General features: G+C 64.5%; 50 protein-coding genes and 5 pseudogenes (2 of these 55 running past the window's edge). 36 read left to right on the forward strand and 19 right to left on the reverse strand.

What is annotated here, in order from left to right:
• The 3 genes and pseudogenes from P6U27_RS08430 to P6U27_RS08440 all read right to left on the reverse strand — a co-directional run.
• Positions 1-331, reverse strand: partial view of a PQQ-binding-like beta-propeller repeat protein gene (locus P6U27_RS08430; RefSeq protein ID WP_122401772.1) — the 5' portion only. The gene continues 1283 nt to the left of window position 1, outside the view; 331 of the gene's 1614 nt are visible here — the first part of the coding sequence; the start codon lies at positions 329-331; its stop codon lies beyond the left edge, outside the window.
• Positions 332-368: 37 nt separating this feature from the next.
• Positions 369-695, reverse strand: a complete 327-nt coding sequence (locus P6U27_RS08435) for an antibiotic biosynthesis monooxygenase (RefSeq protein ID WP_122401773.1) — start codon at positions 693-695, stop codon at positions 369-371.
• Between the two features lie 20 nt (positions 696-715).
• A pseudogene (locus P6U27_RS08440) lies at positions 716-901 on the reverse strand (NADH-quinone oxidoreductase subunit D); the annotation flags it as partial.
• A 376-nt stretch (positions 902-1277) separates the two neighbouring features.
• Here P6U27_RS08440 and P6U27_RS08445 point away from each other — a divergent pair.
• The gene (locus P6U27_RS08445; RefSeq protein ID WP_129146092.1) at positions 1278-1490 is read left to right on the forward strand and encodes a hypothetical protein; all 213 of its coding nucleotides are present in this window, start codon (positions 1278-1280) and stop codon (positions 1488-1490) included.
• Positions 1487-4429 carry a transketolase gene (locus tag P6U27_RS08450; RefSeq protein WP_407193850.1) on the forward strand — a complete coding sequence of 981 codons (2943 nt, stop codon included), beginning with the start codon at positions 1487-1489 and terminating at the stop codon, positions 4427-4429. Before P6U27_RS08445 ends, P6U27_RS08450 begins: the two co-directional genes overlap by 4 nt.
• 68 nt (positions 4430-4497) lie before the next feature.
• Here P6U27_RS08450 and P6U27_RS08455 read toward each other — a convergent pair whose 3' ends face one another.
• From P6U27_RS08455 to P6U27_RS08465, 3 genes and pseudogenes are all read right to left on the reverse strand, one after another.
• Positions 4498-5010, reverse strand: coding sequence for a Kelch repeat-containing protein (locus tag P6U27_RS08455; RefSeq protein WP_407193851.1), 513 nt, complete (start codon positions 5008-5010; stop codon positions 4498-4500).
• Positions 5011-5174: 164 nt separating this feature from the next.
• Positions 5175-5618, reverse strand: a pseudogene (locus tag P6U27_RS08460) (hypothetical protein); the annotation flags it as partial.
• 86 nt (positions 5619-5704) lie between these two features.
• A complete protein-coding gene (locus P6U27_RS08465; RefSeq protein WP_162500551.1) occupies positions 5705-6124 on the reverse strand; it encodes a CBS domain-containing protein in 420 nt (139 codons plus the stop codon).
• Positions 6125-6499: 375 nt separating this feature from the next.
• Here P6U27_RS08465 and P6U27_RS08470 point away from each other — a divergent pair, with 375 nt between their 5' ends.
• Positions 6500-6661: a DUF2934 domain-containing protein gene (locus P6U27_RS08470; protein WP_122401778.1), complete on the forward strand. Its 162-nt coding sequence runs from the start codon at positions 6500-6502 to the stop codon at positions 6659-6661.
• Between the two features lie 522 nt (positions 6662-7183).
• Here the strand turns inward: P6U27_RS08470 and P6U27_RS08475 are convergent.
• On the reverse strand, positions 7184-8971 hold the full coding sequence (locus tag P6U27_RS08475; protein WP_122401780.1) for a peptide ABC transporter substrate-binding protein: 1788 nt from the start codon (positions 8969-8971) through the stop codon (positions 7184-7186).
• Between the two features lie 301 nt (positions 8972-9272).
• Here P6U27_RS08475 and P6U27_RS08480 point away from each other — a divergent pair, with 301 nt between their 5' ends.
• The 8 genes from P6U27_RS08480 (at position 9273) to P6U27_RS08515 (ending at position 17144) form a co-directional block, all read left to right on the forward strand.
• Positions 9273-10067: a MetQ/NlpA family ABC transporter substrate-binding protein gene (locus tag P6U27_RS08480; RefSeq protein WP_122401781.1), complete on the forward strand. Its 795-nt coding sequence runs from the start codon at positions 9273-9275 to the stop codon at positions 10065-10067.
• A gap of 136 nt (positions 10068-10203) precedes the next feature.
• A complete protein-coding gene (locus P6U27_RS08485; RefSeq protein ID WP_129146094.1) occupies positions 10204-11241 on the forward strand; it encodes a putative FMN-dependent luciferase-like monooxygenase in 1038 nt (345 codons plus the stop codon).
• A gap of 33 nt (positions 11242-11274) precedes the next feature.
• Positions 11275-11874, forward strand: a complete 600-nt coding sequence (locus P6U27_RS08490; RefSeq protein ID WP_164937246.1) for a CMD domain protein — start codon at positions 11275-11277, stop codon at positions 11872-11874.
• Between the two features lie 11 nt (positions 11875-11885).
• Positions 11886-12461 carry an alkylhydroperoxidase domain protein gene (locus P6U27_RS08495; protein ID WP_407193852.1) on the forward strand — a complete coding sequence of 192 codons (576 nt, stop codon included), beginning with the start codon at positions 11886-11888 and terminating at the stop codon, positions 12459-12461.
• A 59-nt stretch (positions 12462-12520) separates the two neighbouring features.
• Positions 12521-13678: an ABC transporter substrate-binding protein gene (locus tag P6U27_RS08500; RefSeq protein ID WP_122406483.1), complete on the forward strand. Its 1158-nt coding sequence runs from the start codon at positions 12521-12523 to the stop codon at positions 13676-13678.
• A 57-nt stretch (positions 13679-13735) separates the two neighbouring features.
• A complete protein-coding gene (locus P6U27_RS08505; RefSeq protein ID WP_122401785.1) occupies positions 13736-15559 on the forward strand; it encodes an ABC transporter permease in 1824 nt (607 codons plus the stop codon).
• Complete coding sequence (locus P6U27_RS08510) at positions 15559-16407, forward strand: ABC transporter ATP-binding protein (RefSeq protein ID WP_162500152.1); 849 nt, start codon at positions 15559-15561, stop codon at positions 16405-16407. Before P6U27_RS08505 ends, P6U27_RS08510 begins: the two co-directional genes overlap by 1 nt.
• Positions 16404-17144 (forward strand): ABC transporter ATP-binding protein, encoded by a 741-nt coding sequence (locus P6U27_RS08515; protein WP_122401787.1) that lies wholly within the window; start codon positions 16404-16406, stop codon positions 17142-17144. Before P6U27_RS08510 ends, P6U27_RS08515 begins: the two co-directional genes overlap by 4 nt.
• Positions 17145-17302: 158 nt before the next feature.
• Here the strand turns inward: P6U27_RS08515 and P6U27_RS08520 are convergent, their stop codons facing one another.
• The 3 genes from P6U27_RS08520 to P6U27_RS08530 all read right to left on the reverse strand — a co-directional run bounded on the left by P6U27_RS08520 (position 17303) and on the right by P6U27_RS08530 (position 21253).
• Positions 17303-18817 (reverse strand): ATP-binding protein, encoded by a 1515-nt coding sequence (locus P6U27_RS08520; protein WP_122401788.1) that lies wholly within the window; start codon positions 18815-18817, stop codon positions 17303-17305.
• A gap of 105 nt (positions 18818-18922) precedes the next feature.
• The gene (locus P6U27_RS08525) at positions 18923-19729 is read right to left on the reverse strand and encodes a YkgJ family cysteine cluster protein (RefSeq protein ID WP_376707304.1); all 807 of its coding nucleotides are present in this window, start codon (positions 19727-19729) and stop codon (positions 18923-18925) included.
• Positions 19730-20188: 459 nt separating this feature from the next.
• Positions 20189-21253, reverse strand: a complete 1065-nt coding sequence (locus P6U27_RS08530) for a ketopantoate reductase family protein (RefSeq protein WP_122401790.1) — start codon at positions 21251-21253, stop codon at positions 20189-20191.
• Positions 21254-21331: 78 nt separating this feature from the next.
• Here P6U27_RS08530 and P6U27_RS08535 point away from each other — a divergent pair, with 78 nt between their 5' ends.
• Both P6U27_RS08535 and P6U27_RS08540 read left to right on the forward strand, forming a co-directional pair.
• Positions 21332-21757: a hypothetical protein gene (locus P6U27_RS08535; RefSeq protein WP_129146097.1), complete on the forward strand. Its 426-nt coding sequence runs from the start codon at positions 21332-21334 to the stop codon at positions 21755-21757.
• 208 nt (positions 21758-21965) lie between these two features.
• Entirely contained in the window at positions 21966-23024 is a 1059-nt protein-coding gene (locus P6U27_RS08540; protein WP_407193853.1) for an alpha/beta hydrolase, read from the forward strand.
• A gap of 39 nt (positions 23025-23063) precedes the next feature.
• Here the strand turns inward: P6U27_RS08540 and P6U27_RS08545 are convergent, their stop codons facing one another.
• The gene (locus tag P6U27_RS08545; protein WP_122401792.1) at positions 23064-23543 is read right to left on the reverse strand and encodes a MarR family winged helix-turn-helix transcriptional regulator; all 480 of its coding nucleotides are present in this window, start codon (positions 23541-23543) and stop codon (positions 23064-23066) included.
• Positions 23544-24049: 506 nt separating this feature from the next.
• Here P6U27_RS08545 and P6U27_RS08550 point away from each other — a divergent pair.
• The 5 genes and pseudogenes from P6U27_RS08550 to P6U27_RS08570 form a co-directional block, all read left to right on the forward strand.
• Positions 24050-25627 carry a porin gene (locus tag P6U27_RS08550; protein ID WP_122401793.1) on the forward strand — a complete coding sequence of 526 codons (1578 nt, stop codon included), beginning with the start codon at positions 24050-24052 and terminating at the stop codon, positions 25625-25627.
• Positions 25628-26447: 820 nt separating this feature from the next.
• Positions 26448-27548, forward strand: a complete 1101-nt coding sequence (locus P6U27_RS08555) for an IS4 family transposase (RefSeq protein ID WP_122404748.1) — start codon at positions 26448-26450, stop codon at positions 27546-27548.
• A 385-nt stretch (positions 27549-27933) separates the two neighbouring features.
• Entirely contained in the window at positions 27934-28590 is a 657-nt protein-coding gene (locus P6U27_RS08560; protein WP_407194423.1) for a transposase, read from the forward strand.
• On the forward strand, positions 28551-28892 hold the full coding sequence (locus tag P6U27_RS08565) for a transposase (RefSeq protein ID WP_244608010.1): 342 nt from the start codon (positions 28551-28553) through the stop codon (positions 28890-28892). Before P6U27_RS08560 ends, P6U27_RS08565 begins: the two co-directional genes overlap by 40 nt.
• Positions 28893-29190: 298 nt before the next feature.
• Positions 29191-29595 (forward strand): annotated as a pseudogene (locus tag P6U27_RS08570) (hypothetical protein); the annotation flags it as partial.
• A gap of 12 nt (positions 29596-29607) precedes the next feature.
• Here the strand turns inward: P6U27_RS08570 and P6U27_RS08575 are convergent.
• A complete protein-coding gene (locus P6U27_RS08575; protein ID WP_407193854.1) occupies positions 29608-30186 on the reverse strand; it encodes a MarR family winged helix-turn-helix transcriptional regulator in 579 nt (192 codons plus the stop codon).
• A gap of 682 nt (positions 30187-30868) precedes the next feature.
• On the opposite strand from P6U27_RS08575, the gene P6U27_RS08580 reads away from it, so the two are divergent.
• Entirely contained in the window at positions 30869-31756 is an 888-nt protein-coding gene (locus tag P6U27_RS08580; RefSeq protein ID WP_122401795.1) for a dienelactone hydrolase family protein, read from the forward strand.
• Positions 31757-31816: 60 nt separating this feature from the next.
• Here the strand turns inward: P6U27_RS08580 and P6U27_RS08585 are convergent, their stop codons facing one another.
• Both P6U27_RS08585 and P6U27_RS08590 read right to left on the reverse strand, forming a co-directional pair.
• On the reverse strand, positions 31817-33085 hold the full coding sequence (locus tag P6U27_RS08585) for a serine hydrolase (RefSeq protein ID WP_122401796.1): 1269 nt from the start codon (positions 33083-33085) through the stop codon (positions 31817-31819).
• A 122-nt stretch (positions 33086-33207) separates the two neighbouring features.
• The gene (locus P6U27_RS08590) at positions 33208-34056 is read right to left on the reverse strand and encodes an SDR family oxidoreductase (protein ID WP_407193855.1); all 849 of its coding nucleotides are present in this window, start codon (positions 34054-34056) and stop codon (positions 33208-33210) included.
• A gap of 155 nt (positions 34057-34211) precedes the next feature.
• Here P6U27_RS08590 and P6U27_RS08595 point away from each other — a divergent pair, with 155 nt between their 5' ends.
• A complete protein-coding gene (locus P6U27_RS08595) occupies positions 34212-34985 on the forward strand; it encodes an HAD family hydrolase (RefSeq protein WP_244607925.1) in 774 nt (257 codons plus the stop codon).
• A 24-nt stretch (positions 34986-35009) separates the two neighbouring features.
• Here the strand turns inward: P6U27_RS08595 and P6U27_RS08600 are convergent, their stop codons facing one another.
• On the reverse strand, positions 35010-35417 hold the full coding sequence (locus P6U27_RS08600) for a nuclear transport factor 2 family protein (RefSeq protein WP_122401798.1): 408 nt from the start codon (positions 35415-35417) through the stop codon (positions 35010-35012).
• 94 nt (positions 35418-35511) lie between these two features.
• Entirely contained in the window at positions 35512-36996 is a 1485-nt protein-coding gene (locus P6U27_RS08605; RefSeq protein ID WP_174221562.1) for a mannitol dehydrogenase family protein, read from the reverse strand.
• A gap of 146 nt (positions 36997-37142) precedes the next feature.
• On the opposite strand from P6U27_RS08605, the gene P6U27_RS08610 reads away from it, so the two are divergent.
• From P6U27_RS08610 to uxuA, 6 genes are all read left to right on the forward strand, one after another.
• Positions 37143-37958 carry a FadR/GntR family transcriptional regulator gene (locus P6U27_RS08610; protein WP_122406486.1) on the forward strand — a complete coding sequence of 272 codons (816 nt, stop codon included), beginning with the start codon at positions 37143-37145 and terminating at the stop codon, positions 37956-37958.
• A gap of 83 nt (positions 37959-38041) precedes the next feature.
• A complete protein-coding gene (locus P6U27_RS08615) occupies positions 38042-39007 on the forward strand; it encodes a sialic acid TRAP transporter substrate-binding protein SiaP (RefSeq protein WP_376707294.1) in 966 nt (321 codons plus the stop codon).
• Positions 39008-39117: 110 nt separating this feature from the next.
• Positions 39118-39696, forward strand: a complete 579-nt coding sequence (locus P6U27_RS08620; RefSeq protein ID WP_122401801.1) for a TRAP transporter small permease — start codon at positions 39118-39120, stop codon at positions 39694-39696.
• Between the two features lie 4 nt (positions 39697-39700).
• Entirely contained in the window at positions 39701-41107 is a 1407-nt protein-coding gene (locus P6U27_RS08625; protein WP_122401802.1) for a TRAP transporter large permease, read from the forward strand.
• A complete protein-coding gene (locus tag P6U27_RS08630) occupies positions 41104-42153 on the forward strand; it encodes an L-idonate 5-dehydrogenase (protein WP_129144042.1) in 1050 nt (349 codons plus the stop codon). Before P6U27_RS08625 ends, P6U27_RS08630 begins: the two co-directional genes overlap by 4 nt.
• A 14-nt stretch (positions 42154-42167) precedes the next feature.
• Complete coding sequence (uxuA, locus tag P6U27_RS08635; RefSeq protein ID WP_122401804.1) at positions 42168-43358, forward strand: mannonate dehydratase; 1191 nt, start codon at positions 42168-42170, stop codon at positions 43356-43358.
• Positions 43359-43928: 570 nt separating this feature from the next.
• Here the strand turns inward: uxuA and P6U27_RS08640 are convergent.
• Together P6U27_RS08640 and P6U27_RS08645 are read right to left on the reverse strand one after the other, a co-directional pair.
• On the reverse strand, positions 43929-45095 hold the full coding sequence (locus tag P6U27_RS08640; RefSeq protein ID WP_407119947.1) for an IS110 family transposase: 1167 nt from the start codon (positions 45093-45095) through the stop codon (positions 43929-43931).
• A gap of 131 nt (positions 45096-45226) precedes the next feature.
• A complete protein-coding gene (locus tag P6U27_RS08645; protein WP_129144044.1) occupies positions 45227-46165 on the reverse strand; it encodes a LysR family transcriptional regulator in 939 nt (312 codons plus the stop codon).
• Between the two features lie 211 nt (positions 46166-46376).
• Here P6U27_RS08645 and P6U27_RS08650 point away from each other — a divergent pair, with 211 nt between their 5' ends.
• From P6U27_RS08650 to P6U27_RS08675, 6 genes are all read left to right on the forward strand, one after another.
• Positions 46377-47456 (forward strand): ABC transporter ATP-binding protein, encoded by a 1080-nt coding sequence (locus P6U27_RS08650; protein WP_162500154.1) that lies wholly within the window; start codon positions 46377-46379, stop codon positions 47454-47456.
• A 36-nt stretch (positions 47457-47492) separates the two neighbouring features.
• Complete coding sequence (locus tag P6U27_RS08655) at positions 47493-48209, forward strand: HAD family hydrolase (RefSeq protein ID WP_129144045.1); 717 nt, start codon at positions 47493-47495, stop codon at positions 48207-48209.
• A 14-nt stretch (positions 48210-48223) separates the two neighbouring features.
• Positions 48224-49531, forward strand: a complete 1308-nt coding sequence (locus tag P6U27_RS08660; protein ID WP_407193856.1) for an NAD(P)/FAD-dependent oxidoreductase — start codon at positions 48224-48226, stop codon at positions 49529-49531.
• Positions 49532-49553: 22 nt separating this feature from the next.
• Positions 49554-50600, forward strand: a complete 1047-nt coding sequence (locus P6U27_RS08665; protein WP_129144047.1) for an ABC transporter substrate-binding protein — start codon at positions 49554-49556, stop codon at positions 50598-50600.
• A 68-nt stretch (positions 50601-50668) separates the two neighbouring features.
• Positions 50669-51481, forward strand: a complete 813-nt coding sequence (locus tag P6U27_RS08670) for an ABC transporter permease (protein WP_162500555.1) — start codon at positions 50669-50671, stop codon at positions 51479-51481.
• Positions 51478-52263, forward strand: a complete 786-nt coding sequence (locus P6U27_RS08675; protein WP_129144048.1) for an ABC transporter permease — start codon at positions 51478-51480, stop codon at positions 52261-52263. The genes P6U27_RS08670 and P6U27_RS08675 overlap by 4 nt, the downstream gene beginning before the upstream one ends.
• A 16-nt stretch (positions 52264-52279) precedes the next feature.
• Here the strand turns inward: P6U27_RS08675 and P6U27_RS08680 are convergent, their stop codons facing one another.
• Positions 52280-52969, reverse strand: coding sequence for an aspartate/glutamate racemase family protein (locus P6U27_RS08680; protein ID WP_407194424.1), 690 nt, complete (start codon positions 52967-52969; stop codon positions 52280-52282).
• Between the two features lie 214 nt (positions 52970-53183).
• Here P6U27_RS08680 and P6U27_RS08685 point away from each other — a divergent pair, with 214 nt between their 5' ends.
• The 4 genes and pseudogenes from P6U27_RS08685 to P6U27_RS08700 form a co-directional block, all read left to right on the forward strand.
• Positions 53184-54845: a thiamine pyrophosphate-binding protein gene (locus P6U27_RS08685; protein ID WP_407193857.1), complete on the forward strand. Its 1662-nt coding sequence runs from the start codon at positions 53184-53186 to the stop codon at positions 54843-54845.
• A 4-nt stretch (positions 54846-54849) separates the two neighbouring features.
• The gene (locus P6U27_RS08690) at positions 54850-56115 is read left to right on the forward strand and encodes an NAD(P)/FAD-dependent oxidoreductase (RefSeq protein ID WP_407193858.1); all 1266 of its coding nucleotides are present in this window, start codon (positions 54850-54852) and stop codon (positions 56113-56115) included.
• A gap of 10 nt (positions 56116-56125) precedes the next feature.
• Positions 56126-56269, forward strand: a pseudogene (locus P6U27_RS08695) (aspartate/glutamate racemase family protein); the annotation flags it as partial.
• 38 nt (positions 56270-56307) lie between these two features.
• Positions 56308-56321: pseudogene (locus tag P6U27_RS08700) on the forward strand (SDR family NAD(P)-dependent oxidoreductase) (its annotated part continues 584 nt past the right edge of the window); the annotation flags it as partial.

The following is a 56321-nucleotide window of genomic DNA, read 5'->3' on the forward strand; positions in this document are numbered from 1 at the left end:
GAGGACGCCAGTACAGCGGCTGAGCGTATATCGAGCCCGCGACACGGGCGTTGAAGGCGCGATCCAGCTGAACCGATCTGGCTTTCTCCCAGGAGAGCGCAGGAACGACGTACTGGCCGCTTCGGCTGTTGTCGCCATGATAGGTCAGAACGGAGCGCTCTTGGGCGCGGGCGGATGGCGGCAAGAGCGCAAGTGCAAATAGTCCCGCCATCAAGACAGGACGTGCAGTCATCGAAACAACGCGTCGGATATTCATGAGCGCCCAACAGCCACGTGCTGCTTCCGTTCCACCACCTGTGCGGAGCGAAAGGCGTTTCACTCTTGGGCTCATCTCACTCTTGTCATTCTTGGGCTCATCGAGCGCAGATTCAATCGCTCTTCGCGAGGACGTCGGCGACCTCGTACAGATGAGGATCGATATCGTCGGTGAGGCTTCCGAACTGACTCCAGGCTTTGCGAAACTCAGGTGACTGGTGCGCCGCCCGTAGAAGGTCACGGCTTTCCCATTGAATGTAGTTCACGATACGACGCCCATCGAGGCTGCGATGCAGGCTGACGGAAATGAATCCTGGCTGACGCTGCATGAAGCGAGCTCGCTCCCTCATGAGCGACAGCGCTTCGGCCTGCTTCTCCGGTTCGGCTTCGATGATGGTAATTTGCGTCACCGGCTGCCGGCCGATCTGGATCTGTGGCATGGCAATCTCCTTTCATGACACTATCGATCGATCTCCCCAAACACGATGTCCAGCGACCCGATGATCGCCGAGACGTCGGCGAGCAAGTGGCCGCGGCAGATTGGGTCCATCGCCTGCAGATGCGCGAACGAGGGGGCGCGGATCTTGCACCTGTAGGGTTGGTTGGTCCCATCGGAAACCAGATACACGCCGAACTCGCCCTTGGCGGGCTTGGGCCGCATCCGGCATGACCCGAGCGCCGGACGCCGCGCGAAGCTCATGTATGGCAGGCACCCGTCCCCTTGGACGTCTGCTGCGGAGCGCTGCAAGCCTGATCCGGTCCATTGGGGCGTCGGACCGGCAACGCGACCTGAGCCTTGGTCGTTCCTAAAGCTCCCGCAGCCTCCTCCGGCCCCTTGCGAGGAATTGTGTGGCCGCATCGTGTTCCAGCCGGAACTCAGGAACGCGTGCGTTTGCATTCCGTTGAGCAGGGTGCAGGGCAGACGGGTCGAGCACGATTGGCTGCGACATGGTTTCTGTTGCGACACAGGCGCGGAGGCGGAGGTTTCGGAAGACCCGCATCTGCTCGATTGCGAAGGCTCCGTGTTCGTCCTGATCGGCGCGCGCGTCGATCCCGAGCGCGCCTATGGGATCGATATCGAGACCGAACACGAGACGGCTCGCAATGCCGGCATCTTCCGCCAGCTCAAGATGTCGCCGCGCGAGCGTCCCATCGGCCCGCTGACAAGGGCGAATGGCAATAGGGCGGTACGTGGTCGGTTTTTCAGGTACTCCAACGAAGGAGATCGCACATGAACCGGACAGTCGAACTCCTGGCGCAAGGCCAGAGCTGCTGGATGGATGATCTCACCCGGCAAATGATCGATAGCGGCGATCTGGCACGACGGGTTGCCGAGGAAGGCCTGCGTGGCATCACCTCGAACCCCGCGATCTTCGAGAAGGCGGTCGCGGAAGGCGCGAATTACGACCAGGACATCGCTCGCGCTGCGATGGCGGGCCGGTCTCCGGTCGGCATCTACGAAGAGCTGATTACCACGGACGTCCGGAACGCCTGTGATATCCTGCGTCCGGTTTACGAGGAGACCGCAGGGGTCGACGGCTTCGTAAGCCTCGAAGTCTCGCCCCATCTCGCTCACGACACAGAGGCGTCGATCGAGGAGGCGCGGAGGCTATGGACACTGGTTGACCGGCCCAACCTGTTCATCAAGATTCCGGGCACTCCGGCAGGCGTTCCTGCCATCGAGCAGCTGCTGTTCGAAGGCATCAACATCAACATCACGCTGCTGTTCTCGATCGCGCGCTATGAAGCGGTGGCTGAGGCCTACCTGCGAGCGCTCGAACGGCGGCTCGAAGCCGGTCGGCCGATCGAGCGCATCGCCTCGGTCGCAAGCTTCTTTCTCAGTCGCATCGATGTGCTCGTCGATCGGCTTCTGGGACAACGCATCGTGCCCGATCGCCCACCTCCCGATCCTGATCCGCGCGCTCTCCTGGGCAAGATCGCGATCGCCAACGCCAAGCTTGCCTATCAGACATTCAGCCATATCGTGGCGAGCAATCGCTGGATGGCGCTCGCCGAGAAGGGCGCGCGGGTCCAGCGAATGCTATGGGCGAGCACCAGCACCAAGAATCCCGACTATCCGGACCTCATGTATGTCGAGCCATTGATCGGTCCGATGACCATCAATACGATGACGCGCAAGACGATCGCCGCGTTCCGCGACCACGGCACCGTAGAAGCCACAATCACGCACGGCGTGCAGAGCGCGCGGCGCATGATGGAAGATCTGGAGCGGCTCGGCGTGTCGCTAGATCTGGTCACGGCCCAGCTCGAGAACGACGCGGTCCAGAAGTTCATCGATCCGTTCGATTCGCTAATCAAGCAGTTCGCTGCCAAGGGTGAGCGCGCCGTGGCTTTCGGTGACGTGGACGATCTGCGGGCAGAGGCCCGGCGGCTGCGGCAATTGGTGATCCGCATGACGACGGAAGCGGGCTCGGGTCATCCCACCTCCTGCATGTCCTGCGCCGACATCGTGGCGGCGCTGTTCTTCCGCGAGATGCGCTGGGATCCGCACGATCCGGCCGCGCGCAACGTCGACACATTCGTTCTGTCGAAGGGCCATGCGGCGCCGATCCTGTGGGCGGTGCTGCACGAAGCCGGCGCCATCATCGAGGATCCGCTGTCGCTGCGGCGGATCGACAGCACGCTGGAAGGCCATCCGACCCCGCTCAACCCGTGGGTCAGGGTCGCGACCGGATCGCTCGGACAAGGGCTGGCAGCCGCCAACGGGCTCGCAGCGGCGAACCGCCTGGACCGCATCGACGCTCGCGTGTTCTGTCTGCTTGGCGATGGTGAATGCTCGGAAGGGTCGGTGTGGGAGGCCGCGCAGTTTGCTTCGCTCAATGGTCTTGCGAACGTGACGGCGATCGTCGACGTCAACGGTCTCGGCCAGAGCGAGGCGGCGCCCTATCACCACGACACCCGGGTGTTCGCGCGCCGGTTCGCGAGCTTCGGCTGGCGTACGATCGAGATCGATGGTCACGATATGACAGCGATCCTCGCGGCTCTGCGGGCTGCGCATGATGGCGGCCCGACCGCGATCATCGCGCGTACGATCAAAGGCAAGGGGGTCTCGTTCCTGGAAGGCGCTGATGGATGGCACGGCAAACCGCTCGATCGCGAACAGATGTCGCGGGCGCTCGAAGAATTGGGTGATGCGCCGCCTCCGCCGCCGCTCGAGGCGCATCGGGTCGGCCAGGTGGCAAGCCCGCAGCGCGTGACCGCGTCACGCTCCGCGCCCGCCTATCGGCTGGGCGACAAGGTGGCGACCCGCGAGGCGTTTGGACGCGCACTGGAGAGGCTCGGCGGTGAGGAACATGCGATGGTGGCGCTTGATGGCGACGTCAAGAACTCCACCGGAACAGAGGCGTTCGCGGCCCGATACCCGGAACGCTTCTTCGAGGGTTTCATCGCCGAGCAGAACATGCTCGGCGTCGCCCTCGGCCTCGCGGCGGCAGGCAAGATCCCATGTGCAGCGACGTTCGCCTGCTTCCTCACGCGCGCTTATGACTTCATCCGCATGGCGCAGTATTCACGGCCCGCCCATCTCGTGCTGTGCGGCAGCCATGCCGGCGTGTCGATCGGCGAGGACGGCCCATCGCAGATGGGCCTTGAGGACCTCGCCATGTTCCGTGCCCTGATCGAGAGTACGGTCTTGTATCCGGCAGACGCGGTCAGCGCCGAGCGGCTGACTGCAACGGCGGCGCGCACCAACGGCATCGTCTATATCCGGACCACGCGGCCGAAGACGCCGGTGATCTACTCCAATGCGGAGGAGTTTCCGATCGGCGGAGCCAAGGTGCTGCGCTCGTCGCTGCAAGACCGCCTCACTGTGGTCGCGGCCGGTATAACCGTACATGAGGCGTTGGCCGCTTCCGAGATGCTCGACGCACGTGGCATCTCGATCCGCGTGATCGACGCCTACTCGGTGAAACCCATCGATGTCGTCACGCTGTCCGCAGCCGCTCGCGATACCGAGGGGCTGATCGTCGTCGAGGACCACGCGATCGATGGTGGGCTGGGCGATGCCGTGTCGACCGCGGTCGGCTCGACCGCGCCGGTGCATCGGCTGGGGATTGCACGACTGCCGCGCTCCGTCACGAAAGACGAATTACTCGACAGGTACGGCATCTCACGTCGGTCGATCGAAGCGAAGGTCCTGCAGTTGGCTGCCTGACCACGCGTACCGAGCGCACTTGCTGCGATTGGAGCCAGTTCCTTGATGAGTCCCCCGCCATCCTGAAATCAGGGTCTGATCTGCGGTGTCTCGTGAACGGCAGTCTTGGTGTTCACAGTTGGCATTCCGTCCGACTGGAAGCCTCCACCGGCCATGTGCAACGTGTCCCCAATCAACCCAGCCGCGAAACCATGGTGTGCGAGTTGCATTCGCGGCAGGGTGCCCCACCGCCCCTTCTCCGGATCGTAGCTTTGAACGGCCCAGAACGCCTTTGCACCTTCCCAGTCCTGATATTCACCTCCCGCGACGTAAATTTTGCCGTCTGCTACAGCGCCTGCCATTCCGCTGCGCCGGATCGGTGCGCGTCCTTTGCCAATCCACTGGTCGCGCGCCGGATCATATTCCTCGACGACATTTGTGTCCTCGGCGACCGTGATCTGCGCTGAACCGATCCTGCCGCCAATCGCGTAGATCTTTCCTCCGGCCGCCGCTGCGAAGAGATGGTTGCGCGGCGTCGGCATCGACGCGCGAACGCTCCATTGGTCGGTGGAGGGATCGTACTGCTCGACCGTCCCGAGCACGCGTTGCGGGCTCCCGGGGACAATGGCGCCGTTGGGGGATCGCGAACGTCAGCCTGAACTCCACCGATCAGGTAGATCTCGCCATTCAGTGCAACTGCCCAGCCTGCACCTCGCGGTGTCGGCATTGGGGCAAGCGGCGTCCAGGTGTCGGTTGCCGGATCGAAGACCCAACTGCTGTCGACGGGTTGCCAGCCGGATTCGTTCGTTGCCTCAGGTTCGCCCGCCGGATTTATGAAGCCGCCAAACACATATATTTTTCCGTCCAGCGCAGCCGTCATGACATGGTGGGCGGGTTGGGGCATTGCCCTCTTCTGGGCCCAGCTGCCGGCCTTTGTGTCGAAGACGTAGACGAGACCCAGCGGCCGATGGGTTCGCGTATCCAACCCCGCGAGCACATACCATTCGTCGCCTATGACGGTCCCCACGATTTCGCCGGCGGGTGCAGGGAGCGGGGAAGCCATCCGCCATTGAGCCTGCGCGTATACGTGGGAGACCGTACTCAGCGCTGCGATTGCGAGCAGCGAAGTCAAGCGCGCTCGAACTTTGCCCATCAGTTCCTCCGCCCAGTCATCATCCCATCGCGGCTCACAATCCAACTGTCCCGTCATTTCATGCGAGATCGCCAAGACCCTGCGCGATATCGAGGTCCCTACGATATGAAGGACCCTATGACCTCATGGGCCGATGAGCAGGCTCAGGCAGCAGGCGAGCTCTGGTTGTGCTGTTGACTCGGCCGCGCGATTCCATGCAGCGCTTTGGCAGTCCCTGCCGACTGGCGCACCAAATCGCTAAGCGACACGATCCCGACCAGGCGCTTGTTCCGGTCCATCACGGGCAATCGCCGCACCTGGATCTCACTCATGTTCGTGCAGACTTGAGATATGTCCTCGTCTTCGAAGCAGTATTTCACCTCCTGGCTCATCGCGTCACGGACCTTGCTGTTCGGCCCTTTGCCGTCCGCGATGCAGCGCACCGCAATATCGCGATCTGTGATCATGCCCACGAGTCGGTCACCGTCACGCACGGGCAATACACCACAATCGCATTCCTTCATCAGCTTTGCCGCGTCCTGGATCGTGTCGTTTGGGTTTACGAGTTTCGCGTCGCGGGTCATTACATCGCTGATCTTCGCTAATGCGGGCTCTTCCGACTGCAATCTCAACAGATGCGGGGGGCGCGCGTTCCAAAGACGAAATTGGTGGCTCCTGAAGAGGAACCCTTCTCCGCGACTCGGAAGCAACGCCATGAGTGGGTTCAAGAGCTCTTCTATTTTCCCAAAGGGCTTCCGTTTCCAATGGCCGAATCCGATGGGTTGTCTGCACCGTATTGCGAAGGCCTGCGCCAAGGCCAAGCGCGCAGGAACTCTTGCCTGTGGTCGAAGATTGACTCTGCGGGCCAGCGTCGCCGCCGATGGCTGGCCTGCACGGCCCCGCCTCCAAGCCCCCCATACCCCCCAGGGTGGGGCCGTGCTCCCAAGCAGGAGGTGCCATTGTCCGAGCCGACCGAGCAAGAGATCAGAGAACGCGCGCACCGATTGTGGGAGCAGGCCGGCAAGCCCGAAGGCCGCGAGGAGGAGTTTTGGCACGCGGCTGAGCAAGAGCTGCGCAACGAGGACAAGTCGAACACGATGCGGACGCCGGATACGCTGTGACCGACAAGACGTGCCCATTCTGCCAGGGTCTCGGATGGGTCTGCGAAAACCATCCGCTCCGAGTCTGGAGTGAGAAGCTGGGCGGCTGCCGCTGCGGCGAAGGCATGCCCTGCATCTGCAACACGACCGAAGACCCTGAAGTGAGAGTGGTGATCGTGGAAGCAGACACGACGTGGCACTAGCGGCGCCGTCTCGAAGGTGCGATAGGTCGAGCCCTTGGGCAACCCATCATGCGTCCGCACTAGAAACATTCTGATGGGTTCGCTTCGCTGCACCCATCCTACCGAGCCTGCAAAAAGAAAAAGCCGCCGGGTTCTTCACCCTGACGGCTGCGCAAAGTCCGTAGCTGTTGATCGTCTTCCCAGCCTCGTGCGTACCGCCGTTACCTTGTTTGCGGCCATGCCCAATCTTCATAGAGGACGGTGCGTGATTCTGCTGTGATTTGGAGCACACAGTGGAGGAGATTCCACGGGTTATGCGCGTTGCAGCTGTCCGGAACACCAGAGCCGTCGCCTGTCTCCCTCAGCTCCGATACCACGCCGCCAGATTCCACGTGATGGTGTCCCAGCCCGAGATGTCGATCATCAGGTTATTGGCGCCCGCGTTGACGACGTGGCGGGAGAGCAGCGGCAGGAACACGTGGGCCTCGCAGAAGATCTCGTCGACCTTCATCAGCAGCGCGGCGCGCTTGACCGGATCGAGCTCGTTCTGCGCGGCCTTGTAGGCCTTGTCGGCTTCGGGATCGGAATAGCGTGAATTGTTGCGGCCGAGCCATTTGTTGTCCTTGGTGGCGATCTCCCAGGAGACGCACTGGTTCAGCAAGCGCTCCGGATCGGGCTGCGGCTGCGTCGTATTGTACATCTCCATGTCGGCATAAAATTTCGAATAGGTGTCGGGATTGCCGACATCGGAGGAGAAGAACACCGAGGCGGTGACCGCCTTGATCTCGATGTCGATGCCGGCCTTCTGGCAGGCCTGCTTGATGATGGCTTGGGTCTTCTGGCGCGGGGCGTTGGTCGAGGTCTGGAATACGTATTTGAGCCTCTTGCCGTCCTTCTCGCGGATGCCGTCCGCGCCCCTGGTCCAGCCGGCCTCGTCGAGGATCTTGTTGGCCTTGTCGATGTCGAACGCATATTTCAGCTTGGGGGACTTGAACTGATTGGGCGCGTTGACGAAGCTCGCGGTTGCGATGGCGCCGCGTCCGTAGATGAACTTCTGGATCGAATCGCGGTCGATCAAGAGATTGATCGCGCGGCGAACGGCGGGGTCGGACAGCGTCGGGTGCTTGGTCTTGACGCTCGAACGCTCGCCGTCGACCTCGGTCCAGGGGTCCGTCGTGTTGAGGATGATGAACTCGACATTGCCGGAAGGCGTGATGTCGAGCTTGCCTTTGCCGCCCGCCTCCATGCGCTTGAGGACCTCCTCCTCCACCTGCATGTTCCAGGCGAAGTCGTATTCGCCGGTCTGCAGCACGGCGCGCGCCGCAGACACCGCGTCGCCGCCGCCCTTGACCTCGAGCGTGTCGAAATGCGGTTGGTTCTTGATGTGATAGTCGGGGTTGCGCTCGGCGCGGATCATGTCGCCCGGCTTGAACTCGACGAATTTGTATGGGCCGGTGCCGACCGGTTTCAGATTGCCTGGCGCTTCGCGTGACTTTGCGCCGATATAATCGCCGAAATGATGCTTTGGCAGGATCATCCCGACCGCGCCGACGAACGGATCGGCCCAGAACGGCGTCGGCGCCTTGAAGTTCACCTTGACCGTATGGTCGTCGATCTTGTCGACCTTGATGTCCTTGTAGGAGCCCGTGGTGTAGGCCGCGGTGGCGAGGTCGGCGGCGTACTGCCAAGTGAAGACGACGTCGTCGGCGGTGAAGGGCTTGCCGTCATGCCACTTGACGCCCTGCTTCAGCTTCCAGATCACGCTCATGCCGTCGGCCGCGAGGCCGCCGTTCGCCTTGGACGGAGCCTCGGCGGCGAGGCAGGGGATGAGGTTACCCTCCTTGTCCCAGCCGGCGAGCGGCTCGAAGAAGATGCGCGAGGCGATCTGGTCCTTGGTGCCGAGCGCGAAATGCGGATTGAGCAGGGTAGGTGCCTGCCAGAGCAGGATCTTGAGCGTGCCGCCGCCGCCCGCCTTCGTCGGCTTGTACGGCAGCGTGGCGTCCGCCATGGCCACATCGTGCCACACCAGGATCTGGCTCGCGATCGGCGCCGCGATTCCGACCGCGGCCATTGTCCTGATGAACGAGCGCCGCGACAGCGTGCCTTGCTTCACCTCCGCGACCAGATTGCGGATTTCGGTCTCGTCCATCGGATGATCTCCACCTCGCGAAGTAACGTCGTCGCCGGCTTAGTGCGCTCTAACTCAGCACGTCGGGCGTGGTGGAGTCAAAGAGGGGCGGACGCTCCGCGACCGGTGCGCGGGGGGTGCGCCGCTTTGCCGCGATGCCGTCAGGCGCTCGTGGTGCACGTTCCCGGCCCTCTGCATCCGTTTCCCGATTGAGATCGATTGGAGAAGGGTTGCCCGCGATGGCCGGCCAATATGGATTTTCATTTCATTGATTTCGCGGCGCAGAAAAGAGAATACGGTTCCAATCGTTACCGCCGACTCCATGGAGACCAAGATGTCGTTTCGCCTTCCCCTGATTCTCTCCGCCGTGCTGGCCGTGTGGTCGGCCGTGGCTTCAGCCGAGACCATCAAGATTGGCGTGACGCCGGGACCGCATGCGCAGATCCTCGAAGCCGTGAAGCCGATCGCCGCCAAGCAGGGGCTCGACATCCAACTGCTCGAGTTCTCGGATTACGTGGTGCCGAACGCCGCGCTCGATGCCGGGGAGATCCAGGCCAATTCGTTCCAGAACCAGCCTTACCTGGACAATCAGAAGGCCGACCGCGGTTACAAGATCGAGTCGGTCGGCCTGACCGTGAACTTCCCGATCGGCGTCTATTCGAAGAAGCACAAGGCCTTCGCCGATATCCCCGAGGGAGGCAAGGTCTCGATCCCGAACGATCCGACCAATGGCGGCCGCGTGCTGCTGCTGCTCCGCGACAAGGGCGTGATCAAGCTGAAGGACGGTGTCGGCTTCAAGCCGACGGTGCTCGACATCACCGAGAACCCTAAGAAGCTGAAGTTCATCGAGGTCGATGCGGCGCAGGCCCCGCGCGCGCTCGACGACGTCGACGCAGCCGCGATCAACACCAACTATGCAACCCAGGCGGGCCTCGATCCTGTGAAGGACCCGATCCTGCGCGAGGATCCGAAGGGGCCCTACGTCAACCTGATCGCGGTGCGCACCGTCGACAAGGACAAGCCCTGGGTCAAGATCCTCGTCGACAGCTATCACACGCCCGAGGTCAAGGAATTCGTCCTGACCAAGTTCAAGGGCGCGGTGCTGCCGAGCTGGTAGGCAGACTGCCCGCGTAAAGTCCATGTAAAGGGCGATCCGGCGCACAGCCTTGCGTATGAGCCTTGCGCAATGCCCGCTTGTCTGGAGCCGCGGCAACCGACATCATCGGGGCCCATCCTCGCCCGACAGGGGTCTTATGAAACGCTTTGCAAACCTGAAACGCCTGGGCTTCTTCACGCGGCTGCTCGACGAGGCTCCGGCCGCCGAGCGATATCGCTTCGCGGCCGAGCAGATCGTCCGTGCCGAACGGGCGGGCCTCGATTCCGCGTGGATCGCGCAGCATCATTTCCACGAGCGCGAGGGCGGCCTGCCGTCGCCCTTCACCTTCCTGGGTTACGTCGCAGCGCAAACCTCGCGCATCCGTCTCGGCACCGGCATCGTCACGCTGCCGCTGGAGAATGCGGTGAGGGTGGCGGAGGACGCCGCGGTGCTCGATCTCCTCTGCAATGGCCGGTTTGAGCTCGGCGTCGGCACCGGCGGCAACCCGTCCGCCTTCGCCGCCTTCGGCCTCGACAGCGCCCAGCGCAACGAGATCTTTGCGCGCAATCTGGACATCGTCCGCAAGGCGCTGACCGGCAAGCCGCTCGACGGCGGCGACACGCTCTATCCGCAGCGGCCGCAACTGGACAAGCGGATCTGGCAGGCGACGTTCTCCGTCGCCGGCGGCGCCAGGGCCGGCAAGGCCGGCGATGGTCTCTTGTTGTCGCGCACCCAGCCGCGGGCCAAGGAGGCGCCGAAGGCCACGCTCGCCGAGATCCAGAATCCGATCATCGACGCCTATCTCGCAGCGCTGCCGCCGGGCTGCGAACCGCGCATCATGGCTTCGCGCAGCGTCTTCGTCGCCGACGATCATCGCGAGGCGATGCGCCTTGCCGATATCGGACTGCGCCGCGCCCTGCCGCAATTCATGAAGGGTGGTCACCTTCCGCCGGGCGAGACGCTGGAGGAGATGATCACCGCGTTCGACACTCATGTCGGCGCCGCCGACGAGGTGATCGCCTCGCTCCGCACCGACGCCACGCTGGAGCGGGTGACCGATCTCGTCTTCCAGGTGCATTCGGTCGACGCGCCGCATCCTTATGTCCTGCGCTCGATCGAGCTGGTCGCGGAGAAGGTGGCGCCGGCGCTGGGCTGGATCAGGACGGCGGCACCCGATGTGGCGCTGGCGGGCTAGCCGCGACTTTACGGAATTGGATGAGGCTGAATGATGAGAACGAAAGACATCATCGACATGCTTGCCGGGATCGAGCCAGGATCGGCTCTCGACGCCATCCGCGCGCGTCGCCTGCAGGCGCGCGAGAACGCGCAGAAGAGCTATCTCTCGCTGTTCGAGCCGATCGACGCCAGTGATTTCTCGCTTGCCGAACGCGCCGCAGTCGCGGCCTTCGTGACCGGGCTCCATGGCGAGTCCCCCGTCGCCGCCTTCTATCGCGAGAAGCTTGCCGCGAGCGCGGATGGCGCGGCGCTGGTCGAGCCGATCAGGTCCGAGATCGCGCGCGGCAAGACGTCGGGTCCCTATGGCGCTTTTCCGGCCGGCCCGCTGTCGGTGGAGGACAAGGCTGGTTTGATCTATCGCGTCAGTGCGGAGCGCAAGTCCGAGCTCGGCGCCCGGCTTGTCGCGGCGCTGGAGCATGCGCATCTTCTGGTCTTCCGTCCGCGCGATGCCGCATCCGCCGACATGAAGACGCTGCTGGCCGCCGGCTGGTCGACCACCGGCATCGTCACGTTTTCCCAGCTCGTCGCGTTCCTGTCGTTCCAGGTCCGCGTCGTCAGCGGCTTGCGCACGCTCGCAGCGGCAAGCGCGTAGGAGGTTGCATCATGAGCACCGTCAATCCGCCCGTCGTCTTCACCCAGGACGAGCTCGGCTGGGTTTCGTGGATCGACCCGCTGCCCGAGGCCGAGCTGACCGAACGACATTTCGCCGGCCTCGTCGACCGCGCCCGCGCCAAGTCCGAATATTTCCGCCTGCTGGTGCGCGACCCTGAAGTCCTGGAAGTCCGCACCAAGACCGACAAGGACATCTTCTACAACGTCGCCGACGGCCTGCCGCGCGCCGAGCGCGAGCTCGCGGCGGCTGCGACGTCGCGCTACAACGGCTGCATTTATTGCGCCTCCGTGCATGCGCGGTTTGCCAGCACCTATTCCAAGCGCCGCGACGACGTGCAGCGTCTGCTCGATGAAGGCGTTGGTGCGGATCTCGGCGAGCGCTGGAATGCGGTGGTCAAGGCCTCGGTGGCGCTGGCCGAGACGCCGATCGCGTTCGGTCCTGACAACATCGCGGAGCTGCGCCGCGCCGGCCTCGACGATGCCGAGATCGTCGACGTCATCAACGGCGCCTCGTTCTTCAACTGGGCGAACCGGCTGATGCTGTCGCTCGGCGAGCCCTCGAAATAGGCAATCTCACCGGCACGAGAATTGCTGCTTGTTTCAACAATGAATGGATGGAGCCGTGCATGAGCAACATCGATCGCCGTACCCTGGTCAGGGGCTCTCTCGCCGCCGTGGTGGCGGGAGCAGCCTTCTCGCGCGCCGCGCTCGCGCAATCCTCCGAACCGATCCTGCTCGGCGTCAGCGGCCCCCTCACAGGACCGAACGCGCAATATGGCGCGCAGTGGAAGCAGGGCTTTGATCTCGCGCTGGACGAGATCCACGCCGCCGGCGGCATCAACGGCCGCAAGCTCGCCTATCAATTCGAGGACAGCCAGAGCGATCCGCGCCAGTCGGTGGCGATCGCCCAGAAGTTCGTGTCCGATCCGCGCATCGTCATGGAGCTTGGCGACTTCTCCAGTCCCGCCTCGATGGCGGCATCCCCAATCTATCAGCGCGGCGGACTCGTGCAGTTCGGCTTCACCAATTCGCACCCCGATTTCACCAAGGGCGGCGACTTCATGTGGAGTACGTCCGTGAGCCAGGCCGACGAGCAGCCGTTGCTCGCGGCCTATGCCGTCAAGCGTCTTGGTCTCAAGAAGCTCGCGGTGCTGCACCTCAACACCGATTGGGGCCGCACCAGCCGCGATTATTTCGTCAAGGCCGCGAAGGAATACGGCGCCGAGATCGCGGTGACCGAGGGCTACATCGCCGAGGAACGCGACTTCCGCTCGACCCTGGTGCGCGTGCGCGACGCCAACCCGGACGGGCTGATCCTGATCTCCTATTATTCCGACGGCGCGCTGATCGCGCGCCAGGCCCGTCAGGTCGGCCTGAAGCAGACGATCTGCGCGGCAAGCTCGGTCTATTCGCCGAAATTCCTGGAGCTCGGCGGCGAGGCGGTCGAGGACGTCCATCTCGGCACACGCTACTTCCCGGAAGATCCGCGGTCCGAGGTGAAGAAGTTCATTGCGGGCTTCAAAGCCAAGTACAATGGACAAGAGCCCGACGCCTTCAACGCCTATTCCTATGATGCCATGAACATGGCCGCCGCCGTCCTCAAGATCGGCGGCACCGATCGCCGCGCCATCCGCGATGCCTTCGCGAAAGTGAAGGACGTCTCCAGCGTCATCTTCGGTTCGGCAACGTTCGACGTCGAGAGCCGCCGCGTCAAGGGCGCGATGAACGCCGAGCTCGTCGTGCGCAAGGGCCAGTTCGCGCTCTGGGACGGCAAGCCGACCTGACCTGATGGCCGGAGCGCGCCGCTCCGGCCGCCTTCCTTTCTACGCGGGGATCAACGTTTGTCTTCCTGGCTCGACTACACGATCAACGGGCTGATCGTCGGCAATGTCTACGCCCTCGTTGCAGTGGGGCTCGCGCTGATCTTCGGCGTCAGCCGGCTGATCAACTTCGCGCAAGGCTCGATCTATCTGGTCGGCGCGTATATCGGCTGGGTCGCGGTGGTGCAGTTGCATACGCCGCTGCCGCTCACCATCATCGTGGTGGCGGCGACTGCCGCGGTGGTCGGCCTGATCATCGAACGGTTCGGCCTCCGTCCGCTGCAGAACTCCGTGCGCATCGCGCCGCTGCTCGCGACCATCGGCATCAGCTTCGTGCTCGACCAGCTGGTGATGCTGACCTTCTCGCCCAATCCGCGCGCGCTGCCGAGCCAGCTGCCGGACGTGCGCTTCCAGCTCGGCGGCGGCACGATCGGACCGCTTGATCTGCTCATCGCCGGCGTCGGCATCAGCAGCGCGCTGCTGCTGTTCGTGTTCCTGCGCTACAGCAAGCTCGGCTGGGCGGTGCGCGCCGCCTCGCAGGACCGCGACGCGGCGATGCAAATGGGCGTCGACGTCAACCGCGTCAATCAGGCGGTGTTCGGCATCGCCGCTGCGCTCGGCGGCGTCTCCGGCATGCTGGTCGGCATGTACTACAACCAGATCGACACCGCGATGAGCCTGCAGGCGACGCTGAAGGGCGTCGTTGCCGAAGTCGTCGGTGGCGCCGGCAACGTGCCGGGTGCGGTGATCGGCAGCCTGCTGCTGGGATTGGTCGAGAGCTACGGCGTTGCCGTGTTCGGCACCAGCTACCGCAACCTGTTCGCCTTCCTGCTGCTGGTCGTCGTGCTGGTGCTGCGCCCGAACGGCCTGTTCGCCAGCGCGCGGCAGGCGCCGCCGGAGCCGCTCACCGGCACCTTCATCGCCCCGAGCCGCCCGGTGCGCATTCCACGTTGGGTCCTGGCTGTTGCTGCTGCCGGCTTTGCCGTCCTGCCGCTCTTCCCGGTATCCTTCTACGTGCTCCAGACGCTGATCAACGCCTGGCTGCTCGGCATGCTCGCGCTCAGCCTCACGCTGGTCGCGGGCACGATGGGGCAGGTCTCGCTCGGACACGCCGCGCTGCTGGCGATCGGCGCCTATACGTCGGCGTTGCTGTCGTTGACCCTCAACGTTCCGGTCGGCCTCGCGGTCATCGGCGGCGGCCTCGTGAGCGCTGCGCTCGGCACGCTCTTGATCTCGCCGTCCTTCCGCCTGCGCGGGCATTATGTGTCGATCGCGACGCTCGCCATCGGCGAGATCGTGTCGCTGGTGATCCTGAACTGGGAGAGCGTGACACGCGGTCCGATCGGCATCTCCGGCATCCCGCCGCTGTCGCTGTTCGGCTACGACCTGATCAGCCCGTCCTCAGTCTACTGGTTCAGCCTTGCGGTGATGGTCGTGCTGGCCCTGCTGCAAGGGCGGCTGCTCACTTCGCATCTCGGCCGCAGCTTCCGTGCCATCCGCGACGACGACATTGCCGCGCGCGCCTATGGCCTCAGCCTGAACCGCTATAAATCGCTGGCCTTCATCTTCGGCGGTTTCGCCGCCGGCGTCAGCGGCGGCATCGCCGCGCATCTCTATTCCTACATCAACCACGAGACCTTCAACACGCAGCAGTCCATCCTGGCGCTGACGGTCGTCATCCTCGGCGGCCTCGGCAACGTGGTCGGCGCGATTGTTGGATCGGTGGCGCTGGTCGGCTTGCCCGAGGTGTTCCGGATCGCGGCGGAGTATCGCATCCTGATCTACGGCATCGTGCTGCTCTTGCTGGTGCGATTCAGGCCGCAGGGCCTGTTGGGGACGATCTGATGTCGGAGCAGCACAATCCCATGCTGTCCCTGCGCGGGCTGACGCGCCGCTTCGGCGGCCTCACCGCGGTCAATGCGATCGATCTCGACCTCGCCAAAGGCGAGCTCATCAGCATCATCGGCCCGAACGGCGCCGGCAAGACGACGCTGTTCAACCTCGTGACCGGTCTCGATCGGCCGGATGAAGGCGCAGTACGCTTCGAAGGCCAGGATATCACCGGTCTCTCGCCGGAACGGCTTGCGGCCGAAGGCATCGCGCGGACCTTCCAGCTCGGCCGCGTATTCGGCAATCTCAGCGTGATGGACAATGTCCTGATCGGCGCGCATACGCGGCTGCGTGCCGTGAAGCCGGCCGTGCCGGTGATCGGCCCGCTGCTCGAACTCGGCCTGGCGCTGCTGCGCCCGGCCGGCGTGAAGGCCGAGGAGGAGCGGTTGCGCGAGGAAGTGAAAGCCATTCTCGCCCGCTTCGGCGAACGGCTGCTGCCGCGCATCGACCAGCCGGCCTATAGCCTGTCCTACGCCAACCGCCGCCGCGTCGAGATCGCCCGGGCGCTGGCGCTGAAGCCGCGCCTGTTGCTGCTGGACGAGCCGACCGCCGGCATGAACCCGACCGAAACCGCGGAGATGCAGGCGCTCGTCGCCGAGCTCAAGACCGAAGGGCTGACCATCCTGCTGATCGAGCACAAGCTGGAGATGGTGATGCGCCTGTCCGACCGCGTCATCGTCATGGACGAGGGCAAGAAGATCGCGGAAGGGCCGGGCGAGGTGGTGCGGAGCGATCCCAAGGTGATCGAGGCCTATCTCGGCCACGGCCTGTCGGGCGCGGCGGAGCAGGAGAGCGCGGCATGACGACGAGCGCACCCGAACCGCTGCTGGCGCTGTCGGGCGTCAACACCTTCTACGGCCAGGCCCAGGTGCATTTCGACCTGTCGATCACGGTCGCGCGCGGCCACATCGTCTGCCTGCTCGGCGGCAATGCCAGCGGCAAGTCGACGACGATGAAGATCATTCTGGGTCTGGTGAAGCCGCGTTCGGGCGAGGTGAGCTTCGACGGCGCTTCGCTGGTCGGCCTTTCCACGCCGCAGATCGTCCGCCGCGGCATCGCCTCGGTGCCGGAGGCGCGGCGGCTGTTCGCGGACATGAGCGTGCGCGAAAACATTTTGATGGGCGCCTTCGTGCGCAACGACCGCGACGCGGTGGCGCAGGATCTCGACAGGATGCTGACGCTGTTTCCGAAGCTCGGCCAGCGGCTGTCGCAGCGCGCCGGCTCCTTGTCCGGCGGCGAGCAGCAGATGGTCGCCATGGCGCGCGCGTTGATGAGCCGTCCCAGGATGATCGTGATGGACGAGCCGACCATGGGCCTGTCGCCGCTCTATGTCGACCGCGTGCTGGAGCTGATCCGCACCATCAACCAGGAAGGCGTCTCGGTGTTCATGGTCGAGCAGAACGCCAGTCTCGCGCTGGAGATCGCACACGAGGCCTATGTGCTGCAGACCGGCAAGATCGTGCTGTCAGGCCCGGCGCGCGCGCTGAAGGACGATCCCCGGGTGCGCGACGCCTATCTCGGCGGCTCCGAGGCGGCCTGACGCAATGTGCTGACCTCTCCACGTCATGGCAGGACATAGCCGTCCGAAGGACGGCGTCGCTTGCGCTCGCCTATGACCCGGCCATCCACGTCTTGCCTCCCGGCACGAACAACGTGGATGCCCGGGACAAGCCCGGGCATGACGACCTCCATCTCATATCAGGCCGACGCCGCGCTCGCGACCTGGTCCACCGGCAGATCATCGCCATTGGGATCGCCCGGCGCCGTGGCCCAGGCCAGCTCCACCAGCGTGACGATCCGGCGGCCGGCGCCGTCGAGCTGGACGACGATCAGGCCCTGCTCCTCCATGTAGCCGAGCAGCCGCTGCGCGCGGCGCAGCGAGTGCGAGCCGTAGGCGCGCGCGATCGCGGCATCGCCGGGGCACGGCCAGCCTTCCTTGGCCGCGCGCGCGATCATCATGAACACGCCCTGCATGTCGTCGGGCAGGATCGAGGCGCGGAGCGACACCTCCTGCCAGGCGTCGTCTTCAGCGAGATCGGTCCCGAGCCCGGCGCGCGCATGCGTCAGCATGCGGCGGAATTCGTTGAGATCAGGCACCGCCGCGCCGAGCCCCTCGATGCGGCAGCGGACCACGAATTCTTGATAGAGCACGCCGATGGCGCGGAAGCCGGCGTCGGGCTCGGCCAGCACGGCGCGCAACGTGCGGTCGACACGCTCGCGCCGCTCCGCGAGCTCTTCGGCGCTGACCGGCACCTCGGCCAGCTCGGGCCGGATCTCCGGCGCGGCGGCGGCTTTCGCCGCGCGAAGCTGCTCCAGCAGATCCGGCGCGGGCCAGCGCTGCGGCCGGCTGGCATCGGGCGGCGGCGCCGCCAGGATCACGGCGCGCGCATCTTCCAGCGTCGCTTCCGGCAGCGGCATCAGCCGAGGAGTCGAATTGCGCGGGGAGGTCTCGGTCGAGCCGATATTCAGACGCAGCGGCCGGCGCGACAGCGCCGGTCCCAGCGCCATGAATTGCCCGCGCTCGAGATCGCGAAAGGCCTCGGCCTGCCGCCGCTCCATGCCGAGCAGATCGGCGGCGCGCGCCATGTCGATGTCGAGGAAGGTGCGGCCCATCAGGAAGTTCGAGGCTTCCGCCGCGACGTTCTTGGCGAGCTTGGCGAGGCGCTGGGTCGCGATGATGCCGGCAAGCCCGCGCTTGCGGCCGCGGCACATCAGGTTGGTCATGGCGCCGAGCGAGAGTTTTCGCGCCTCGTCCGAGACTTCACCGGCGACCGCCGGTGCGAACAGCTGCGCCTCGTCCACCACCACCAGCATCGGGTACCAATGGTCGCGATCGACATCGAACATTCCGCCGAGGAACGCCGCGGCGCGCCGCATCTGGTTCTCGGCATCCAGCCCCTCGAGATTGAGCACGGTGGAGACGCGATGCAGCCGCGCGCGCTCGCCGGCAACCTGAAGGCCGCGCTCGGTGTGATCCTCGGCGTCGATCACGAGATGGCCGAAGCGCTCGGCCAGCGTGACGAAATCGCCTTCGGGATCGATGATGGCCTGCTGCACCCAGGGCGCGCTCTGCTCCAGCAGCCGCCGCAACAGATGCGACTTGCCGGAGCCCGAATTGCCCTGCACCAGGAGGCGGGTCGCCAGCAGTTCCTCGAGGTCCATGGCGGCCGCGGCGCCTGCCGTGGTCTGCCCCATCTCGATTGCAACCGTCATGTCCCCGACTCAAGTCCCCGTCATTCGCGGACAGGGACTTATCAACCCGACCGAGGCGCGTCGAGCGCCAGCGCGCGAATCAGGCCGTGTTGCCCACGGCGGAGTTCAGGCGTGATGCGACAACCGTAGAAGCGCGGGCCGATAGGGCGGTTGCGGATCGTCGTCCTCGTTCTCAGGGATGGCGCAGGATCCGAATTCCTGCCTGATCCGTTCGATCTCGGCGATGCGCTCGTGCAGCCGTCGCAAATGCTCGGGCGACTTCGCCCGCCAGAACCGGAAAGTGTCAGCCGTGAGCGGCAGGAACGCGGTGCCGAACGGCGTCGGCTCGGGAATGACGGTGCGTCCAAGCAGCAGGAAGCGCTCAGTGCCGGAGACGACGAGGGTGGCATAGCCCCGGTTTCCGATCCGCCTGATGCCGTTCAGCGACCATTCGGCGAGCTTGCTGAAATACGGCTCTTCGCGCCAGCGGTCCGGGCAATCGTCGTCGACGGTGACATTGACGGCGTCCTGGCTGAAATGCACCACGAGGCCGGCTTTCTCGGGAAACCAGTCGTCATCGAGATGGCCCTGCAGCCAGGCGCAGGCGAACGATCGGCACATCTGCGGGCGGCGGTCGTAAATGGTGCATCCGGTCCCTTGCTGCCAATGCCGGCAGAGCTGGTTCACCGGCTTGTCGACGGCGGCCACTTCGAGGATATCGCAGCAGGCGTTGCATGAGCCGCACTGCCGGGCGGGAGGCGCCGCCTTCGGCAGACCGGTCGCGCGAAAGCCCTGGCCGTCACGGACCAGCAGCTTCTGCTTCTCCAGCGCGGTCAACGCACGTTCGATCTTGAGACGGGATAGTCCGGTGGCGTCGATCACGGCCTTCATCGTCGTCGCGCCTGCCTCCACCGCGCGGACGATGCTCAGCATCGCCTGATCCATTGTTGTTGTTCTTTCAGCCGTGCATTGCGATCGCGCCGGAAAGCAGACCGGCAAACAGGTCGTAGACACCTGAGTTAGGAAGATATGTTGCTCATCTCTCTGCCGGCAAGAAGCTGGACCGGTCCTGCGCGCATGCAACGTTTGCGCGAATGAAGGGTCTGCACGTAAGGCGGAGCCTTTCGCGTCGAATCGGCCTGCTTTGCCCGCGAAGCGCGGGATATGACGGGCGGCATGCCGTCGTCTCACGCAGTCGTGATACCTGCGGTTCGCGCGTGAGCGCGACCCGATCACGTGGCTTGAGAACTATCGGTGAGTTTGCGCCACACCGGGAACAATCACGGACGCCGGCTCGGACATCGCAACTTGGTCACGCGCACCGGGGCGGTCACGCTGTCGCGGCGACCAGCCTGGCCCGGCTTCAATGATTTCCGAGCGCGTGGCGCGAAGTCACTGCGCGCCGGATCCGCCCTGCACGATCTTCTCGTTCAGCTTCTGGTCCACGGTGTCGACGGTGCGGTCGATCTCGGCGTTGGGCACGCCGAGCTGATGCGAGATCAGCTTCACCAGAAGGTCGACGCGCTCGATGAAGGGCGCGCCGCTCGCGACCGCGCGCGCGGCCGAGGACGGCTTGAGCAGGCTCTCGGCGGCCTTGGCATATTTCGCGAATGGCACCTGGTCCTGCGGATCGGCGCCGAGGCGGCGGGCGATCGCGTCGACATGGTCGTAGATCGTCTGCGAGCGCTTGAGATCGCCATGCACTGCGTCGCGGATCGACTGCGGCTCATTGGGCGTGATGCACCGGTAATTGCCGGTGAGCAGCATCGACCATTTCGCCAGCGGCACGAACAATGAGTCGAACACTTTCAGCTTCACCGGCACGTCATGGCCGTCGAGCGTCACCGCGTCGATATCGGATTCGAGCTCGCGCAGCAGCTTGTTGTGCTTCTCGTCGGCAAAGACCGATGCCTTGAAATTCGTCGGCAGGCCGACATGAAGCACGTTGGCGGCCTCTTCCGGCGGCCGGAAGGCCTGCGGGTCGGGCGAGCACAGCGTCACCAGTCCCGGCTCGAACCGCTCCCACACCTGCGCGTTGGTGTAGGCTTCCTCGAGCTCCATGTCCGCGAGCGCAGGAATCCGCTTCAGATAGGGCAGCGGCGGCATGTTCATGATCGACAGGCACGGCAGTTTCGCCGCGGCGATCTTGACCATGAGAACGCGCACCGTGTGGTTGGTGTATTGCGGCTCCTGCATCGCAAGGCCCACCAGATCGTAACGGGAGAGGTCGACATTGGCCGGCGTCACCGCATCGAGCTTGCCGGGCAGGTCGCGCGAGAAGATGGCCCGATGCACCGCCTCGTCGCGCAACTTGATGCGCACCTCGGTACCGTCCCGATTGATCAGCTCCGCGGTCTTGGCGCGGCAGACCAGGGTCACATTATGACCCGCCATCAGCAGCTTCGTGCCCAGCAGCGAGCCGTACGAAGCTCCAAGAATCAAAATGTTACGCGCCATGTTTCGTCCCTCAGAGCGGTCATGTGATTTTGGGCCTCGGTCCTGGTCCGAGGGCGGGTTGGCCGCATGTAAAGCGAAGTGCGCGAGACTGGCAACTGGGATAATGCATACAAGGCGGTGATATTCCCGCTTCGTTCGCATTTCGACGAGGAGCTCAACAAGGATCGTGCCGCGGCAAGCTCGCAAAAGTCAGGACGGCAAGCACGGCGCTTCGGTCACGATGCCGAGAATCTCGGTTCGAATAATTCGGCAAAATCGTATCGCCCTTCCGGCTCGCTGGAGAGGCAAACAGCTGGAGCTGCGCGTCGCGGTGGTTTGCGACGATCAGATGACGATCCGCCGGATCTGCGGCTGAAATCGCGATTGCCTCCTCTGTCATCAAGCCCCCTCTATATTTTAGGCGCCCGTCACAACAAAAAACTACAAACCGGGGACCGCGAAAATGGCAGAATGGCGCGGGGCGCAGACCAAGTGTCAGCAAGGGAGCTGAGCTGTGACGACTGAGTTGAGCCGGCGGGGACGTCGTATCGGGACCGGCTCGTTTGAACGATGGAGCGCCGGCAACTTCGCTGCGCGAAGCGACGGCGGAGCGATCGTCAGGATGAATCGTATCGCGCGAAAGGCGCAAGCGGGCGCACGCGGTGCGGAGATTGCGCTGCGTTCTCGCCATCCATGTCCGGGCAGCCGCTGACGGCGCCGTTCGGGGGGTGACATGGAAGGTGATCATTGGCCTCACGGCTCGCGCGACGGTGCCGGTCGCAATCTGACGGGCTTGCGCAATCGCGTGTCCGAATTCTTCGAAAGCCTCACCAGTGCAGAGCTCGCGCGTGAGACGCACAGACATCTGTGGGTCGCGGACTGGCTGCGGGTTGCAGACGACTACCGGTTGTTCGCCGAGTCCGCGCGCAGAGATGGTTCGTCGGAAGCGGGGCTGTGTTCGCTCACGGCCCTCGAAGTCGCGCGAAGCTTGTCCTGTCCGGAGGACCCGGCGCTGGCTGGCCTCGCCGGCAAGGTCGGAGCCAACCTGAAAGCTTTCATGGACGGGTTCGGTCCGGCGATCGAGCGCGTCGAGATCGATGGCCTCGATCGGGGCCCGCTGTCCGGTTTCTTCGTGCCGGCGTCGCGTGGCGGACCTTGCGCGCCCGCAATCATCTGCATCGGTGACGAGGACATCACGCTGGACTCGATGATGAGCCGGCTGTTGCCGGCCACACGCGGCGGGACCACGTCACTCCTCTTCCTCGCTGCCGGCGCCTCACCCGGTCGCCGCGGCGTGGAGCCGGAGCAAATGCTTCAGTGCTGGCTGGACTATCTGGAAGCGCGTCAGGATGTCGACGCGCAGCAGATCGCGGTCTATGGCGAAGGGACGGGCGCCAGTCGTGCCTCCCGCCTCGCCGTTTCGGACTGCCGGATAGCCGCCGCCGTGTGCGACGCGGGACTGTTGACCTCGGTCGCGCGTCGCGCATCGGTGCATTGGATGACCGGCGTCGATGATAGAGCCTCGAATGGCGAGTTGCCGCCGTCGCATCGGATCGCTTGCCCGCTTCTCATGGTGGTTGGCAGCCGCTCGATGCTGCGGGAGCGAGAGGCTCTCGAGTTACAGGCCACCTATTGGCGGGCCGGAGCCGATTGCTCGGTCGTCGTGCCGAACCGCATTCCGCACCCGCTGGGTGAGGTCGAGAATTTCATCGCCGCCGACAATTTCATTGTCCAATGGCTCGACAGCAAGTTTGGAGCGGCTCGTCAATTCGATCCCGTGACTTACCTCTAACGCGTCACGTGGACCTGTGAAGCGCCGGGGCCAGGCCGATCATGAAGTCTCGATCGCCAGCAATCGTGCCGCCAGCCGGGCGTTCTTGGCGATCGTCGCGAGCGTGGCGTTCAACTCGGCCAAGGTCGTTTCGTCGAGTTCATTGAACATGGTCGAGTTAAGGGCGAGCTTTCGCTTGGCCAGCTTTTCGATCTCCGTGGTCGCCTTTGCGGTGAGCGACATCAGAACGAAGCGGGCATCGTCCGGGGCGGCTCGTCGCGACAGAAATCCGCGCTTTTCGAGCGTCTTGGTTTGGTTGGTGACGAACGCGGGGTGGACCCGCAACTTATTCGCGATGTCGATGCCGGCGACGCCTCGCCCCTCATCGAGTTCGGTGATGGCCATCAGGATCAGCCATTGCGGCTGGGTGATGCCCAGCAGTCCGGCCCAGCTGGTGTGGATGTCCTCCAGCTGGGAGTGGATTTCGACGACGTTCCAAATGAAGTCCGTAATCGCCCTGTTGAGCTTCTTCTCGAGCACCCTGGCTTCCCTCGTTCTATTCCTTTGATCCCTTTTTCCGGATAGTAACGGGATATTGAGCAGGCGTCTCGCCTGTCGCGCACGAAGATGGCGTAGATGTTGCAGCCCGGAAGCGAGCGACAATTCAGTGCTTGCAAAAATCAATTGATTAAATTACGTCTCAGCCACTCTCTCTTTGGCTCTTGACCTTGTCACGGCCGGCGACGTGAGACCTCCAAAAAAAGCCCTCGGGATGCCCCCTGAGGGTTTTTTCATTTATTTATGGCCTCGCAAGGACTGCTCTGTTGCCTTTGGGCCACATCCGCGCCGGAAACAACGATTTACCAAATCAACAAATTGAGGCGATTGTTTTTATAAACTATACGAAAGGAACGACGGAGGGGGGGCACCTCGCTGTCGTTTCAGTCCGGACCTTCAGTGCGGACCTGAATTGAACGGAAATCAAACTGGGTGAAGCGGCGTCCTCCGAGGAGCCGAGCCCCATGAAGCGACCTGGAGGTTTACGAATGAAGTTAACGAAGACGCTGTTTCTCGGCTCGGCAGCCGGCCTGATGGCCGTCTCCGGGGCGTTCGCAGCCGATCTGCCGGTGAAGGCCAAGGCGGTCGAATACGTCAAGATCTGCTCGCTGTACGGCGCCGGTTTCTACTACATCCCGGGCACCGACACCTGCATCAAGCTGGGCGGCTATCTGCGCGCCGACGCGAACTTGAACACCAACTCGGACTTCAACCCGAACCAGAGCGGTGTTGCCGGCGCCCGCAACCGCCTCGCCAACTACTACACCTTCCGTGCTCGTGAAGACCTCAACATCGACACGCGCACCGCGACCGAGTACGGCGTGGTCCGCACCTATTTCGATGCGGTCTTCACCTGGACGACCGGCAACTATTCCGGCACCGGTTCTGCGACGGGCGGCACCGCCTACAGCAGCACGCTGGCGCTCAACACCTCGGGTGCGACCCCGGCGCTGGTCGGTTCGTCGATCAACCCGACCGACGGCGGTACCTCGGGCGGTGCGCTCGGCGTGTATTATGCCTTCATCCAGTTCGCCGGCTTCACCATGGGTAAGGCCGTGTCGCAGTTCGATGCGCCCTGGACCAACTATCCGGGCAACATCACTGACAATCTCGTCGGCGGCAGTGGCACGGTCACTGGTGTCAACCAGTTCACCTATACCGCTGACTTCGGTCAGGGCGTGACGGCGTCGTTCTCGGCGGAAGACGCGACGGCATATTATCAGGCCGGCAACCTCAACATGTCCGGCGCCAGCGTGGGTGGCATGATCGGTGGTTCGTACGGCACCAACGCCATCGGCGGCTCCCGTTCGCCGAACCTCGTTGGTCAGGTGCGTGTCGACCAGGCTTGGGGTCTCTTCCAGGCGTCGGTCGCTGCGCATGACAACCACGTTGCCTACTACGGCGCGAACGAGCTGACTGGCCACCCCGACGACAAGTGGGGTTGGGCGGTTCAGCTCGCTCTGTCGATCAAGAACATCCCGACCGGCGCGGGTGACACGATCAACATCCAGGGCGTCTACACCGACGGTGCGACCCGCTACAACTTCCAGAACCTGTCGGGCAGCACGTATTCGCTGTTCGGCGGCTCGGGCCTTGCGGGTGCCTATGGCAGCATCGGCTTCGCCAATGCTCCTGACACGGTGTACATCACCGGCTCGCAGCAGGAGACGGTCAAGACCTGGGGCTTCCGTGGCGCTTACACCCACAACTGGAATCCCAACTGGAACTCCGCGCTCTACGGTGCCTACGCTCAGGCCCAGTTCGGCACGCTTGCCAAGACCACGCTCTGCGGCGCTAGCGGTGCAGGCGGCGTGTTCGGCGGCCTCGCCGGTGTCACGGGCTGTAACCCTGACTTCGCGATCGGCCAGCTCGGTATCGTCACCCGCTGGACCCCGGTCAAGAACCTGACGTTCTCGGCCGACCTCTCCTGGACGCACCTCGACCAGAAGTATTCGGGTACGGTTGCCATCAGCCCGTCCGCCACGACCGCCAAGCCGCCTGCGGTTTACGAGCTGAAGGACCAGGACTCGATCGCCATGATCCTGCGCGCCCAGCGCAACTGGTAAGATCTTTCCAACCAGTGGAACGAACACCCGGCGGGAAACCGCCGGGTGTTTTTTTGTGTGCATTCTGCGTGACATCCGATGCCCCTCGTACGGACGGAGCGGAAGCGTAATCCGGGGCGCTGTAGAATGAGCGGTGCGATGCCGGACAACACTCGATCCGGGCTACGGCGCCCGACGGGCAAAACACCTGGATGTTTCCACAGGCGGCGTTGTCAATCCGTCCCCGCCAAAATATTCGACTTTACAGAAATTCGGATTTGTCGTATGTGTCGCCCATCCCGGCTCAGTCTTGAGGGGCGATCTTGTGTCGTCACGTGTCGCGAGTCGGGTTGCGGTGGACGCGGCAGCGTCGGCACGAAGGGTGCGGGCAGGGCGGGTAGTCCCTGTGAGCTCGCAGCCGCGTGCGGACGAGCGGCGCTGAAAGGTTCGTCTCGCCAGCATTTTTCCCGTGACGTCGACAGCGCGGGAAAACCCTGCGCGAACATGCGAGCCGCGCGTACGGCAAAACCGTGTGGTCCTGGCCGTCGTTGCTACGGTCAAGCCCTTCGAAGATGCGCGCGAGCCCGACCGGGCGGACGGCATCGTCAATTCGCGGGGTGAGGGAGGCCAGAAGGAACTCGGCTCCCGGGAGACCGCGGCATAAGCCGTCCGACCACTGCGCAGGGAAGGCCGTGTGTACGGCTTCACCTGTATGCCGCTGTGCAATTCCTTTTGCGCTACACGCGCACAGCGGACCGTGGGTGCCAGCCGGCACCCGGCCTTCCCCATAGGCGTTAAGTTTGTTCTTGAGTGTTGGAATCACACGTGATTCCAAGGCGGGATGGCAGACGAATCGCTTCTGAACGAGGACTGGACGAGAGTGGTTACGCAGCTCGGCGGGGCTGCGCAGCTTGAAATAAGTGCGCGCCAGACGAAGGCTTTCGTGCGGCGGCGCCAAATTCCAGATGCGGTGGCGTTACTTCGGCTGATGCTGGCCTATTGTCTGGGTGAAAGAGGGTTGAGATCGACAGCCGCGTGGGCCGCTTCTGTTGGCCTTGCCGACCTCAGCAGCGTGGCGTTGTTCTATCGCCTGCGTCAATGTGGCGATTGGTTTGCAGTGCTGGTGGAGGGCTTGCTCGCTGCGGCAGCCCCGAAAGCGAGCCGAGGCCGCCTGATCCGCATTATCGATGCGACGACAGTGCCTCAGGCAGGACCGGCTGCGCGCAGGAACAGTGAGCTTTGGCGCGTTCATAGTGCATTCGATCTGCCATATGAGCGCTTTGGTCACTTCGAGCTGACAGATCAGCAAGAAGGCGAAACGTTTGACCGGATACCGGTGGTCAAGAACGAGATCCGCATTGCTGACCGCGCTTATCTACAACCTGACCGCATCGCCGCTGTGCGCGACGCCGGGGCAGACGTTTTGATCCGAGCGGGCTGGAAGAACGCACGTTGGCTTGATGCCAAAGGCCTTGCGTTCGATCTGATGGCCCAATTGCGTGCGGCGAAGGCGCACGGACTGATCGATCGGAGGATTTGGATCAAACGCAAGGACGGTGCGCCTCTGGCTATGCGTCTGGTCGCAGTCAAGAAGCCCGCCGGTGCAGTCGCGGCTTCGCGCCGTAAAGCCCGGCGCGACGCACAAGACGAAAACCGCGTCATCTCCAAAGAAACTCTGGAAGCCGCGGATTGGGTCATTCTGGTCACGTCGCTCGCGCGGGACGAGTTCTCCACCAAGGATGTACTCGCGCTCTATCGACTGCGATGGCGCATCGAACTTGGCTTCAAGCGACTGAAGAGTCTGATTGGTCTCAAGACGCCACCTGGAACCGATCCGCGCTCCGCCAAGCCCTACTTGCTGGCACACCTCTTGATCATCCTGCTGCTCGAGCCGCTTGCCCGCGACTTCGAGGACTCTCCCCGCTGGACGCAGGCCGCCTGACGGCACCTGGCGCTTGGCGTGTTTTGCAACAACTCGTTGCATCCTTGCTACAAGCGATCATTCCACAACCAACCATCCGTTGCTTTCGCCGCAGAAAGCGAGCGCTTGGGCGGCACCTGCGCGAGCCTCCTCGAAAACGTCCGTATCAATCGATGCTCGCGCTACCTTAACGCCTATGCGGCCTTCCCTGCGCCCTTGTGTCCCCGAAATCTGCCAGAATGTGGCAACGGGCGGTTGGATCAGAACCGCCCGTTGCCGGAACTGAGCCCGTTGCGCCCAAAGGCGACAGAGCCTGCTAAAGAGCAAGGGACAGCTCCGGTGTCTTCCTGAACCCGAACAGTTGCAAGGGCTGCGAGCCCGTACCAGGCAAGGAAGGGAGTGGATGATGACACAAGACGATCTGGTTGTCGTCGGCATCGATGTCGCTAAAGACAAGATTGATGCGTGCATTCGGACCGTAACGGAGCGGAAGACTTGCCCAACAACCGCGGCGGGGCGACGGAGCTTGATTGCATGGCTTCGCAAGCATCAGGTCGGCAAGGCAGTGATGGAGGCAAGCGGCGGCTACGAGCGGGTATGGGCCAAGGCGTTGCGCCAAGCAGGGCTGGAAGTACGGATCGTCGATCCCAAACGGGTTCGCCACTTTGCGGAATCGGCGGGACGCCTTGCGAAAAATGACAAGATCGACGCGGAGATGATCTCCTGGTTCGCCGAGACATTCGGCGAGGCTCCCAGCCAAGTCGACAATCCCGCTCACGAGGAGATGAAGGCACTGGTGAAGGGACGCCAAGGCCTGCTTGACGTCAGGGCTCGCCTGGAAATGCAGAAGGAGCATGAGGCGCCGGCCCTTGTCAGAAGGCTCGCGCGCGTCTTCTTAAGAAGCTGGCTGACGAAATCGCCGCGCTCGAGACCGCGATCGCGGCGACGATCAAGACAACGCCGGACTTTGCCAAACGCGCCGAGATCATCCAGAGCGTACCAGGCTTTGCTGAGGGGACCGCAATGGCGCTGCTTGGAGGACTACCGGAGCTGGGGCAGGTGAGCGACGAAGTTGCCGCCGCGTTGATGGGCGTTGCTCCTTATGACGATGATAGCGGCAAACGTCGAGGTGAACGCTGCATCAAGGGTGGCCGCCGCTGGGTGCGAAATGCCCTCTACATGCCCTGTGTCGGTGCCGCAACGCTGAACAATCCGGTGTTCAAGGCCTTCTACGAACGGCTGATTGCCAAGGGCAAGCCGCCAAAGGTCGCGATCGTCGCCTGCATGCGCAAGCTGATCATCATCCTCAACACCATGATCGCGCGCGGCGAGACGTGGGATCCGAAGAAATACAGGGTGGCCTGACGAGCGCGCCTATCTCGCGCTCGGACCTCGGCCGAGCGCATGCAAAGCCAACAGACCGGTGAGCGGACGGGGTCAAGGCCGTCAGCCGCCGCAGGCGGGGGCGCGCCAGCGCCAGCCTTGAGGCCGGCCGATCGCCGGGCTACTTCGCCACAGTTGCTCTTGGATCGAGAGGGTGGAGCGACGAAGCAAAAGCTCGGGCGAAATCAGCCGCGAGAATGGGAGGGCATGTCTGCGATTCAAACGTGGATCGGGGAGCAGAGCAGCGCCGATGCCTCTTGCTCCGTCATTGCGGGCGCCCGCCTCATCCCTGGACCGGATCGAGCGGGTGAGTTCGTCCTCGACGGCGAAGCTCGACAAGCTCGCTCAGGTGCAGGCCCAGGCTCCCGCGCCGGCAATCGTGCAATCGCAGCCGGTGCCACAGCAAGGGCCGATGATGGCCTCGGTCACAGCGCCTGAATTCACGGGATCGGTGCCTGCGCCCGAGCGTGCGCCTGCGCCGCGGAAGACGATCAAGGGCTGGTCGGTCCGCCAAGCCTATGAGGGGATTGCGATCCTGCAAGGCCCGAACGGCGTCATCGAGGCGGTGCTCGGACAACAGGTGCCCGGTCTTGGCCGCATCGAAGAGATCAGGAACGAGAACGGACGCCTGGTGGTGGAAGCCGGCGGCGGCGTCATCTATTCGTCGCGCAAGGCAACGCCTTGATCGAACCGCCTCCTATTGGCGGTGATGCTCGAAGCTGGTGCATAGCAGCTCGACCTCCGCCTCCGCGATCGGCGCGCGAAACAGGCGGCAGCTGAACTCGACGGTCGTCTTGCCGTCCGTGCTGGTGCGATCTTCCCGCAAGAAGATGCACCGCTTGCAGATGTCCGTGTGGTGCCGCTGCTCGGCAGCATCCGAGTGGTCCAGCACGTTCCGGAACGTGTCGCGGAAGCGGATCTTGACCTCGTCGTCGAGAACGGCAATCGCCTCGACGAGAACGTTCACGGGGTCGCGCACCAGGAACTTCTTGCCCTGCTGCGTCACGCTCAACATCACCGACCGCTTGTCCGTGGCCGAGCGCTTTCGTTCGAGATAACCGAGCCGCTCGAGCTCGCCGATGATGAACGAGGCGGTACCGCGCGTGGTGCCGACGTAGCTCGCCAGCGCCGACGGCGTTCGGGAAAACCGGTTGGCGCGGGAGAGGAACCGCAGCGCCATCCATTCGCGGTCCCGCAAACCGTGCTTGGTGCCTTCGAACCATAGGATTCGCGCGGCCTGCTCCAACAGTTCAATCGATTCACGAGCCAAATTCATTTCAGTTCCAGGTCGGATAGACGTTTGTTCAATTGAGCCTTGGGCAGCGCAATCTGAGTGGACGGGAATGAAACCCGGGCGCTCTTTCGTCCGTTGGCGGGCGGCCGATCACGCGTCGGGGCGGAAGCCTCTCCGTTTCCGGCGATGGAACTTCCGGCCGTGGAACTAGGGCGTCACAAAGAAAATTGAGTAAATCGCGCGACGCAGATTTTCCGAAAACTTCAATCAAATAACGACGGTTCGCACGAGAATTGGCGACGATCTGCGATGCATGAGCAACATGACTTGTCAGCGTCGTCATCACGATTGCCATTTGTTGCGGCTGTGCCTGTCGAGTGAACGAACAACAGCATTCACTGCGACGTCCGACGATCGGGCCCACAGGGAAGAACCGCATTTTTCGGTTAACGGATGTTGCGATGCAATGCAGCTAGACGGTTAAATCCGGCACACGCCCTATCCAGGGAACGTCGAAGTGTCGTTGGGAATCCAATGCGGTTCAGCGCTCAACCGTGTCGCATCGGCAGCCACTCTCGGCAACATCCTCAAAATTCGACGATCGCCGGCCCTCGTGGCTTGGCGTGAAAGCGAGCGTGCTCGCAGGTGGTGACTTGCGTTCCGCCGGCAATTATCGGCGAATGCGTCGCCCCGGGGGATGCCAATCAGCAGGAAGGAATGGCCAATGAGCTTCGAAACCACCATGACGTCCGACGTCGTCGGCCTGACCAAAAGTGCTCCGGTCTCGCGCCGTGGATTCATGAGTGCCACCGCGGCCGTGGCGGCAGGCTATACGCTTGCGGCCGGGCCGGTCCGCGCCGAGGTGGTCACGACCGACACCAAGGGTCTCGAGGCCGGCGATGCCAAGATCAAGGTCGGCTCCGAAGAGATGCCCGCCTATTTCGCCCGCCCGGCCGGCAACACCAAGGCGCCGGTGATCATCGTGGCGATGGAGATCTTCGGCCTGCACGAATACATCAAGGACGTGACGCGACGCCTCGCCAAGCTCGGCGCGTTGGCGGTCGCACCCGACTATTATTTCCGCAAGGGCGTCGACCTGACCAAGATCGCGGACGTCAAGGACCTGCTGCCGGTGGTGAATGCGAAGCCGGATGCCGAGCTGTTGTCGGATCTCGATGCGTCGGTGGCGTGGGCGGGATCGCAAGGCGGTGACGCCACCCGGCTCGGCATCATCGGCTTCTGCCGGGGCGGCCGCACGGTTTGGGAGTACGCCGCCCACAGCGGCGCTCTCAAGGCGGGCGCTGCCTTTTATGGAACGTTGGTCGATCCCGCCAATCCGCTGTGGCCGAAGAGTCCGATGCAGCTCGCGCCCGAGATGAAGGCGCCGGTCCTCGGCCTCTACGGCGGTGCTGATACCGGCATTCCCGTTGCCCAGGTCGAGCAGATGAAGGCAGCGCTCGAGCAGAACAAGAAGACAGCCGAGTTCAAGATCTACCCCGATGCACCGCACGGCTTCCATGCCGACTATCGCGGTAGCTACCGCAAGGACGCCGCGGAAGACGCCTGGAAGCGGGCCGAGGCCTGGTTCAAGAAGTACGGCGTGTTGAGCTGACGTCGGGCCCAAACAAAAGGGCGGCCGATCGGTCGCCCTTTTCATGTCAGCGCACAGGTTTCACTTGGTCATCGCGCCATAGACGATGTCCTGAACCTGCTCGCGATAATATTTCCTGAGCTCGCCGGGCGCGGCCGTCCCCACCACCACGACGAGACGCTCCTTGGGATCGCAGAAGAATTGCGTTCCATAAGCGCCGTTCCAGGTGAACTCGCCGGGATTGCCGGGGACCGACGACAGGCCCTCGCTGGTCCGGACCGCCACCGAAAGGCCGAAGCCGAAGCCACCGCGATGCGGCTCGATATTGGCCACATTGTTCTTGATCTCGGGGCCGAGATGGTTGGCCGTCATGTGATGCACGGTCTTCGGGGAGAGGATGCGCTGCCCGTCGAGCTCGCCGCCGTTGAGCAGCATCTGCCCGAAGCGGATGTAATCGCCGACCGTCGCGAACGAGCAGGCGCCGCCACAATCGAACTTGGTTGGGGTGTCCAAGAGCTTGATGGCCTGCGGCTTGCCCGTCAGCGGATCGTTCGCGAATGGGCGGGCGAGGCGCGAACGCTGCGCGTCGATCGGGTGGAAGGTCGCATCCTTCATGCCGAGCGGCTGCCAGACATTGGCGGCGAGATAGTCGCCGAGCTTCTGCTCGCTGACCTTCTCGACGACCGCGCCGAGCACGTCGATCGAAAAGCCGTATTCGAACTCGGTCGAGGGCTGGTGCGCCAGCGGCAGTTTTGTAATGCGGTCGATGAAGGCCTGGGTGTCGCCTTCGATCGCGGGCGCGATGCCATCAGGATACTGCCGTGCGACCGGGCTCGATGAGTCCGGCCGGCCGCCATACATCAGGCCCGACGTATGCCGGTAGAGATCGTGGATGAAGATCGGCGAGGCCTGCGGCTCGAGCTTGAGCGAGCCGTCGCCCTGGGGCACGCCGACCTTCATGTCGGCAAAGCCGGGGTAATAATCAGACAGCTTGGCCTGGAGCGGCAGCCGGCCCTGCTCCATCAGCATCAGGCCGGCGACCGCTGCCATCGGCTTGGTCATCGAGGCCAGCGCGAAGATCGCATCGACCGGCATCGGCGTGCCCTTGTCCGGATCGAGCACGCCATAGGCCTTGTAGTGCACGAGCTTGCCGTCACGCGCGATCGCAACGACCGCGCCGGGGACGCGCTTGGCGGCGATCTCGCGTGCGAAGAAGCTGTCGAGCCGCGCAAGGCCTTGTTTTGAAAATCCAACATCGTCGGGACTGGCTTCGGGCAGCGGCGCGGCCCGCGCTGCGCTGAGCGTGACGACGGCAACCGTCGCCGCGATCATGGCGATCGTCTTGTTCATTGCATCCTCCCAAGGGACGAGCTCGTTGTTCGGTGGCTCGCTCGATGCCTAGATCACGACCGCGCTGGGATGAAGTCAAGCGCGGGCGAGGCATGGCTGGAAAGCGTGGGAGCGCAGGAGCCTTATCGCCCTTCGCCTGCGCGCCATAGTGCGTCGAGGCCGTGTCGATAGGTGGGGCAGGCCAGCGTGACGCCGAGCTCGCGCTTCAATTTCGCATTGGAGACACGTGCGCTGCTGGCATAGAAGCTGCGGGCTATTGCCGACATCTCGGCCGTCGTGAACGCTTCTTCAGGCGGCGGCGCCACCCCCATCAGCTTCGCCGCATAGGCGATCACGTCCTGTGGCGGCGCGGGCTCGTCGTCGCAGACGTTCCAAATGCCGCCGCCCTGGTGATGAACAGCGGCCATGATCGCGCTCGCGATGTCATCGACATGGATCCGGTTGAAGACCTGTCCCGGCTTGATGATGCGCCTTGCCGTTCCCGCGCGCAGCGTTACCAGCGCATTGCGGACCGGGCCGTAGATGCCCGCAAGCCGCAGGATCACGGCATCGCCGCGCGCCGCGTCCATCCAGGCCTGCTCCGCAGCAACCCGCATGCGCGTGCGGTCGAGGGTTGCCTGCGGCGGCGTGCTCTCGTCGACCCATCCACCGCCGTGATCGCCGTACACCCCGATGGTGGAGAGATAAACGACCTTGCAGCGGCTCCCCTGGAACACGCCGCCGAACGCCGCCATCGCGGGATCTCCGCCGTTGCGGGGCGGGATTGACACCAGCAGGACATCGGCATCGCGAACCTGTTGAACCGTCTCGCGCGACGGAGGGCGGCCGGAAAACGGATGCACCTCGAGGCCGGCGAGATCGTTCCGCTGCGCGGGATCGCGCACGGTGCCGGCGATGTGCGAGAAGCCGTCGCCGTATTTGCCGACGAAGTGCCGGGCGCTGTAGCCGAGGCCAAGGATGAAGAGCCGCATGCGTCTCCCGTGCAGGTCGAAAGTTCCCGTTCGCGACGTCGCGCGTAGTTCGCTCATAAGAGATTTTTGGGTCCGGCAAAAGATATTGCGATTTGTCTCGCCTGCCACTTCGCGGGATGGTCATCCGTCACAGGTAGGTCGGGAGGGAGGCGCAGTTGGCGACCGGGTCGATCACGCAGAGAGAGGCGCCCGCGACAGTGCGATGCGACGCCAACGAGCTGATCCGCCGTGCGGCCGCACTAATCTTCGATGTCGACGGCACCTTGGCAGAGACCGAGGAGCTGCATCGGCAGGCTTTCAACCACGCCTTCGCTCGCCACGGTCTCGACTGGCGGTGGGACCGCGCCGTCTACAAGGACCTGCTGCGGGTGACGGGCGGCAAGGAGCGCATGCGCGCCTACCACGCCAGGCTGGGGGCCGCTCCGCCATTGTCGGACATGGAGATTGCAGAGCTCCACCGCATCAAGACCGCGCATTATGCCGAGCTGGTCGAGGCCGGCTGCTGCCCCTTACGGACGGGCGTGGCGGACCTGCTCGCTGCGGCGAGGGCGCGGGGCCAGCGGCTTGCGATCGCGACCACCACCTCGCACGGCAACATCGACGCGCTGCTCTCGCGGGCGCTGGGCAAGCGCTGGGCCGCGGATTTCGAGGCGGTCGTCGCCGGCGATGATGTCAGCCACAAGAAGCCCGCGCCGGACGTCTATATCGAGATCCTGGCGCGGCTGAAGCTGGACGCCGCCGCGTGCGTCGCAATCGAGGATTCCGCCAACGGGCTGATCGCGGCCTCGCGCGCCGGTATCCCGGTTCTGATCACGCGCAGCATGTTCTTCGGCGACGATGACTTCACCGCGGCGCGGGTCGTGCTGGATGATCTGTCGGACCTCGGGACCGCCAAACAAAAAACTGAAAAACAACCCCATGCACAGTAGATCACGCTGGCGTGATCGCCACGCTCAGTGGACGCGGTGACTCGTTCTATCGTCCTCAGCCTGCTCGACAATCTGCGCGATCGGGCTCGACTGATGGTGTACCAGGCGCCAGTCGTCGCCGACGCGGCGGAAATGGTTGGCGGCGGCCAAGGCGGTGCCGTCGACGATCTCGATGCAGAGCACGCGGGCGCTGTCGCCGTCGATGATCGCCTGCGGCTCGGCGCAGACGATCTGCGGCCGGTGCGGGTTTTGCAGGATATCGCGCCAGCTTCCGATCACGGTGGCGCGCCCGATGATGGCCGGCCAGCCGGGATGGATGCAGGAGATGGAGTCGTCGTCCGCCCACATCCGTTCCATGCCGGCGAAGTCGCCCGTCGAGAACGCGGCGTAGAAGGCCGCGTTGGCGGCGATGACCTTGTTGTCCTTTCCCATCGCTCTCGGGTGGGCCAATGACTGGCAAAAAGCAAGCGCGACTTCCGTCGATTTTGGCTGCAGTGCAGCATTCAAGATGCTGCCCGCTTCGTGGTCATGCCGAGACGTGCGTTGCCACGGCCTGCCGCGCGCCAACCGTGTAGAGACGGCCGAGCGCCGCGGTGACGGCCTCGCGCAGGCGCGGCTCGGCGCCGAGCGGGCCGAACACCTTTGCGACACCAAGCAGCGCGGGCGCGAGCCGCTCGGCAACAGGTCCCGCCTCGCGCGCCAGCGCGGCGAACTCGCCGGCGAGTGGATCGCGCACGTCGATCGATCGGCCCTGCTCGTCGAGGCCGGTGACGTAGCGCATCCAGCCGGCCACCGCGAGCGCATGCGTTGCGATCGGCAGGCCCCTCGCAAGGCGATCCTGCATCGCGCCGAGCAGCCGTTGTGGCAGCTTTTGCGAGCCGTCCATTGCGATCTGCCAGGTGCGGTGATGCAGCGCCGGATTGGCGAAGCGCTTGAGTAGCGAGGCGCGATAGGCGGCGAGGTCGGTGCCCGCGGGCATCGTCAGCGTCACCGCGGCTTCTTCCATCACCTGCGCGGCAAGGCGCGCAAAATGCGGATCCTGCATGGTATCGGCTATGGTTTCGTAGCCCGAGAGATAGCCGAGATAGGCGAGCGCGGAATGGCTGGCGTTGAGCAGCCGCAGCTTCATCAACTCGAACGGCTTGACATCAGTGACGAGCTCGACGCCCGCTGCGGCAAGGTCCGGCCGGCCCGCCGTGAAGCGGTCCTCGACCACCCATTGTGTGAAGGGTTCGGTCATGACCGGCCAGGCGTCGCGCATGCCGAGCGCCGATTCGACCGCATCGCGGTCGCGATCCGTCGTCTCCGGCACGATGCGGTCGACCATGGTCGAGGGGAAGGCGACCGCATCCGCGATCCACTTGCCGAGATCCTTTGAGCGCAGCGCAGCGAACTGCGTCACGATCCGCCGCACCGTATGGCCGTTGGCGGCGAGGTTATCGCAGCACAGCACGGTGAACGGCATGGCGCCTAGCGCCCGCCGGCGTGCCAGCGCGGCGACGATGAATCCGGGCGCCGAGCGCGGCGCATCGAAATTGTTGAGATCGTGCACGATGTCGGGATGCCGCTCGTCGAGGTCGCCGGTCTGCGGCGTGTGGCAATAGCCCTTCTCGGTGACCGTCAGCGACGCGATGCGCGTAGCGGGATTGGCCATCCGCTCCACCAGCGCGGCCGGCTTCTCGCGCGCGACGACGCTGTCGAGCAGGGCGCCGATGACGCGGTGCTCGGTGCCTTCGGCGGCGCGCACGGCAATTGTGTAGAGATGATCCTGCGGGGCGAGGGCGTCGCGCGTGTCCGGACTGCGCAGGCTGGCGCCGACGATACCCCAGGACGTGGCTCCGGCGGCAAGGCAGTCATCGATGACAACCGCTTGGTGCGCGCGATGAAACGCCCCGAGGCCGAGATGCACGATGCCAGGCGTGACGCGCGAACGATCATAGGCCGGGCGGCGGATGGCTGGCGGCAGCCGGTCGAGGTTGGCGCGGCCAAGACGCATCGAAGTCTGGCGCATGGTCGTCTCTCCCTGTGTTTGGCCGCTGCTTGACATGGCGCCCGTACCAGGTCAATGCTCCGGTCAATTGGCAAGACCAATTTTCCAAAATTGGCGGGCCGCGGGGGCGACGGGTGCCTCGCGCGGACCCTTTCGGGAGGACCAGCGTGCCGCTGGAAGCTGTGGAGGCGAGACGGCTCTATCGCCAGGTCGCCGATCAATTGCGAAGTCTGATCGACAGCGGCGAGTACGCGGTCGGCAGCCGCTTGCCGACCGAGCGCGAGCTCGCCGAGCAGCTCAAGGTGTCCAGGCCGACGGTGCGCGAAGCCTTGATCGCGCTCGAGGTCGAGGGCCGCCTCCGTATCCGTGTCGGGTCCGGCATCTATGTGATCGAGCCTGCCGCCGTGGCCGCGCCTGCTCCCGCCGCCGTCATCGAGGGGCCGTTCGAGCTCTTGCGCGCCCGCGAATTCCTGGAAAGCGCCATCGCCGAGCAGGCCGCGCGCGTCGCGACCAAAGACGATCTCGCCCGCATCAATGCGTCCCTCGTCGCGATGGAGAATGTCGAACATCCCGGCGAAGCCTCGATGGTGCACGACCGCGCGTTCCATATCGCGATCGCCGGAAGTCTCGGCAATGCCGTTCTGGTGCGCGTCGTCGGCGAGCTGTTCGACCAGCGTCTCAATCCATATTTCGCGAAGCTCGCGCATTATTTCGAGAGCCCGGGTACGTGGCGCACGGCGCTCGACGAGCATCGCGCCGTGCGCGACGCGATCGCCGCGCATGATCCCGATGCCGCGCGCGAAGCCATGCGCGCGCATCTGGCGCGATCCCAGCAACGCTTTGCGCAGAATTTCGGTGCCGAGACCGCGGCGGGGACGACTTCAGGGCAAGGCCGCGCGGTGCGATCGGCGGCAAGACCGTCGAAACCGAAACATGCGCCGAAGAAGAAGCCAGCCGCGAGCGGCGGTGCGCGGCGGCGATGAGATTGGGCGGCCCGCATCCGCTTCGGCTGGGGGCGAACAAGAAGCAGACTTGAACGATGGAGGAAAAATCGATGTTGAAGAAGATGACGATTGCCGCGGCGATCTCCGCCGCCACCCTGCTGGCCGCGACTAGTGTCAGCATGGCGCAGACCAAGCTGAAATGGGCCCATGTCTACGAGACCTCGGAGCCGTTCCACACCGCATCGGTCTGGGCCGCGCAGGAGATCAATAAGCGCACCAACGGTCGCTACCAGATCGAGGTCTATCCGGCCTCGCAGCTCGGCAAGGAGGCCGACATCAACCAGGGCCTGTCGCTCGGCTCGGTCGACATCATCGTCTCCGGCTCGAGCTTCGCGGCCAAGAGCTTTGCGCCGATCGGCGTGACCTATTATCCCTACACCTTCCGCGACGCCGATCATCTGCTCGCCTACACCAAGAGCGACATCTTCAAGGAGCTCGCCAAGGGCTATGAGGACAAGAGCGGCCATCACATCGTCGCGGTGACCTATTACGGCGTGCGCCAGACCTCGTCGAACAAGCCGATCAAGACCTGCGCCGACATGAAAGGCCTGAAGATGCGCGTGCCCGACGTGCCGGCCTACCTGGCGATGCCGCGCGCCTGCGGCGCCAACACCGCGCCGATCGCGTTTGCCGAGGTCTATCTCGCGCTGCAGAACGGCACCGTCGAGGCGCAGGAGAACCCGCTGACCACGATCGAGGCCAAGAAGTTCTACGAAGTGCAGAAGCACATCGTGCTCACCGGCCACATCGTCGATCACCTCAACACCGTGATCGCCGGCGGGCTATGGAAGAAGCTCTCCGATGAGGACAAGAAGATCTTCACCGACGTCGCGCAGGAGGCGGCAGCCAAGGCCACCGGTGAGATCAAGCAGAACGAAGCCAAGCTGGTCGCTTTCTTCAAGGACAAGGGCCTGACGGTGACCGAGGTCGACAAGAACGAATTCCGCGACACCGTGCTGAAGAACGTCCCGTTCGAGACCTTCGGCTACCGCAAGGCCGACTGGGAGCGGATCCAGGAAGTGAAATGACGACGTAGTCGTCATCCGGGGCGGTCCGTAGGACGAACCCGGGATCTCGAAGTTCCGGGTTCGGCGCTAACGCGTCGCCCCGGAACGACGATTTGGAGAGAGGTAACCCCATGTCGACCGCCGAACTACACCGGCAGATCACCGCGGACGAGATCGCCCACACCTTCGAGGAAGAGGCGACGCCGAAGGTCGATCTCGGCATCTACGCTTTCGAGGACTGGGTGGCGCTGGCGATCTTCTGGGTGATGGCGCTTGCCGTCTTCCTGCAGTTCTTCAGCCGCTACGTGCTCAACGACAGCTATGCCTGGACCGAGGAGATCGCGACCTATTGCCTGATCGGGGTGGTCTTCATCGGCGCCTCGATGTGCGTGCGGCTGTCGCGGCACATCCAGGTCGACCTGGTCTATCGCTATCTGCCGCGACTCGTGGGACGTGCGCTGTCGACGGTGATCGACCTGATCCGGATCGCGTTCTTCGGCTACGCCATCAAGCTGGTTTGGGTCTACATCCAGATCATCGGCGACGAGCAGATGACCACGATCAATTTCGCGAAGAACTACGTCTACTACGCCGTGCTGCTCGGCTTCGTGCTGATGTTCGCACGCTCCGTGCAGGTGGCGGCGCAAAACTGGCGGCAGGGCTACTCGGTCCTCGAACGTCCCGGTGCCTACGACGGATCGGAGATATAATATCATGCTGCTGCTGCTCGGAGGCTTTCTCATCCTGATGCTGCTCGGCGTTCCCGTGGCGATCGCCATGGCCGCGTCGTCGCTGCTCTACATCCTGGTCAGCGGCGTGACGCCCGACGTCACGCTGGCGCAGCGCATGATCGCCGGTGTCGAGAGCTTTCCGCTGCTCGCGGTGCCGTTCTTCATCCTGGCCGGCAATCTCATGAACATCGCCGGCGTGACCGGGCGCATCTACAAATTCGCCGTCGCGCTTGTGGGGTGGATGCGCGGCGGGCTCGGCCACGTCAACATCATCGGCTCGGTGATCTTCTCCGGCATGTCCGGCACCGCGATCGCGGATGCCGCGGGTCTCGGCACCATCGAGATCAAAGCGATGAAGGACCACGGCTACTCCACCGAATTCTCGGTCGGCGTCACCGCAGCCTCCGCGACGCTCGGGCCGATCATCCCGCCGTCGCTGCCCTTCGTGATCTACGGCATGATGGCGAACGTCTCGATCGGCGCGCTGTTTTTGGGCGGCGTCATTCCCGGCGTTGTCCTGACCCTGTTCATGATGGCCACCGTCACCTACTTCGCGCACAAGAACAAATGGGGTAGCGACACGCCGTTCTCCTGGCCGCAACTCGGCTCGGCCGGTCTCGAGATCGTCATCGTGCTGTCGTTCCCGATGGCGATCTGGCTGATGGTACTCGCCGGCCTCTCGGTCAACATGGCGGTCGTGATCGGCCTCGGCACGCTGCTCGTGATCGACTGGTACTTCGATTTCTCGGCAGTGATGGCGCTGATGGCGCCGGTGATCCTGATCGGCGGCATGACGCTCGGCTGGTTCACGCCGACCGAAGCCGCCGTCGCCGCGGTGATCTGGTCGCTGTTCCTCGGCCTCGTGCGCTACCGGACCATGACGTTCCGGACGGTCGCCAAGGCGACCTTCGACACCATCGAGACCACGGCCTCGGTGCTGTTCATCGTGACCGCAGCCTCGATCTTCGCCTGGCTGCTGACGGTGTCGCAGGCGGCGCAGATGCTGTCGGACTGGATGCTCAACATCACCCACAACAAATGGGTGTTTTTGGCACTCGCCAACGTGCTGATCCTGTTCGTCGGCTGCTTCATCGACACCACGGCGGCGATCACCATTTTGGTGCCGATCCTGCTGCCGATCGTGCTCAAGCTCGGCATCGACCCCATTCATTTCGGCCTGATCATGACGCTGAACCTGATGATCGGCCTGTTGCATCCGCCGCTCGGCATGGTGCTGTTCGTGCTCGCCCGCGTGGCAAAGCTCTCGGTCGAGCGCACGACGGTGGCGATCCTGCCATGGCTGGTGCCGCTGATGCTGGCGCTGATCGCGATCACCTACATTCCCGACCTGACCCTCTGGCTGCCTAAATACATGGGACTCTCCAAATGACCTCGACCGCTCTCGCCGCAACGCTGTTCGGCCCCGAAGACCTGCGCATGATCGAGCATCCGCTCGACAAGCTCGCCGACGGCATGGTGCGCATCCGCTTTGGCGCCGGCGGCATCTGCGGCTCGGACATGCACTACTTCCGCCATGCCCGGACCGGCGATTTCGTGGTGAGGTCGCCGCTGGTGCTCGGCCACGAGATCTCCGGCGAGGTCGTGGAGATATCCGGCACTGCTGCGAACCTGAAGGTTGGCGACCGCGTCGCCGTGAACCCGTCGCGCTGGTGCGGGCATTGCGTCGCCTGCCGTGAAGGCCGGCCGAACCTCTGCGAGAACATCTACTTCATGGGCTCGGCCTCGAAGACGCCGCACATGCAGGGCGGCTTCGCCAACTATTTCGATGCGATCCCCGCACAGTGTGTGAAGATCCCCGATCACGTATCCTACCAGGCCGCCGCGCTGGCCGAGCCGCTCGCGGTCTGCCTGCACGCGGTCGCGCGTGCCGGCAAGATCGAGGGCAAGCGAGGCATCATCTTCGGCGCCGGCCCGATCGGGCTTCTGACCATGCTCGCCGCACAGCGTGCCGGCATGGCCGACATCACGGTGGCCGACATCGCGCCGGCACCACTGGCGTTCGCGACCAAGCTCGGCGCCTCGCACGTCGAGAACGTCTCTGCAGGCGAGGAAGGCTTGAAAGCACAAGCCGCGTCGCGTCCCTATGACGTCGCTTTCGAAGTCTCCGGCACGGCTGCAGGCCTTGCGAGCGCGATCGGTATCGTCAGGCGCGGCGGCGTCGTGGTGCAGATCGGCAATTTGCCCGGCGGCCAGATTCCGACGCCGTCGAATGCGGTGATGGCGAAGGAGATCGACCTGCGCGGTTCGTTCCGGTTCGGCTTCGAGTTCATGACCGCGGTGGAACTGATTGCCGCCGGCAGCGTCGACGTGCTGTCGCTGGTCACCGCCGAGCGGCCGCTCTCGACCGCACCCGACGCGCTCAGGCTCGCGCTCGATCGCTCGCAGAGCGTCAAGGTCGTGCTGACCGCGAACTGATTGGGAGAGTGGGTATGATGCTGGAGGGTTGGCGCTGGTACGGGCCGGATGACCCGGTCTCGCTCGACGACGTCAGGCAGGCCGGGGCGAGCCATATCGTCTCGGCACTGCATCAGGTGCCGATTGGGGAGGCCTGGACGCGCAAGGCGGTCGAGGAGCGGAAGAATTTCATCGAGAACGGCCAACCCGGCCGCTCGCAGCTGACCTGGTCGGTGGTGGAATCGATTCCGATCCCCGACGACGTCAAGCGGCTCGGCGGCAAGGCGACCAAGTCGATCGAGGCGTGGATCGCGAGCCTGGAGGCGGTCGCGGCCTCCGGCATCAGGATCATCTGCTACAATTTCATGCCAGTAGTCGACTGGTGCCGCACCGATCTCGAATGGGAGCTGCCGAACGGCGCCCGCGCCATGCGCTTCGACCAGGACCGCTTTGCAGCGTTCGAGCTGCACATCCTGAAGCGCCCGGCCGCCGCGCAGGACTATTCGCTCGAGCAGCAGGCGCGCGCGAAGGCACTGTTCGAGAAGATGAGCCAGGCCGATATCGACTACCTCATCATGGTCATCGCCAGCGCGCTGCCCGGCTCGACCACCGAGCCGATGACGATCCCGCAATTCCGCGACCGCCTGGAGGCCTATCGCGACATCACGCCTGAGATACTGCGGCAGCATCTCGTCGAGTTCCTCGCGCGCGTCGCACCGGTCGCCGAGCAGCTCGGCGTCTCCCTGACGCTGCATCCGGACGATCCGCCGCGGCCGTTGTTCGGCCTGCCGCGCGTTGCCTCCAGCGCTGAGGACTACCAGGCGCTGTTCGACGCCGTGCCGTCGAAGGCGAACGGCATCTGCCTGTGCACGGGCTCGCTCGGCGTGCGTGCGGAGAACAACCTGCCTGAGATGGCGGAGCGGTTCGGCCCTCGCATTGCGTTCGCCCATCTGCGCGCCACCAAGCGCGAAGCTGATGGCCTGTCGTTCTACGAGTCCGATCATCTCGACGGTGACGTCGACATGGTCGCGGTGCTCAAGGCGCTGCTCAAGGAGAACGCGCGGCGTTCGCCCGACACGAAAATTGTGTTCAGGCCCGATCATGGCCACCGCATGCTCGACGATCTCGCCGCCACCAAGCGCACCAATCCCGGCTACACCGCCATCGGCCGCCTGCGCGGCCTCGCGGAGTTGCGCGGTGCAATCAGGGCAATCGAGCATCGGTAGAGCCAAAGCTCTATCCACATCGTCATTGCGAGCCAACGGGTCCGCGCGAAGCGCGGCCCGATGACAGGCTCCGCGAAGCAATCCAGAATCTTTCCGCGGAGGGACCCTGGATTGCTCACATGGGGATTTGGTGTGTCAAGGCGGTTTGTTCAGCTCTTTGTTCGATTGCAGGCCAGCTCTTCGTCCCGACCGTGGAGCACGTAGGATGGCGCGCGCAGATCGAGTCAAGGTCGGCCCGTAGGGCCGTCGCGAAGCGACTTGGCCTTGACTCGAGCGAGCACGCCATCAGGCTTTGGCAGTCGGGGCAGCGGGCGGATAACTCCTTTTCGTCAGGCGATCCAAGGGTCGAGCCGGTTGTTGCAATCTGGTTTGCTTGCCAGATCAAACTCACATTCGGTCGCCGCGCGGCGGCGGCTGCACCAACATTCCGCTTGCGGCGGGCAGGCTCGAGAGGACGAGACCATTCTTCGTTACGGCGTTTGAAGCCATGCAATCCATCGGTTCGTCCACCCGGATCGGCCGAGGCTGATCAATCTCGGCGGATTGGCTTTGAGGCTGAGGAGCGTGGTGTCAGGCGGCGGCCTTTATCTCGGCTCCCTCGATCACCACGCCCGCGGTCACGTACTTCCAGAGGGCCACGAGCAGCTTGCGCGCGAGCGCCACGATCGCGCGCTTGCGGCCGCGTTGGCTGTGCACCTTGAACCACTGGGTCAAAGCCGATTGAGGCTGGTGGCGTACCCAGAGCCAGGCGAGCTGGATCATCGTGGTTCTCAGGCGCGGATTGCCAGCCTTCGACACGCCTTGCTCGCGCTCGATGCCGCCACTGCGCCATGGCGTGGCTGCAAGGCCGGCATAGGATGCAATCTGGCGGCGGTTGGCGAACTGCCGGTAAAAGGCCTCCGACCAGAGAACGGCCGTGAAGTTCGGGCCCAGGCTCTTCAGTTCGAGCAGCATTGCCACCGGGTTCGATACGGTCTTCTCCCCCGCCGCCTTGCTCGCGGCCAGCAACGCATCCTGCTCGCGCTCCACCGCCGTGATCTGGTCGAGCAGCAGTTCGAGCCGGTCGAGTTCGCGGCTGATCTGCGCCTTCAGATGCGCCAGCAAGGCGCGCCCGTCGCCCGTCCGCAAGGCCTCCAGCCGCTTCCGCCGGTCTCGCCGCAGCGGCGCGTAGTCGAAGATCCCTTGCGCGAACAGAAGACCCTTGATCCGGTTCACATGCTCGATCCGCTCCGCGATCAAGGTCTCTCGCTCGCGGCACAGCCTACGGCGGTCCTCCTCTGCCGGAGAGGGCGCAACGACCATGGCGCAGACCCGTACCTCGCCGCGCTTGTAGGCCAGCAGCGTCCGCAACAGCGTCTCGCCATCCAGCCGGTCCGTCTTGGCCCGCCGGCGCCGGCGCGGCGTCGCAATCGAGGCCGGATCGACTACGTGGCTCTCGATGCCTTCCTGCTGCAGGGCGCGGTGAAGCCAGAACCCGTCCAGCCCCGCCTCCTGGATCGCGATGATCGGATAGCTCTCACCCGTTCGCGCCTGCGCCTTGCGCTTCAGCTCCGCAAACAGCTTCAACAGTTCCGAAAGGTCGCCGGCCTTCATGCTGCGTTTGGACATCTTCTCGCCCTTGCAGGGCGACAGCGAAGTGACCAGCCATGTCGAACGGCTCAGTTCCAATGACACAAAAATTGCGCCAAACTGCGTGCGGATAGCGGCCAGTCCGTCGGAAGGATGATCGAGCAACATCGTCGTCTCCAGGTTGAATGGATTCAGCAACCCTCAGTCTGGCCTCAGACCTGGTCGCTATCCACTCCCCATGGAATCTTCGCTGCGCTCGCAATGACGTGGAGAGAGGGGCTTCCCCCAACACCGCCTGCTTAGTAACAGGCGTCCATCGCGCCGAGCTTCGGATAGAGCCGGTCGATCGCAGCGATCTCGCTTTTCATCTGCGCGATGATCCAGTCGCGGATCTCGGCGGCGATGGGGCGCATCGGCCGGTTGCGCGGCGGCAGGAATTCGCATACGCGGCGCGTGGTGGTGAGCGTGTCGGAGGCCGGCACAAGCGCGCCGGTGAGAAGCCAGTGCGAGGCAACGGTCAGCCAGCCGAGTGCGATGCCCTGGCCGAGCAGCGCGGCCTGCACCACGACGGCATAATCGGTGAAGCTCAGCGCCTTGGCCGCCCCACGGCGCCCGGTGAGGAGCGAGGCGTAATCGGCGGCCCAGTCGCCCGGTGTTTCGGCAAGGCGGATGATGGTGTTGCCTTCGGTGGGATCGGTCTCGCCGAGATAGCCGGGGCTGCACATCGGCAGCATCACTTCCTTCATCACCAATGTGCCGCCCGACGACGGCTCGTCGCGGTCGCGAAAGCGCATGCCGAGATCGACATTTTCCACCGGTCCGCGCAGCGCGCCGGAGATCAGCTGGAAGCGCAGATCGACTCGCGGAAACTGCTTCTGGAGCTTGTCGATGCGCGGCATCAGCCAATGCGTGGTGAAGGCGGAGGAGACCGACAGCGTCACGGTCTCGGTACCCTTGCGGCGCTGCTCGATATCGAGGAGCCCGCTCTCGATGCTGCGAAACCCTTCGAGCACGCGGCGATAGAGCCGCTCGCCTTCCTCGGTGAGCACCGCGCGTCCCCCTCTGCGGTCGAACAGGCGGACGCCGAGATGCTCCTCGAACTGGCCGAGCATACGGCTCACCGCCGGCTGCGTGACGTTCAATTCGGCGGCCGCAGCCGTGAAGCTGCCATTGCGCGCCGCTGCGTCGAAGACGAACAGGGCGTTGCTGGACGGCAGCATGCGGCGCAGCTCGGGCATAACGCCATGTTATGAGGCCGGTGAGAATTTGGCAATTGCCGGATTTTGCCAAGTCTGGTGTCATTGGCATGACAGCCTACAGACAGGGGCTTGCGGGAGAAGATTTGGTGCGCTGCACGCTTCGTCCGTGAGTGCCCGAAATCCTTGTCTATAAAGCAGGCTTATGGCGCGCAGTGAGGCACGCCAGCACGGGACATGGCGAGGTCGATCGTTGGACAAACGAGCGGAAAGCGTCGAGATCAGGTCCGCCAGCAAGGCCTATGGCGCCGTTCGCGCTCTCGATGACGTCTCCCTTGATGTCGGCGCCGGTGAATTCGTCTCTCTGCTCGGCCCCTCCGGCTCCGGCAAGACCACGCTGCTCGGCATTTTGGGCGGCTTCATCCTGCCCTCGTCGGGCACGATCCTGTTTGGCGGCCGCGACGTCACATACGTGGCGCCACACAAGCGCGACATCGGCGTGGTGTTCCAGAACTACGCGCTGTTCCCGCATATGAGCGTCGGCGAGAACGTCGCGTTTCCCCTGCGCGCCCGGCGCCTGCCCAAAGCGAACTGGCCTGACAAAGTGCGAGCGGCGCTCGCCATGGTCGGCCTCGCCGGCTATGAGGCGCGCGGCATCGCGCAGCTCTCCGGCGGCCAGCGCCAGCGCGTGGCGCTGGCCCGCGCCATGATCTTCGAGCCGCGCCTGATCCTGATGGACGAGCCGCTCTCCGCGCTCGACAAGCAGCTCCGCGAATCCATGCAAATCGAGCTGCGCGCGCTGCACAAGCGTATCGGCGCCACCATCATCTATGTCACCCATGACCAGCGTGAGGCGCTGACCATGAGCGACCGCGTCGCGGTGATGAAGGACGGCCGGCTGATCCAGATCGACCAGCCCGAGCGGCTGCACGACCATCCCGCAAATTCCTTCGTTGCGAGTTTCATCGGCGAAGCCACGCTGCTGCCGGTCCGCCGCGCCGATCCCAGCAGCGTTGCGCTCGGCAATGCGCTGCTGCGCAGCGCCCGCGCCATTCCCGATGGCGACGCCCTGATGCTCGCCGTGCACAGCGAAAAGCTTCTGATCGACGATGGCGCGCAGGATGCCGCCTGCAATCGGTTGACGGGCACGGTCACCGACATCGTCTATCAGGGCGAGAGCCTGCGCATTTTCCTGGCGCTCGAAGGCGGCATCGCGCTCAGCCTGCGCCAGCCGAGCTATCACCAGGCCTACAGCCGCATCCCGCCGCTCGGCGGCAGCCTCACCGTGACCCTTCACCCCGAGGACACCATCGTCGTCCCCAAGGTGGACTGAACTCAAGCCTCATCCAACCCGAGAGAAGAAACGAACATGTCGACCCAAGCCGCGTTCAGCAATTTCAAGGTTCTCACCTTCGACGTCGTCGGCACCTTGATCGACTTCGAGACCGGCGTGCTGTCCGCGGTGCGCAGGATTTCGGGCAAAACGCCGGCCGAGCTCAGCGACGACCAGATCTTCGAATCCTACAAGCGCGGTCGTGACAAGCATTACGAGCGCTCGAGCGAGGTGATGTTCCACGTCTACCGCTATCTGGCCAAGGAGCTCGGGCTGCCGGCCGACGATGCGTCCTGCGAAATGTTCCAGCTCGCCGTGTTGCGCTGGGGGCCGTTCCCGGACTCGGTCGAGGCACTCAGGCGCCTGCGTACCAAATTCCGGCTGGTGGCGATGACCAATGCCGACCGGGTTGCGCTCTCCTGCTACGCGCATGCGCTCGGCAATCCCTTCGACGACACGGTCTGCGCCGACGACACCGGCGTAGCCAAGCCGAACCCGGAATTCTTCGCCTACAACAAGGGTCGCCAGTCCGCCTTCGGCTACAAGCAGTCGGACATCCTGCACGTCGCGCAGAGCCAGTACCACGACATCGGGATCGCTCGGAAGCTCGGCTACAAGGTGTGCTGGATCGAGCGCCGCCAGGGCATCGCCGGCTTCGGCGGCACGCCGGCGGTGGAGAAGCTGACCAAACCGGACTTCCATTATCCGACGCTGAAGGCGCTCGCCGACGCCGCGATCGGTCCGGCGGCGTAACGAGGAGCGGCGGCATGACACGGGACTGGAGCGCGCTGCCATCGGCCAACTCGCTGTGGGAAGCGACGGCCGAGCCGGCGCGCGAGTTCCAGGTCCTGTCGGGCGAGCAACAGGCGGACGTGGTGATCATCGGCGCGGGCTACACCGGCCTCTCCGCCGCGCACCACATCGCCAGAAGCGGGCTTGCCCCGGTCGTGTTGGAGGCCAACCGCCCCGGCTGGGGCGCGAGCGGCCGCAATGGCGGTGTGATCACGGCAAAATTCCGCCTCTCGTTCCGCGAGATCGATGCGGTGCACGGCCGCGCCATGGCGCGGCGCATGTACGAGATCGCGCATGAATCGACCGACATGGTCGAAGAGCTCGTCTCCGAGTTCGGCATCATCAGCGCTCAGCTGACGCGCACCGGCCAGGTCAAGGCGACACATAACGAGACGACGCTGAAGGCCGCGATCGATGAAGCCGACTGGATGAGGCGAGAGATGGGCGATGCGGAGGTCCGCATCCTCGACAAGCGCTCCGTGCGCGACGAGACCGGCTCGGACATCTTTGTCGGCGGCGTGCTCAATCCCGGCTCGGGCGGTATTCATCCGCTGAACTATTTGCGCGGCCTTGCCGATGGTGTCGCGCGCCGCGGCGTTCCCATCTACCAGGAGTCGCCGGTGGTCAAACTCCGGCGGGAGAATGGCGGCATCGTCGCCGAGACGCCGAGAGGCGCGGTGCGGGCGAAGCAGGCGATCATCGCCACTAACAGCTATTCGGATCTGACCGATGCCACCGCGCAGATGCAGCGCACGCTGATCCCGTTCCGCAGCGCCATCATCGCCACCGACAGGCTGCCGCGCAATCTCGCCGGCAAGCTGATGCCGACAGGGCGAACCTACACCGAGACCAAGCGCATGATGCGCTGGTTCCGCATGGTCGACAATCGCGTCATCTTCGGCGGCCGCGGCGCCTTCGGCAAGCAGGATTCGCAAGCGGCGTTCGACGCCTTGCGCAAGGCGATGGTCGGCATCTTCCCCGATCTCGCCGATATCCCGCTCGAATACAAATGGTCGGGCCTGGTCGCGATGACGCTTGACTCGGTGCCGCATATCGGCCGGCTCGACGACCGCACGCTGGTCTCGATCGGCTACAACGGCGCCGGGGTTGCGATGTCGAGCCTGATGGGCCGCTATCTCGCCGCCTTCGTGCGCGGCGAGACGCCCGAGGTCGGCCTGCTCGATATCAGGCGCATGAGAGCAATTCCGTTCTATCCGCTGCGCGAACCCGCTGTGCGCATGGTCGCCGGCTGGTACCAGTTTCTCGACGCGATTGGTCAGTGAGATCTGTTTGGAGGAGGCGAGGATGATCATGAAGCGGACTATTGGATTGGGCTGCGCGCTGCTGGGCGCCATCGGACTGACCACCGCGGCGGATGCCGCCGAGCAGATCACCTTCGTCTCGCAGGGCGGGGCCTATCAGCAGGCGCAGACGGTGGCGATCCTCGACCCCTCCGCCAAGAAGCTCGGCATCACCATCAACCAGGATTCCATTCCCGACGCCTGGCCCGCGATCAAGACCCAAGTCGGCAGCGGCAAGCCGATCTGGGATGTCGTGGACACGCCGACCGGCTATTGCCTGCGCGGCGGCGAGCAGGGGCTGATCGAAAAGTTGGATTTCTCGAAGATCCCCAATGCGGCGGCGATGCCCGAGGCGTATCGCAGCCCATATTCGGTCTCCTACGAGTTCTATTCCAGCGTGCTGGCCTACAGCCAGAAGACGTTCCCGAAAGATGCGCCGAACAGCTGGGCCGATTTCTGGGACGTGAAGAAATTCCCCGGCCGCCGCGCGCTGCGCAACCATCCGATCGCCACGCTCGAGGCGGCGCTGATGGCGGATGGCGTCGCGCCCGACAAGCTCTATCCGCTCGACGTCGACCGCGCCTTCAAGAAGCTGGAAGAAATCAAGCCGCACATCACCGTGTGGTGGACCTCGGGCGCGCAATCGGCGCAGCTTCTCAACGATGGTGAGATCGACATGGAGATGGCCTGGAACGGCCGCGTCAGCGCGGTCGCCAAGGAAGGCGCGAAGGTCGCGTTCACCTACAATCAAGGCATCCTGCAGAGCACTTCGCTCTGCATCCTCAAGGGCGCGCCGAATCTGGAAACGGCGGTGAAATTCCTCAACGAGGCCGTCGATCCCGTGCACCAGGCCAACCTGCCGCTCCACATCGACTACGGCCCCGGTAACCCGAAGGCGTTCGAGACCGGCGTGATCAAGCCCGAGCGCGCCGCGCAGCTGCCGAGCGAGCCGGCGAATGCGGCCAAGCAGGCGCTGATGTCCTACGCCTGGTGGTCCTCGCCCGCGGGCGAAGCGGCCGAGAAGCGGTGGGCGTCGTTCATGCAGAAGTGAGCGAGGCAGCGTTGACGACATCCCTGCCAGATCCCTCCCAAAAGCATCAGCGCCGTGAGCACGGCCTGATGCTGGCATTGGTGTCGCCGGCGCTGCTGGTGATCCTGGCCCTGATCGTGCTGCCGGTCGGCTGGCTGGCGTGGCAGTCGGTCTATCATGACGGCTTTACCCTGGAGAATTATCGCCGCGTCTTCACCGAAGACGTCTATTGGCGCAGCTTTGCACTGACCTTCGAGATCAGCCTCGCGGTCACTGGAATCGCGCTGCTGCTCGGCTATCCCGTGGCCTATCTCGCCAACTCGGTGCCGAAAGGCTGGAGCATTCTGATCCTGTCGCTGGTCGTGCTGCCGTTCTGGACCAGCGTGCTGGTTCGCGCGTATGCCTGGCTGGCGCTGCTGCAGCGCACCGGCGTGATCAACCAGTTCCTGCGCTATCTGGACGTCATCTCCGAGCCGCTCGCATTGGTCCACAACACGTTCGGCACGGTGGTTGCGACCGTGCACATCCTGCTGCCGTTCATGGTGCTGCCGCTCTATGCCACCATGCAGAAGATCCCCGGCGATCTCATGCAGGCCGGCGCCAGCCTGGGTGCGAGCCCGTCGCTGACATTTTTCCGCGTGTTCCTGCCGCTGTCGCTGCCGGGCGTGCTCGCCGGCTGCACCATGGTGTTCGTGCTCTGCCTCGGTTTCTACATCACGCCGGAGTTGCTCGGCGGCGGCCGCACCGTGATGGTGTCGATGCTGGTGAGCCGCAATGTCGAGCTCTACAACCAGTTCGGGGCTGCCAGCGCGGTCGCGGTGGTGCTGCTCCTGAGCGTGCTTCTGATCTTCTTCGCCGTCAGCCGCTTCATCTCGCTCGATCGTGTGTTGGGGCAGAAATGATGCGCACTTCGCCCACCCGGATTGCCCTCTACGCGATCAGCGCGCTGGTGCTGGTGTATCTGATCCTGCCCGTCCTGATCATCGCGCCGATCTCGTTCTCCAGCGCGCGCTTCCTGACCTTCCCGCCGCCGTCGTTCTCGCTGCGCTGGTACCAGCAGTATTTCGCCAACTCCGCCTGGATGCAGGCGACGCGGGTGACGCTGACGGTCGCGCTGCTGACGGTCGTGATCGCGACCCCGCTCGGCGTGGCCGCTGCCTATGCCATCAGCCAGTCGAAGCTGCGCATCATGCGCATCATCCACATGGCGCTGCTGCTGCCGCTGGTGGTACCGATCATCATCACCGCGGTCGGCATCTTCTTCGTCTACGCCAAGGTAGGCCTGGTCGCGACCATGTCCGGCCTCGTGCTCGCCAACGTGATGTTGGGATTGCCCTATGTCGTCATCTCGGTGCTCGCGGGCCTGCAGAGCTTCGACCCCGCGCAGGAGATGGTGGCGCGCAGTCTCGGCATGAACCGTCTGCGCAGCTTCTTCGCGGTGACGCTGCCGCAGATCAAGTCGAGCGTGATCGCCGGCGGCATCTTCGCCTTCATCTCGGCAATGGACGAGACCATCGTCGCGCTGTTCATCTCCGGCGGCCAGTTCCAGCCGCTGACCAAGCGCATGTTCACCGCGCTCCGGGACGAGATCGACCCGACCATCGCCGCGATCTCGACGCTGATGACGGCCGCATCCTTCATGCTGGTGCTCCTTGCGAGCGCGCGACAGAAGCGGAGCGGATGAAATCGACGAGATCAGATCAGCCGATTGCGAAATCGGCTGCCGTCTCTGCGTGAATGGCGGTGGTGTCGAACGTCTCGACTGACGTGTCGTCCGCACCGACCAGCATGGTGATCTCGGTGCAGCCGAGGATGATGCACTCTGCGCCACGGGCGACGAGGGCCGCCATCACCTCGCGGTAGCGGCGGCGCGACTGCGCAGCGACGTTGCCGAGGCACAGCTCGTCGTAGATGATGCGGTTCACCTCGGCGCGCTCGTCCGCGGGAGGAATCAGAACGTCGAGATCGTGCGCGCGCAATCGGTCGATGTAGAAGTCTTCCTCCATCGTGAACTTGGTGCCGAGGAGCCCGACCCGCCGATATCCCCTGGCCCGGATCCGCTGCGCCGTCGCGTCGCCGATGTGGATGAACGGCACGGTCACGCTCGACATGATCTCGGGCGCTAGTTTATGCATCGTGTTCGTGCACAACACGATCGCCCGCGCGCCGACGCTTTCGAGGCGCCGCGCGACTTCCGCCAGACTGGCCGCCGCCTCCTGCCAGCGGCCGCCATACTGCATCCGCTTGATCTCCTCGAAATCGTAGGAATACATCAGCAGCGGAGCCGAATGCAGCTTGCCCATGCGGTCGCGGACGCGCTCGTTGATGAGCTTGTAATAAAGCGCGGTGCTCTCCCAGCTCATGCCGCCGATCAGGCCGATGGTTTGCATTCCGCTGCTCCAGACGATTTGGGTCGGCCGATCGTAGACGAAGATGCCGAGGCTCGCCATCATGGCCGCGGCAGGGCCTGTAGTGCAAACGGTAAGGACGGGCATGACGCCTGCGCAGGCTGCGAGAAGCCTTTCGACCTTGCGCACTCTCTCGGCCTGTCCTAGGCCAGTTCCCCGAACAAGCGCGCATCGCCAGAGCCTCGAGGGAGCCGATATGACCATTCGCAACACCCGCACCGGGGGCCAGATCCTGATCGATCAGCTCGTCGCCCAAGGCGTCGAGCGCGTCACCTGCGTGCCGGGCGAGAGCTATCTCGCGGCCCTCGATGCGCTGCATGACAGCCCGATCGACGTCGTGATCTGCCGCGCCGAAGGCGGCGCTGCGATGATGGCGGAGGCCTATGGCAAGCTCACGGGGCGCCCCGGAATCTGCTTCGTCACCCGCGGTCCCGGCGCGACCAATGCCAGCCACGGTGTCCACATCGCGATGCAGGATTCGACGCCGATGATCCTGTTCGTCGGCCAGGTCGATACCGGCATGCGCGAGCGCGAGGCGTTCCAGGAGCTCGACTACAAAGCGGTGTTCGGCTCGATGGCGAAATGGGCGGTCGAGATCGATCGCCCCGACCGCATTCCGGAGCTGGTCGCGCGCGCGTTCCGCGTCGCCATGCAGGGCCGCCCCGGTCCCGTGGTGATCGCGCTGCCGGAGAACATGCTGACCGAGACCGCGGCCGTTGCCGACGCCATGCGCATCGAGCCCGCGGTGAGCTGGCCCGCGCCGGCCGATATCGAAAAGCTCGGCGCCATGCTCGCGGCAGCCAAGGCGCCGCTCGTCATTCTCGGCGGCTCGCGCTGGACCGATGAGGCGGCGAAGAGCATCGCGCGATTCGCGGAGCGGTTCGACCTGCCGGTTGCGACCTCGTTCCGCCGGGCCTCGCTGATTGATGCCGACCATTCGCACTATGCCGGCGACCTCGGTATCGGACCGAGCCCGGGCCTGAAGGCGCGCATCGAGGGTGCCGACGTCATCCTGCTGATCGGTGGCCGCATGTCGGAGATGCCGTCCTCCTCCTATACGCTGCTCGACATTCCCACTCCGCGGCAAAAGCTGATCCACGTGCATCCAGGCTCGGAAGAACTCGGCCGCGTCTATCAGCCGGCGCTGGCGATCCAGGCGACGCCCGCCGCCTTCGCCGCCGCCGTCGAGACGCTGAAGCCGGCTGGAACCGTGGCCTGGAAGGGCGAGGCAGCCAAGGCGCATACCGATTATCTCGCCTGGACCGAGAAGGCGCGCGAGCTGCCCGGCAAGTTCCAGTACGGCCAGGTGATGACCTGGCTGCGCGACCGCCTGCCGAAGGATGCGATCGTTTGCAACGGCGCCGGCAACTACGCCGGCTGGATCCATCGCCATCACCGTTTCCATAGCTTTGCCGCCCAGCTCGCGCCGACCTCGGGCTCGATGGGTTACGGCGTGCCCGCGGGCGTGCTCGCCAAGCGGCAATATCCGGATCGCGTCGTCGTCGCCTTTGCCGGCGACGGCTGCTTCCTGATGAACGGTCAGGAATTCGCCACCGCCGTGCAATACGACGCGCCGCTGATCGTCATCATCGTCGACAATTCGCAATACGGCACCATTCGTATGCACCAGGAGCGCGACTATCCCGGCCGCGTCGTCGGCACCCAGCTCAAGAACCCCGACTTTGCGATGTACGCCAAGGCGTTCGGCGGCCATGGCGAGCGCGTCGAGCGCACCGAAGAGTTCGCACCGGCGTTCGAGCGCGCGCTGGCTTCGGGCAAGCCGTCGATCCTCCACTGCATCATCGATCCGCGCGCGATCTCGGTCGGCAAGGATTTCACGCCGGCGGTCAAGGCCTAGGGCGATGCCTGAAGGCCGCCACGTCGCCATCATCGGAGCCGGCGCCGTCGGCGTGATCAGCGCGATCGAGGCGCTGCGCGAGGGCCATCGCGTCACGCTGATCGATCCGGGCGAGCCCGGCGGCGAGCAGGCGGCGAGCTACGGCAATGCCGGCTGGCTGTCGTCGCACTCGGTGATTCCGCCGGCCGAGCCGGGCGTCTGGAAGAAGGTGCCGGGTTATCTCTTGGACCCGCTCGGTCCGCTCGCGATCCGCTGGTCTTACCTGCCGAAGGCGCTGCCCTGGCTGATCAAATATCTGCTCTCGGGCTGGACCGCGGCGCGGGTCGAGACCACGGCGTTCGCGCTGCGCGACCTCCTGAAGGACGCACCGCTGCTGCACAAGAAGCTCGCCGAGGAAGCCGGTGTCCCCGAGCTGATCGAGCGCAACGGCGTGATGCACGTGTTCACCTCGCGCGGCAATTTCGACAAGGATCTCGGCTGGCGCCTGCGCAAGAAGGTCGGAGTCGAATGGCTGGAGCTCAATGCCGACGAGATGCGCCAGCGCGAGCCGGACCTGCATCCGCGCTACACCTTTGGCGTGGTGGTGGAGGAGGCCGGCCGCTGCCGCGATCCCGGGGCTTATGTCGCCGCCCTCGCCAACCATGCGATCGCCGGTGGCGCGAAGCACGTGCGGGCCAAGGCGACCGGGCTGAAGCTAAACGGCAACAAGCTCGTGGCTGTTCTCACCGAGACCGGCGAGATTCCTTGCGATGCCGCGGTGGTCGCGGCTGGTGCCCGCTCGAGGCAGCTCACCGCGTCGGTCGGCGATTCCCTCCCGCTCGAGACTGAGCGCGGCTATCACGTCATGATTGAGAATCCGGAAGTAGGTCCGCGCAGCTCGATGATGGCATCCGACGCCAAGATGGTGGTGAACTGGACCAACAAGGGCCTGCGCGCCGCTGGCACGGTCGAGATCGCCGGCCTCGAGGCCGCACCGAACTGGAAGCGGGCCGAGATCTTGCGCAACCACCTTCTCGGGATGTTCCCCAAGTTGCCGAAGGACATCCCAGCTTCGCGCATCAAGACCTGGTTCGGCCATCGCCCCAGCATGCCGGACGGACGTCCCTGCATCGGCTATGCGCGCGCCTCCCGCGACATCGTCTATGCTTTCGGCCACGGGCATGTCGGCCTGGTCGGCTCGGCCCGCACCGGCCGGCTCGTCGCCCAGCTTGTCAGCGGCAAGACGCCGGAGATTCCGCTCGGCCCCTTCGCACCCGGACGTTTCCTCTGAGGTCCGCAGCATGACCAGTTCAGTCAATTCGTCCGCCCGCATCGCCCGCGGCGGCAAGGCCGTGTACGGCGCGCCGCTCGGAATCCTGATGCTGGAAGCACGCTTTCCCCGCATTCCCGGTGACATGGGCAACGGCACGACCTGGCCGTTTCCCTGGGCAAGCCCGAGGAGCCGTATGCCCTGCCGTGCCACGTCGCGCGGCGCGC

Origin of the sequence: Bradyrhizobium sp. STM 3566 (assembly GCF_045571445.1) — a bacterium.
Lineage (GTDB): Bacteria > Pseudomonadota > Alphaproteobacteria > Rhizobiales > Xanthobacteraceae > Bradyrhizobium > Bradyrhizobium vignae.

What these genes read in the sequence shown, in the direction of transcription:
- P6U27_RS08435 (WP_122401773.1), bottom strand. Translation starts at nt 695, where the DNA reads ATGCCACAGATCCAGATCGGCCGGCAGCCGGTGACGCAAATTACCATC.
- P6U27_RS08450 (WP_407193850.1), top strand. Translation starts at nt 1,487, where the DNA reads ATGAACCGGACAGTCGAACTCCTGGCGCAAGGCCAGAGCTGCTGGATG.
- P6U27_RS08465 (WP_162500551.1), bottom strand. Translation starts at nt 6,124, where the DNA reads ATGACCCGCGACGCGAAACTCGTAAACCCAAACGACACGATCCAGGAC.
- P6U27_RS08475 (WP_122401780.1), bottom strand. Translation starts at nt 8,971, where the DNA reads ATGGACGAGACCGAAATCCGCAATCTGGTCGCGGAGGTGAAGCAAGGC.
- P6U27_RS08480 (WP_122401781.1), top strand. Translation starts at nt 9,273, where the DNA reads ATGGAGACCAAGATGTCGTTTCGCCTTCCCCTGATTCTCTCCGCCGTG.
- P6U27_RS08485 (WP_129146094.1), top strand. Translation starts at nt 10,204, where the DNA reads ATGAAACGCTTTGCAAACCTGAAACGCCTGGGCTTCTTCACGCGGCTG.
- P6U27_RS08490 (WP_164937246.1), top strand. Translation starts at nt 11,275, where the DNA reads ATGAGAACGAAAGACATCATCGACATGCTTGCCGGGATCGAGCCAGGA.
- P6U27_RS08495 (WP_407193852.1), top strand. Translation starts at nt 11,886, where the DNA reads ATGAGCACCGTCAATCCGCCCGTCGTCTTCACCCAGGACGAGCTCGGC.
- P6U27_RS08500 (WP_122406483.1), top strand. Translation starts at nt 12,521, where the DNA reads ATGAGCAACATCGATCGCCGTACCCTGGTCAGGGGCTCTCTCGCCGCC.
- P6U27_RS08510 (WP_162500152.1), top strand. Translation starts at nt 15,559, where the DNA reads ATGTCGGAGCAGCACAATCCCATGCTGTCCCTGCGCGGGCTGACGCGC.
- P6U27_RS08515 (WP_122401787.1), top strand. Translation starts at nt 16,404, where the DNA reads ATGACGACGAGCGCACCCGAACCGCTGCTGGCGCTGTCGGGCGTCAAC.
- P6U27_RS08520 (WP_122401788.1), bottom strand. Translation starts at nt 18,817, where the DNA reads ATGACGGTTGCAATCGAGATGGGGCAGACCACGGCAGGCGCCGCGGCC.
- P6U27_RS08525 (WP_376707304.1), bottom strand. Translation starts at nt 19,729, where the DNA reads ATGCTGAGCATCGTCCGCGCGGTGGAGGCAGGCGCGACGACGATGAAG.
- P6U27_RS08530 (WP_122401790.1), bottom strand. Translation starts at nt 21,253, where the DNA reads ATGGCGCGTAACATTTTGATTCTTGGAGCTTCGTACGGCTCGCTGCTG.
- P6U27_RS08540 (WP_407193853.1), top strand. Translation starts at nt 21,966, where the DNA reads ATGGAAGGTGATCATTGGCCTCACGGCTCGCGCGACGGTGCCGGTCGC.
- P6U27_RS08550 (WP_122401793.1), top strand. Translation starts at nt 24,050, where the DNA reads ATGAAGTTAACGAAGACGCTGTTTCTCGGCTCGGCAGCCGGCCTGATG.
- P6U27_RS08555 (WP_122404748.1), top strand. Translation starts at nt 26,448, where the DNA reads ATGGCAGACGAATCGCTTCTGAACGAGGACTGGACGAGAGTGGTTACG.
- P6U27_RS08560 (WP_407194423.1), top strand. Translation starts at nt 27,934, where the DNA reads ATGACACAAGACGATCTGGTTGTCGTCGGCATCGATGTCGCTAAAGAC.
- P6U27_RS08565 (WP_244608010.1), top strand. Translation starts at nt 28,551, where the DNA reads ATGGCGCTGCTTGGAGGACTACCGGAGCTGGGGCAGGTGAGCGACGAA.
- P6U27_RS08575 (WP_407193854.1), bottom strand. Translation starts at nt 30,186, where the DNA reads ATGAATTTGGCTCGTGAATCGATTGAACTGTTGGAGCAGGCCGCGCGA.
- P6U27_RS08580 (WP_122401795.1), top strand. Translation starts at nt 30,869, where the DNA reads ATGAGCTTCGAAACCACCATGACGTCCGACGTCGTCGGCCTGACCAAA.
- P6U27_RS08585 (WP_122401796.1), bottom strand. Translation starts at nt 33,085, where the DNA reads ATGAACAAGACGATCGCCATGATCGCGGCGACGGTTGCCGTCGTCACG.
- P6U27_RS08590 (WP_407193855.1), bottom strand. Translation starts at nt 34,056, where the DNA reads ATGCGGCTCTTCATCCTTGGCCTCGGCTACAGCGCCCGGCACTTCGTC.
- P6U27_RS08600 (WP_122401798.1), bottom strand. Translation starts at nt 35,417, where the DNA reads ATGGGAAAGGACAACAAGGTCATCGCCGCCAACGCGGCCTTCTACGCC.
- P6U27_RS08605 (WP_174221562.1), bottom strand. Translation starts at nt 36,996, where the DNA reads ATGCGCCAGACTTCGATGCGTCTTGGCCGCGCCAACCTCGACCGGCTG.
- P6U27_RS08615 (WP_376707294.1), top strand. Translation starts at nt 38,042, where the DNA reads ATGACGATTGCCGCGGCGATCTCCGCCGCCACCCTGCTGGCCGCGACT.
- P6U27_RS08620 (WP_122401801.1), top strand. Translation starts at nt 39,118, where the DNA reads ATGTCGACCGCCGAACTACACCGGCAGATCACCGCGGACGAGATCGCC.
- P6U27_RS08625 (WP_122401802.1), top strand. Translation starts at nt 39,701, where the DNA reads ATGCTGCTGCTGCTCGGAGGCTTTCTCATCCTGATGCTGCTCGGCGTT.
- P6U27_RS08630 (WP_129144042.1), top strand. Translation starts at nt 41,104, where the DNA reads ATGACCTCGACCGCTCTCGCCGCAACGCTGTTCGGCCCCGAAGACCTG.
- uxuA (WP_122401804.1), top strand. Translation starts at nt 42,168, where the DNA reads ATGATGCTGGAGGGTTGGCGCTGGTACGGGCCGGATGACCCGGTCTCG.
- P6U27_RS08640 (WP_407119947.1), bottom strand. Translation starts at nt 45,095, where the DNA reads ATGTTGCTCGATCATCCTTCCGACGGACTGGCCGCTATCCGCACGCAG.
- P6U27_RS08645 (WP_129144044.1), bottom strand. Translation starts at nt 46,165, where the DNA reads ATGCCCGAGCTGCGCCGCATGCTGCCGTCCAGCAACGCCCTGTTCGTC.
- P6U27_RS08655 (WP_129144045.1), top strand. Translation starts at nt 47,493, where the DNA reads ATGTCGACCCAAGCCGCGTTCAGCAATTTCAAGGTTCTCACCTTCGAC.
- P6U27_RS08660 (WP_407193856.1), top strand. Translation starts at nt 48,224, where the DNA reads ATGACACGGGACTGGAGCGCGCTGCCATCGGCCAACTCGCTGTGGGAA.
- P6U27_RS08665 (WP_129144047.1), top strand. Translation starts at nt 49,554, where the DNA reads ATGATCATGAAGCGGACTATTGGATTGGGCTGCGCGCTGCTGGGCGCC.
- P6U27_RS08670 (WP_162500555.1), top strand. Translation starts at nt 50,669, where the DNA reads ATGCTGGCATTGGTGTCGCCGGCGCTGCTGGTGATCCTGGCCCTGATC.
- P6U27_RS08675 (WP_129144048.1), top strand. Translation starts at nt 51,478, where the DNA reads ATGATGCGCACTTCGCCCACCCGGATTGCCCTCTACGCGATCAGCGCG.
- P6U27_RS08680 (WP_407194424.1), bottom strand. Translation starts at nt 52,969, where the DNA reads ATGCAAACCATCGGCCTGATCGGCGGCATGAGCTGGGAGAGCACCGCG.
- P6U27_RS08685 (WP_407193857.1), top strand. Translation starts at nt 53,184, where the DNA reads ATGACCATTCGCAACACCCGCACCGGGGGCCAGATCCTGATCGATCAG.
- P6U27_RS08690 (WP_407193858.1), top strand. Translation starts at nt 54,850, where the DNA reads ATGCCTGAAGGCCGCCACGTCGCCATCATCGGAGCCGGCGCCGTCGGC.